Below are 57,671 nucleotides of genomic sequence, written 5' to 3' on the forward strand. Positions count from 1 at the left end.
TGGTACTACATTTGTGGAAGAGTAGGTCGTCGCCTTTTTTGAATCCCGATACATTTTTTGTATCGGGATTTTTTTTGCTTTTTATTGAATTAAATAGTGTTCTATTATGCGTGTGAGATGTCTCTCTACGTTCGACATGACTAAGTCTATTCAAATTCTTTATTTGATTTTGTGTTACTCGTACCTCGCTGTTTAGACATAACTTATTGTTGTTGTTTTATTCTCAAATTATAATTAATATCTTTAGTCTCCTTAAAAATGCTCCAGATTATTATAACTATGATATACACCATTATAGATGTTGAAACCACAGGTAAAAGCAACAAGCTTACTGAGATATCTATTTTTAAATATGATGGGACACAGGTTATTGATGAGTTTACGTCTTTGATTAATCCGCAGATGCTTATTCCAGATTATATTACAGCACTTACGGGTATTGATAATGGAATGGTAGCTGATGCACCCACGTTTTCAGAGATTGCACAGGCTATTTTTGACTTTACAGATCATTGTATTTTTGTAGCGCATAATGTGAATTTTGATTACAACGCGGTTCGGAATGAGTTTAAAGCTGTTGGAATTGACTTTAATAGAAAAAAGTTATGTACCATTCGGTTGGCGCGAAAACTGATTCCTGGGCATAAATCTTATAGTTTAGGGAAATTGTGCAATGCGTTGCATATTCATATTGCAGATCGTCACAGAGCGCGAGGTGATGCTGAAGCTACTGTTATTTTATTTGAACTTTTACTAGCTCAAGATCATGCGGAAACGGTGTTCAATGATTTCTTAAAAAAATCGTCTAAGGAAGCGACATTGCCTTCTCATTTACCAACGTCTGTTTTTAATAGTTTACCCAATACGCCTGGTGTGTATTATTTTAAAAATAAAAAGGGGAAGATTATTTATGTGGGGAAAGCGAAAGATATTAAAAAGCGTGTGTTAAGTCATTTTTATAGTAAGACGAAGAAATCTTTGGCGATGTGTCGTGAGACTGCCGATATTGATTTTGCACTCTCTGGTAGCGAATTAATAGCCTTACTTATGGAAGATGCTGCCATAAAACAGCATTACCCAGAATACAACCAAGTGGCAAAACGTGCGCCTAAAATGCATGCTATTTTTAGTTATACCGATAGAAAAGGGATTTTACATTTGGCCTATAACACGCTTAAAGCGACACCAAACCCGATATTGATTTTACATACTATAACAGAATGCCGCCAAGAGATAGAACAGTTGTGTAGCCAATTTGAACTCTGCCCAAAGTATTGCCATTTACAGGAAAACGTTAGCACTTGCAACCATTTTAAAATACATACTTGTAATGGGATTTGTAAAGACGAAGAAGCTGTTGAGCAGTATAACCAACGTGTTTTACAATCTATAGAGAGCATCAAAACCAACAAAAAAGATGTGGTTTTAAAACAAAAAGGACGTTACGAGTACGAAGATGCCTTTATTATGATAGAACAAGGTACCTATTTGGGTTATGGTTTTATTGATAAAACCGAACAGATTAATACCACCGAAGATTTAGAAACCTTTTTAATACGGCAACAGGATAATAGTGATGTGCAGAAGATTATTAGGCGGGTTTTGAATTGAAAAAAGTCATTGCGAGGCACGAAGCAATCTGTCAATTTTTATCGTATTCAATCATGAGATTGCTTCGTCGTTCGTGCTTCTCTTCTCGCAATGACGTTATAAATCATCAAAAAAATCATCCCAATTAGGATTTAAGCTTTCTATCAGAGCTATTTTTTGAGCTCTACTACCTCCTTTTAACTGCTTTTCTCTTCCAATGGCATCTCCAATCATTTGAAATGTTTCGTAATAGACCAACTTGTTTAAGTTATAGCGTGCTGAAAATGATTTTTTATCGTACTTTTCTTTATGCTGAATGATACGCTCTTTTAAATAGGCTGTTACCCCAACATAAAGTGTTGTTTTGTTTTTATTGGTTAGTATGTAAACGTATCCAGGTTTCATGTTTACACGTCATTTCGTTTTTACTGTCATCGCGAGGCACGAAGCGATCTGCTCCTATAATCACCACTAATTTAATAGATTCCTTCGTCCTTCGTCCTCGGAATGACATTTAAATAAATTATTAACGGGCATTTTTCTTAAAATTCTCCGCTTGAGAGAATATTTCCTCATAAACTTCGTCTCTCTCTACAGGCGGATATCCAAATTCGTCTAAAAGTAATATCAATCCAACTTTTAAAGCTGCTTTAATATCGTCTCGTTTGCTCCAATCAGGGAATTTTGCTTGACTGTCTACTAATTCTTTCACTTTCTTAGCTAACTCAATTAACTTATCTTCTGGATATGTGAAATCATATTTAGCACATAACTCAAGTAAAATGTCATAAAAGGCTTTTTCTTCAAAGTCGATTCCAAGTTCGTCTCCAGCGTTGAATTCATCACGTACTTGCATTATCATTTCGGTTAATGCTTCTGCCATTTCTTCATAGACTTCACTTCGTAAAATGTCATTTTCACTTCTGTCATTGTACCTAGCCACCAATGAATCCATCTTTTTAGTAAAATCAACCCCTTTTATTTTATTTACTTTCTTCATTTCTCCAATAGCTTTTGCTAGTAGTTTTTGAAGTAGTTTAATTTTAGTATTTGGTAATTTTATCTTGTCTATTTTGGCTAAATAATCATCATCAAAAATGTCTTGCTCAGCTTCTGTGTTTTCGCCTAGTTTAAATATTTCTTCTACACCATCACTTTGCAATGCATCTTTTATCATTTCTCGCACCTTAGCATTCATTTGTGCGGTGTCTGGAGCATCTCCTTTTGTTAATTTAAAAACAATAGAGCGTACTGCTAAATAGAAATGTGTATAATCTCTTTCGGTTTGAGTGAGTTTTTCGCTTCCTGCACAAATATCATAAGCTGCTTTTAGTCTTTTAACTAAGCCCATAAAACGTGTTTCAGCTTCTTTGGTTACTTGTGCAAATTCGGCTGCTTGATTTAAAGTATTTAATTGGTCTAATGCAGAACCATTAAAGTATTTGCTATTATCAAACTTATGGAAAAACTTACCTAATAAATCTAAGTGATTACGAACTATAATTAGCGAAGACGCTATATCTTCAAAATTATCTTGGTCGCCTTTACCATATTTAGCTAAAGCCATATTCATAGCTTTTTTAATACCAATATAATCAACAACCAAACCTTTGTTTTTACCTGCAAATTTTCGGTTAACGCGCGAAATAGTTTGAATTAAATTATGTTGCTGAATTGGTTTGTAAATATAAATACTATCTAAAAACGGAACATCAAAACCTGTTAACCACATATCGACAACAATGGCAATTTTAAAGTTTGATTTTTCGTTTTTAAACTGACGGTCAAGTTCTTTTCGGTATTCTTTTGTACCCAAAGCATCATACAATGCTTTTGGGTCGTCTTTACCACGTGTCATTATCATTTTAACACGTTCCATTGGTTTTATCTCTCGTTTGTCTTTGTCTGTCAATTCAGCTCCATCTTCAGCTTGTTTTATTTCAGCCCATTCTGGTCGCAATGCCATTAGGTTTTTATACAATTCATAAGCAATAGGTCTGCTTGGGCAAACAAACATTGCTTTACCTTTTACAGTAGCGCCTTCATTAACTCTGTTTTCATAATGATTTACAAAGTCTACTGCTATTTTTTTGAGCACGTCTGGGTCGCCCAAAATAGCATTCATATTTGCCGATTGCTTTTTGCTTTCTTCTACTTGATATTCATTTGCTCCAGCTTCGGCAGCTTCTTCATAGTATTTCTCAATTTTTTCGAGTTCGCTATTGTTTAAAATAACTTTTGCAGCTCTTCCTTCATATACAATTCTTACCGTAATTTCATCTTTTACAGATTCTGTCATTGTATAAGAATCTACCACTTTACCAAATACATCTAAAGTTGCATCTATTGGTGTTCCGGTAAATCCAACAAAGGTGGCGTTAGGCAAAGAATCGTGTAGGTATTTAGCAAAACCATAGGTTTTCTTAACCCCTTTTTCGGTAACTTTTATTTTTTGGTCTAAGTTGGTTTGACTTCTGTGTGCTTCGTCAGAAATACAAATCACGTTAGTACGTTCTGTAAGTAATTCTAAGTCTTCGGTAAATTTATGGATGGTTGTTAAAAACACACCACCAGATTCGCAACCTTGCATGAGCTCTCTTAAATGACTGCGACTTTCAACACTTACAATGCCATTATCTCCCACATAATTTTTTGCGTTTGTAAATTGTGATGATAATTGGTCGTCTAAATCGGTTCGGTCTGTAATAAGAACAATGGTTGGGTTTTTAAAATACTCGCTTTTCATTAATAAGCGCGTTAAAAACAACATTGTAAAACTCTTTCCGCATCCTGTAGCACCAAAATAAGTTCCACCTTTACCATTTCCATCTGGTTTTTGAGCCAATTTTATATTTTCATATAAAGCTCTAGCTGCATAATATTGTGGATAGCGACACACAATTTTTTCGTCTTTTTTACTGCTGTCTGGTAAGTAAATAAAATTGCGAATAATGTCTCGCAAACGATTTTTGTGCAACATGCCTTGAACCAAAGTAAACATAGAATCTATGCCATCTACATCTGATGCTAACCCAGAAACGCGTCTCCAAGCATAATAGAATTCATACGGTGCAAAAAACGAACCTGCTTTATTATTCACACCATCACTAATCACACAAAACGTATTGTAAATAAACAATTGCGGAATATCTCGCTTATATCGTGTTGTTAACTGTACATAAGCGTTATGAATAGTCGTGTTTTCTTGAATAGCTGTTTTGAATTCAAATACCACTAAAGGCAAACCATTAATGTATAAGATACCATCTGGAATACGTTTGTGGCTGCCCACAATTTCTAATTGATTGACGAACTTGTAAATGTTCTTGTCTCCATAATTTGCTTGAGGTTCTGCAACTACAATCGTTTCTACAGTTGCGCTTTGAACTTGTTTTTCTAAACCTGAAAAATCGATTAATTGAACGTAGATATCCTTTTGGTTGGGGTCTTCTCTTTTTAGAATAAACCCATCCGAAAGCATACGCATAAAACGTTTGTTACTTTCGTATAAATCTGAAGCAGGTAAGGTTTTTAATTGCAGAATAATACCATCTATTTCTGTAGTAGTGATGTTTTCTTTAGCATAATGTGTTGCCAAAAACGAACGCAAATCGTCTTCCAATAGCACTTCGTCTTCTGCACGATTTAGGGTAGTGCCCAAATTATGTGGATAGCCTTCATTTGCCAATAACTCAGCAAAAACATTTTCTAATTGTGCTTCTGTAAATTTTTGACTCATACGACTTGTGTTTTTAATTCAACTTGAGTCATTTTGGCTAATAACAAACTTTGTAATCTTATTAAACTTCTTTTTTCTTTTTTCTTTATTTCAATATTATCTTGAATAATTATACTTTTAGAATTAAAGAAAAATATGCTTTTATTTTCTGGTACAATAATAGGAATTCTTAAAATGTCCTTTATTGGTAATTGAGGTTGAGCAGAGCCAGACATAAAATTGGAAATATCTTTTTTCATTGAATCGCTTTTCATCAAAGAATATGTAAATAATGAATAACTATTGTTTTTAGGTCGAAAAATTACCATTCCAGAATTTATTCTAAGATGACTATATTCAATTATTTCCGAATAAAAAGCGATATTTCCAACTGTACCTCTTGACGTTAAAACTATATCATTTCTTTGTAGCTTCCCTTTTCTTAGAAGTTCATCTCTTTCTTTTGAAATAAAACTAATATTTGAAAAGTTAAATCCTGTTTTTGTTACATTACCTGCATTTAAAAACAAACAATGCCCTTTTTCTGAAAAATGTTCTTGACTAGGATAGTTTTTTCCTCTATCACCATCAATGATTTCGGCAATAGTATTTATTCTCTCCACACTCCAACCAACAGGAATCTCTTTATCCAACTCTTCATTATACAACATTTTACCACCAGAAGATTTATAAGGTTTTCCATCTTCATTTGGGAACTCAAAATCTACAAACCAATGTTTGTATAAAGCTTGTGCAGTAGTTTCTAGGTTGGTATTTATTTCTTCGTTGAGTTGTATGCGGTTGGTAATCGTGTTGTACTCGTTTACAATTTGTTGTTGTTTTTCTATGGATGGGATGGGTAATTGGGTGTCGCATAATTCTTCCCAATCAAAAACTTCTCTTGCGCTTCCATGAGATTTAAAACGAGCAAAACGGTCAAACTCTGGTCTACGAAACCACATCATTAAATATTCAGGTAGAACTTCTTGTTCATCAATTACTTTAAAAACAGTATATGCTTGCGAAACAATGGCTTTTTCAAAATCTTCTAAAAGCGCAATAGAAATTTTATCTCCATTTCTAGAAGTTACTGGACCATAAGCAAATTGATTTTTCTCAATTATCTTATAAGTTTTCATATTCGTCCCAATAGTATTGGCGATAGAAGGCATTAATACTTTTCTGATACTTACACCTAACAAAGTAGTAACCTCTAACTCTTTATTCCTAATATTTACAGGTTGTATGTAATCGCCTAAACGTTTATAAATCATAGCCCAATGCTTTAAAAACGTTTTGCAAATCGGCTTTTGAGGCTTCTTCTTGGGCTAACAAGTCTTTCAGTTCGGTTTGTAAGCCTTTCATTTTGGTGTCAAAATCTATGTTTTCATCTCGGTTTACGAACTCAATGTATTTACTTGGTACTAGAGAGTAGTCTTTTTTAATGACTTCCTCTTTGGAAGCAGCGTAGCAATATTCTGGTATGTCCTTATAATGAGATTGCTTCACTTTGTTCGCAATGACTCGTGTTTGCCAGATATGGAACGTATCGGCAATGTCTTCTATTTGCGTATTCGAAAACTGAATATATTTTTTCTCAAATGGTTCGCCTTTTTGGCGTAAATCCATAAATAAAATTTCGTTTTCTCTGTTGCGATACTCACGAGTTTCAATTCCTTTATTTACTGTTTTTTCAGCTTTGTTCTTATTTAAAATCCATAGCGTTACAGAAATGTCTGTGGTATAAAACATATTTCGTGGCAGAATCACAACAGCTTCTACCAAGTTGTTTTCAATTAGTTTTTTTCTAATTTTATATTCTTCACCACCACCCGAGAGTGCACCATTTGCCAATATAAAACCAGCTATACCATTATCGGAGAGTTTAGATACCATATTTAAAATCCAACCATAATTAGCATTACTTTTTGGCGGCACATCGTACCCTTGCCAGCGTGGGTCGTCTATGAGTTCGTCTTTACCACGCCAATCCTTTTGGTTGAACGGTGGGTTTGCCATTATAAAATCGGCTTTTAAATCTGGGTGTTGGTCAGCACCAAAAGTATCGGCTGCTTTTTCACCCAAATTGGCAGCAATACCACGTATGGCTAAATTCATTTTAGCTAGTTTATAGGTAGTATTGGTGTATTCTTGTCCATATACAGATACCTCTTTTTTGTTTCCGTGGTGGTTTTCTATAAACTTTACAGACTGGACAAACATACCACCAGAACCACAAGCAGGGTCGTAAATAATACCTTGGTAGGGTTCTATTAATTCGGCAATGAGGTTTACAATACTTTTTGGTGTGTAGAATTCTCCTTTTCCCTTTCCTTCTTTAATGGCAAATTTGGCTAAGAAATATTCGTACACACGTCCTACAATATCGTTTTGTTTGTCGGCAATAGTGTTTATTTCACTTATTTGGTCAATAAGCGAAGCGAGTTTGGTTTTGTCTAATCCTAATCTAGAAAAATAATTATCTGGTAAGGCACCTTTAAGTGCAGGATTATTTTTTTCTATTTGGTGTAAAGCAGTATCAATTTTCAGCGCTAAATCGTCTTGTTTTGCATTTGCTTTTATGAAGTTCCATCGTGAGGTTTCATTTAAGAAAAAGACATTTTTCATATTGTAGAAGTCTTTCATTTCTACATATTTTTCTTTTCCTTCTTCAATGAGTTCTTCTCTACGTTCTTCAAACTTATCGCTGGCAAATTTTAAGAAGATAAGTCCTAAAACTACGTGTTTGTATTCGCTGGGTTCTACGGAACCTCTTAATTTATCACAAGATTGCCAAAGGCTTTCTTCTATAGATTTGGTTTTTATTTGTTTTGCCATTAAGTAGTTTTTGTTTCAGCTTTAAAAATAGTGTTATTTCTACTCTTAATTATTATGAATTTTATAAAAATCGATTAGCTAAAACATCAATTTAAAGTATAAATAATTTTAATCTTCCTTTTTTAACTTATTAACAAAAGAGCTCAAATTTGTAGCATAACCAACCATTATTTGAGGAAATACCTTGTAGGTTCCTAAATTGTAATGACCACCTAATCTAAAATATACACCCGAATTACTATCCTCAGAATTTGTTAGGGCATATATATTCGCCATTACTTTTAAATTGGGAGAATTATTGGTTGTTGAAAAATCGACATCATTCTTATTAGTCCCATTTGCTCTAAACCAATTTAACCCAACAGTCATGTCTGCGCCAACACTAGACTGTGGCCTAATTTCAAAATTTATTTCTAATTCTTGACCTATAGAAAACACTTGGAAACTTTTACGTTCTAATACTTTCTCTTCAATAGTAGGTACATTATTACTCACTATTGTATCACGTTCCTTTAAATTATATTCAATACCTGTTCTTAGGAATCTTAATCCGTAACGTAAATGAATAAACGTAGATGCACCTTTCCACTCAAAAGTATACGGAGTAATAAGTACACCTGCATCAATATTATTATTAGATAATAAATTAAAGTTATCTGTTGTGAAGTTTTCAGCATTAACTTCAGATGTTTCATCAGCATCAAAAGTATCTTCTAATTCAACTTTACGAGAATTATTTTCAAAACCACTAAAAAGATTTACTGAAGCATAAGCTGTAATATTATCAAACAATGTTGCCTTTCTATAGTTCCTTAGATGCCAAGGTATTCGTATTCGTCCTTCTGCAATAATTAAACCATTACTATTATTGTTATTTAACCCTAAGAAATCTGAAAAGAATATCCCAGTGAAATAGTCCCCAATTTTACGTTCAACTACTTTCGTACTGTCTCCTAACCCAATTTTCATTTCACCATTCTTTACGGCATAATTATATTTTTTGTACGGTAAAAAATCTAAGATATCATCATAATAATAGGTAAGTGTATCATTGTCTTTATCAATTAAGGAATTGGTTTGTACTCTATGGGTAAACTCGCGTAGGGGTAAACTATAATTTCTGTTAGTAAAAACTCTTGTATTCTCTTTATCATTACTTAAACGTCCTACAATTGTGATATCATCTGCTCTATTATTAAAGAAACGAATATTAACGGAATCAATAAGCAATTCAACATTTTCATTAATTTCAAGCTTTCCATATTTATCTAACCAGTACCATCTTTTTTTTAATAATTTACTCTTATACAAAGGAACTTTTCTGTTTATAACAAACTGACCGCTAAATGTATTTTTTGCGTTTTCTATTTTCTCAAAAATATTTGTAATGGAGTCATTAATTTCCTGCTTTAAAGCTTCTGTCTTTAAGTTTTGTTTTTTTGTTATTAACATATAGTATATCTTACCAATAGTCGTTTGATTATTATCATTGCCATCTATAAAAACACCGTGTTGTTTTATTATACTATTTACAAATTCATTTTCGGATATTTCTAAACTATACGGGCCATAGATCTTACAGCTACTATCATCACTTACTTTACAAACTTTAATATTTATAGACTTATTATTAAACAAATAGTAAAAACTGTATGTGTTATCTGGAGGGCTACTAGTATCGGTAAGTGATTCTGATGTTAAAAATTTATAGTCTGCATTATTTGAAATTTTTGTATTGTAAAGTTCAGCTAATAACGAAGTGAATTTTGATCTTATCTTCTTTTCGAAGTAGTTAGCTAATTCATCTTTTTTAGAGTCAATTTGAGATTGAATAACAGTGATAAAGTTAGTTTTATTAGCTACTATATCATTCGCATAATTTATTTTAATAGGCTTGATTATATCTTTAGCAGATAATTCGAAAACACCACTGGAAGCATTTTTAATTTTAAATTTTGGAAAACCTTCAGGAGCATTGTCTAGTTTAAACTCAACCTCTTGGAGTACTGTTGAAACCTTTGAAGGATCTAAATTAAAACTGATTTTTGTAAAATCAATATTTTTTAATTCTGAGAGCAATAAGTCTTTATCAAAGATCTTAAACTTAAAACTACTTACGCTTTTATCTAAAGTTTCTTTTAATTTTTCTTGAAAAACGAAAATATTATCATTAGGTAAGAGTGTTTGAGAGCATATTTTATTCAAAGAAGTCGTCTTTTCACAAATTGTAAATAAATCATTTGCTTTGTCATAACTCAATCCATAAGTCTCTTGTAAAATCACTTTGGTTTTAAGTTTCTGCGCATTTATTGTGAATACACAAAATATCACAAAAAATAAAGTCAATAAAGTTTTCATAATCCAGTTGGTTTTGGTTATTAGTTAAAATTAATAACAAGTACAATAGCAAACCATACCCAACAAAAGGTATATTTTGCTATTTATACCTTTAAATAAAAACTAAGTAATTATCTACCATTAGAAAAATGGTACACTTAAGGAGAATACTAATATATTTATATTAAGAATTATCTTATAAATTTTTGGATAAACTGAAGATAAATTCTTTAAACTGTTAAATTTATAAGTTTTCATTAGACAAAACTTCAAAAAAAATAAGGTATTGATAGTTTATAAATAGAAGTTTATTGTGGTTTAGGTTTTTGTTCATGAGATTGCCACGTCGTCCCGATAGCTATCGGGACTCCTCGCAATGACGGTTTATGATGAGACCGCTTCCCACCTTGTAATGACGTTTGTAAATGGGTTTGGTTTTTGTTGAGAGTGGATTTTAACATACAAGTACAGCGGGAGCGATAGTTGTGGCGTCTCTATTTGCACCATATAAAAAACGTTGTTGTCATGTCGAAATGAGGTACGATTGAGACATCGCATTATTTTATGATGATTATATGATGTGATTTCTCCTTTCGTCGAAATGACTTTATGAATGTTTAGAATGTTACAGAAGTGTTTGGTACTTAATTATTTTGATTAGCTTTTAATTTGTGTAGGTATATGGCTTTGGCAGACACGCCCCGCGGGAGCGATAGTAGCGGCATCCTTTTGTTTTTGTAAGGGGTTGGACTGAATTTTAAATATTGAACAGAGCGTGTTATGGATTCCTGCCTTCGCAGGAATGACAAAAACAAAAGATATAGTGGATAGCGCGGTTTTTGCTTTTTTCGGCAAAAACCCGCCCTAAAGATTATTCAGAATTAGTATCTTCAATTTTTAAAATTTTTAAGTGTTTGATGGCTGAGAATAAAGAGCTGGATTTGGCGTGGGCGTTTGTTAATAATACCAACCGTTCTATTTTTTTGACGGGTAAGGCGGGGACTGGTAAAACCACGTTTTTGCACCGTTTGAAGATGCATAGTTTAAAGCGCTTGGTGGTGGTGGCGCCTACGGGTGTGGCGGCGATTAATGCGAAGGGTGTGACGATACATTCGTTTTTTCAGATGCCTTTTGGTCCGATTTTACCGGATACAAATTTGAATGCCAGCAAGGGGTTTAACCGCAAGTTTAGCAAGACGAAGATTAATATTATTAAGAGTATGGACCTCTTGGTGATTGACGAGATTAGTATGGTGCGCGCCGATTTGCTGGATGGGATTGATCGCACCTTACGCCGTTATAGAAACCGTAACAAGGTGTTTGGTGGTGTGCAGGTGTTGATGATTGGCGATTTGCAACAACTAAGCCCTGTGATTAAAGAACAAGAGTGGGACTTGTTGAAAACACATTATGCCAACGGTTTCTTTTTTAGTAGTATGGCGTTTAGAGATTGTAATGCGATTACTATTGAGTTGCAGCATATTTACCGACAGGAGAACCCGAAATTTATTGAAATACTTAATGAGATACGCAACAATGCCTTGAGCCAAAGGGCTGCGGATGAGTTGAATAAACGCTTTATACCTGATTTTACGCCAGCTCCTGATGGGGGCTACATAAGTTTAACCACACATAACAATAAGGCGGAGGCGACCAATAGGAGTGAGCTGGTAAAATTAACTACGAAACCGTTTACGTATAGGGCGGAAGTGGATGGTAAATTCCCGGAATATGCCTACCCGAATGCTGTGGATTTGGAATTGAAAGTTGGGGCGCAGGTAATGTTTGTGAAGAATGATAGCGACCCTGCGAAACGGTATTTTAACGGTAAGATTGGAAAGGTGATTTTGTTGGACCGCGATGAAGTGGTGGTGCATTGCCCTGAGGATGATTTTAATATTAACGTGACGCCGGAAACTTGGGAGAATATTAATTATTCGGTTGATAGGGAAACGAAGGCGATTACTGAAGAGAAAATAGGATCGTACACCCAAATGCCCTTACGACTGGCGTGGAGTATTACCATACATAAAAGCCAGGGGTTAACCTTTGAAAAGGCTATTATTGATGCGGCTGGTGCTTTTGCGCATGGGCAAACTTATGTGGCTTTGAGTAGATGTAAATCCTTAGAAGGTTTGGTGTTGAAGAGCAAGATACATGCTAGCCAGATTATTAGCGATGGTAATGTAACGCGTTTTAATGAGGCTGCTGAGGAGAATGCGCCCGATGAAACGGTTTTGGCGGATTCGCAGAAGCAGTTTCAGTTGGATTTGATTGCTGAGATTTTTGAGTTTTATGGGTTTTTGTATCCGTTGAACAGGATTTTGGATGTGTATTATAAAAATAGAACGGTGGTAGAAGGGAAGGTAGAAGACATTTTTGTACCTATTAAAGATTGTATTACTAACTTTTTGAAAGTGGCTAATGGGTTTAATACTCAGTTACAACAACTTGCTTTGGATGGTGGTTTGCCTGAAGACAGTGTTTTGATTCAAGAGCGTTTTAAAAAGGGTATTGCTTATTTTAAAGCAGAAACCGATACTAAGATTTTAGCGCCTTTAAAAACCTTTGCCTTTACTACAGATAACCAAGCGGTAGGTGGTGAGATTACCAAACATTTGGATGCTTTTGAGGATTTATTGACGGTAAAGCTGTTGTATTTTAAAGGGTTAGACACTGGATTTGAAGCACGTAAATTTTTGGAGTTGCGGGCCAAAGCTGTATTTTCTGGAAAGGAAGCGCCTAAAAAAGCGAGAAAGACTGTTGTTGAAGGGACGAGTAATGTAGAGCTGTTTGAAACGTTACGCTTATTACGAAATAATATTGCGCAGGAGAAGGGTTTGGTGCATTTTCAGATTTTCACCCAAAAGGCGTTGTATGCCATGTGTGAAACCCTGCCCACCAACAAAGCGGAATTGCTTAAGGTAAATGGTATGGGGAAAACCCGCGTAGAGAAATATGGTGCTGCTATTTTAAAAGTGATTCGAGGGTATTGTGAGGCAAACGATATTGAAACCGCTGCCGAAGTGGAGATTTTTGATGCACCCACAAAGCCTAAACGCCAAAAGGGTGATACTAAAAAGGAATCGTTAGCCTTATTTCAAACGGGCAAAACGGTGCAGGAGATTGCAGATTTAAGGGAGTTGAATACCAATACGATTATTGGGCATTTGGCGAGTTTTATGGCTACTGGTGAGGTGAAAATAACAGATTTGATGCCTGCCGACCATTACGAAGAATTGAAGGCTTTGATACCTAAGACGACTTTTGAGAATTTATCGGATTTAAAACATCAGTTGGATGATAAGTTTAGTTATGGGGAATTGAGGTTGGTGGTGAATACATTATCAAATTAAACCAAAAGCATATTTTAACACTTAATCTCTAATACTTTTGGCTCAATTTGATTTCACTAACTAAACTAATGACTAACTACAAAAAATTTAAATATATTTTTTTTGTTACTTTTTAACGATTAATTTTTTTGTTACGTTACCTTGTTCTGAAATAATATTCAATAGATACATACCATCTGGTAAACTACTAACATTGATAGTATGGTCTATAGATAAGTTTACATGGACTGCTTTTCCAGTTATATCGTAGACTTCAATTGCAGTAATGGTTACTCCTTGGCCTGGTTTGATGTTTACTATATGACTTGCTGGATTTGGGTATAAGAGTACATCCATTTCTATCAATTGTTCAATAAGGTCTAAGGTTAATGCCGAGGTTAATTTATTTACAGCAAACCCATCACCATTACCCCCATTAAATAAGGTTAGCATAAGACCAGATAGGTAATTTCCTGGTTTTAATTCACTAGAAAATCCATCTCCATCGCCGCCTTCAAAAATAGCGTTCATAAACCCTACAAGGAATACAGAATTCAGTTCTTGGTAATCTGCGCCATCACCAGAATTCCCAGTAAAAAGCATACTTAAATCTGTACCATTAATAATGGATTGCACGTTATTCTCTGAATGCCCATCACCAGAATTTCCAACATATAGTTTATTGATGTTGCTTCCAGAGATAGTTAGTGTAGACGCATTTATAGAAAACCCATCACCCGAACTTCCGTGATAAAGGTTAACATCAGAACCTGCAAGAAATAGTTGATTCATTTCAGTATCGTGACCATCACCTTGATTACCTTGATACATTACAGAAAATGAGGCTATTTCACCAGTTAATCTACTACCTTTTAGGGAAGCTATATCACTTCCATCATCTCTTCCTCCAATGAATTGTGCATTCAAATGAAAGCTAATGAGTAGTATAGGTATAAAATATAATTTTTGAATCATGAGTTAATGTTTTAATCAATAGACCTTACTCCACGGAACCCTAACCTGTTGTTTCCAATTGATATCACTGAAGCGGCATCGTACCTATCTGAAACTCTAATAAAATTTATACCATTAAAAAAAGAACCACCTCTATAGCCTATGCCTGTATTATAGTCATTAGGCCACGAACTAACATTGGCATCTCCACTAGGAGTTAATATACCATCTCCATGTGTTGCAGTAAATGCTCTGCCTTCTGGATTCCCAACTGTTATGCAACGCTCATATAAATTTCCAGTTAATTCCATAATGCCATAATAGCTTCCTCCAGTTTCTTCTCTAGTTTTGTTTACAGCGCTAGCAGCTAATATGCCAACTCTTTTAGGTCCAGTTGGAGTGCCATTGGTCGAGGCATATAAAGCATTTCCTGTACCCGTTTCTGGATTTGATACTAATTCGTTTGATTGAGATTCATTTATTAAAGTATATGTATTGGTAGCAATGTTTGCATTACCCCAAGCAAATTCATTTCCTTTTGGAGCAATTGGACCTCTACATGCTTTTTCGTATTCTAGCTCTGTCATTAGTCTTAAACCTGACCAATCTAAATAAGCCAATAATAGCTTGTTTGTAACATAATTAAGAGGAATGTCTGGTGATGTAGTTGTAGCACTAGCACTACCTTCTTCCCAAGAAATTGAATTTCTATTTAAAACTGTATCTACACCCTTGCCATTGACTCCAGTAACATCATTATCAGTTTTTTGGCTTGCTGTAAGCGTGTTAAAAAAACTAACCCACTGTCCTTGAGTTACTTCGTATTTCATACAGTAAAATGCATTAAAACCTTTTGGAAATGCTTCAGGTAGTGGGCCTAATTGGTCTCCAGGTCTGGAGCCACCTGTAGCGGTACTATAATATAGGTTGCCTACTCCGCCAGCTATTGTAATGGCGTTTTCTGATCTTACGTTGTAAGGAATATTTTGAAGAAATGTATAGAATTTACCAACTTCATTACCTGTTGAGCTTCCTACAGAGAATGATCCTTCAGGGACATTTACCATTTCAATAGCAAATACTTTTATATCTATAATATCATTTGGATCTATAGAACCATAGTCCCAGCGTAATCGCATATCTTGAAGGTTTAAATCGCCGCTACCCTCACTATCTCTATAAACAAAAGCACCAACACCATCACTAGATATGTCTATAGTGCTTCCAGAGGCTGCAATAAAATCTGTTTGTGCTAGTTGAGCGTGCATCCAATCTCCACTATTTACACGATATTTAATAAATACCCATGCAGCATCCCAATTGGATGGACCTGCGTTTAGTCTCCAAGAATTTTCCCAGCTTAAATCGAATTCTATTTGCACCCAATCAGGCTCATTTAAGTTTTCCAAAGTAATATTACTTACTGAAATATTATTGGCATTGGTTAAAAAGCAAAAAAGTAGTGCTAATGTTAATGTGATTTTTGTTTTCATTTTTTTTAGATTTATGATTAATTTCTGTTGCTCATTTAATCATGGACTAGGGGAGAATTGAGGAGCAAAAAAAGAATTTTAGTTTTTTAAAAAGGGAATAACTGCCATAGTTATATTGTCATTATTCCCCTTTTCTTCACTTAATTAATAGCATCTTTATTTCTTTATTTCTATAGATTTAATTACTTTATTTTTAAGAGTGATGTTTAATAAGTAATGCCCTTTTTTTAAATGATCGATGCTTAAATAAATGTTTTGATTTTCTTCTTTATTTATATCATCGGTTTTGTGCATTAATTTTAATGATTAGGTAATGGATTACTTAACATCATTTTTATGTTCAGTTGTAAAATTATAATGAAAGTGTTTTAGAAGATATCAAGTATGTAACAAAGTATATAACATATGTAACATGACTAAAAATCTAGTGTAATACTACTTTAAAGCGTATTCTGAAGGCGTACATTGATACTTTTCTTTAAAGCATTTTATGAAATAAGAAGGTGAATTGAAACCAATTTGATAGCCAATTTCTGAAATAGAAAGATCAGAAGTTTGTAAAAGTTTTAAGGATAGTTTTAAACGCTCACTTCTTATAAATTCAGTTGTAGATAATCCAGTAATTGCTCTTAATTTTCTATGAAGTTGCATACGGCTCATGTGCATTTTATTTGTAAATACCGCCGAATTAAATGAAGAATTTGTAATGTTTTCGGTTAAAACATCTTTAAGTTTATTTAAAAATTGTTGTTCTACAGATGTTGTTGAAATATCTTTTAGTTCTAAACCATTACTGTAACGTTGTTGTAATTGTAATCTTAATTCAATAAGGTTTTTTACTTTGATTTTTAGTTTTTCGCTATTAAACGGTTTTACTACATAATCATCCGCTCCAGTTTTTAAGCCTTTAATTTCATTGTCATTTCCACTTTTTGCGGTAAGGAGGATAATGGGAATATGACTTGTGCGCTCATCTTGTTTTAAAGTATTGCATAGCGCTATACCATCAGTTTTTGGCATCATAATATCACTTATTATGATATCAGGAATAATTTTTATAGCTTTTTTTATGCCCAATTCGCCATTTATTGCTTCTTCAACAATGTATTCATTTTTAAATATTGATTTTAGAAAAATGCGGATGTCTTGGTCATCTTCAACAATAAGCATTAAAGGCTGTTTTAACGTATTTGTAGATGTTTGTAAATCATGATTTTCATCTATTTCTGGTGTATTAGAAAATGCTTCTTCAGCAAACTCTGATGCATTAAAAAACGAACGTTCTATAGGTAAGGTTACTGTAAATTGAATATCATCTTCATTTAAAGCATGAGCAACAATATTTCCATGAGATAAAATGGTTAGTTCCTTAACTAAAGATAGTCCAATACCAACACCATCAGTAGATTTGTTTTTTTGATAGTATCGTAGAAATAATTTTCCAATATCTTCAGATTTTAGGGTGTTTCCATTATTTATAAAGGTAAGAATGATTTGTCCTTGTTGTGTGTTTACATCAAAATTAATGTAACCACCGTTTGGTGTATATTTTATAGCATTTGCTAATAAATTGGTTACGATTTTTTCTATAATATCTTTATCGTACCATGCGTTATCAATTGGCGTTATATTATATGAGAAAGCAATATTCTTTTCTTCTGCATTAAATTGAAACCCCTTAACGAGCTGTTTTAAGAAGATGCCTAAATTACCTTGACTTACAGATAAACTTAAATTACCCGTTTCTAATTTAGATAGATCGAGTAATTGGTTTACTAAATTTAAAAGGCGCTTAGAATTACGTTGTACCAGTGTTAGCTCAGTTTTATCAATTTTTGATAATTTGGGGTTGTTTAATTGTTTTTCTATAGGGCCAGTAATAAGTGTAAGTGGCGTTCTAAACTCATGCGAAATATTTGTGTAAAGTTTTGTTTTAAACCCATCTAATTGTTTGAGGCGTTCTGTTTCTTTTTGTTCAAACTGCAATTGCATTTTAATATGCCATCTCCATTTTAGATACCTATATATTGCAAAACTTAATAGGATGCCCAATATTATATAACTAAAAATAGCCAAAGTATCTAAATACCATGGTTGGTTAATAGTAAATGCATATGAGGTAGGTGAATTGTTCCAAACACCATCATAGTTACTAGAAACAACCTGGAATTTATAGTCGTTTGGGGGTAAATTTGTGTAATGCGCTATATTTGAGTTACCAGATTCTATCCAATTTTTATCGTGATTTACTAATTTATATTTATAGGCATTTCGTTCAGGTTGAGAAAAGTGAAGGCTTGAAAATGTGAAGGTAACCGTATTATCGTTGTGTTTTAAGTTTAAGTTTGGAGTTAAATCTCTTGTTTTTGAGAACACTTCAAATTTTGAAATAATGGTTTTAGGCTTAATAGTATTGAATGTTAATTGTTTAGGGTGAAACCAATTAATACCTTCTAATCCACCAAAAATTAAGGTGCCCTTTTCGTCTTTGAAATATGCTCCAGTATTAAACTCTTTGGCTTGTAAACCATCATAAACGCTAAAATTTTCAAAACGTTTTTCATTATTATTTAGAATAAATTGACTTAAACCATTATTAGTACTTAACCATAAATTCTCATTCTTACCAGGAAGAATTCCATAGATAACATCATTTGGTAAACCTTCTTTTTCTGTAAAAATAGTTACAGTGTTTTTTGTTGTATCATACTCTTTTAACCCGTTTCCATAAGTACCTACCCAAAGTATATGGTCTTTAATAAACAAAGACTTTATTTTATCATTTATTAAATCTATTTTTTTTACATCCCCAGTTTGTTTATTGAGTTTAAATAGACCATTATCATCTGTCCCTATCCATATATCATTATTTTTCCCTAAAGTTAGAGCTCTAACATTATTAGATTTTAATGAAGAGTTTTTAGTGTTATATTGTTTTAAAATTCCTTTATTTTTATCAAATAATATAATGCCATTTTGTTCTGTACATAACCAAGCTTGATTTTTTGAAGCTTTAACAATACTCCAAATGGTTAGGTTTTTAATTTTTGGGTAAAATTTATATTTACCATTACTGTCTATAATATTTAATCCGTACCCTTGATGGCCTATCCATAACTCATTTTCAATAAAGTTTAAACTAATTATTCTATTACTGGCTAAAGCAGTATTTTCTGTGGTGAATGTTTTATAACTGTCTGTTTTTTGATTTACAACGGTTAAGCCTTTTCCTGAGGTTCCAATCCATATATTATCAAGATTATCGGTAGTAATGCACCTTGCCATATCAACATTTACCGTTTTTGGTACTTGATTGTTAGTTAAGATATTGAATTTAATTAGGTGTGCGTCGTAATAACTAGCTCCTGTGCCATCAGACCCAAGCCATATGATGCCTGTAGCATCTTCATATAAACAAAGCATATCATTGTAATGAATAGCAAAAGGGTTGTTTTTATTGGCCTTAAAGTTTTCAATAACATTTGTTTTAAAATCAATTAAGTACACGCCATTCCCATAAGTGGCTACCCATAGTCGGTTTTTTGAATCAATTAGGAGGTCCTCAATATTTAGGTTTTCAGGAAGGTTTGGTGCTTTAAATTTGCTAAAAAAGTTACTTGATTTGGATTTGAAAAATAAACCTGAGCCATAAGACCCCAACCAGATATCTCCATTTTTATTCTTTTTTAAAACACTAAAGTTTTCAATTTTAGAGCCTATAACAGGTAATTCACTATAGCTATTATCTTTTTTTAAATTATATACATAACCAGAAGAGGCAACTAAAATGCTGCTATCCTGTTCAATAATATTGTATATCGTTTTATTTGAATTGTTTTTGAAAATTTGAATTGTATCTTTTGTTTTGGCATCTATTTTGAAAAGACCTTTGTTATAGGAGCCAATGAAGACATTTAAGTCTTTATCTTGAAACACTGTACTTGCATCAAATGGAAGTTTAATATGCTTAAAGCTATCGGTTTTTTGATGGTAAAGCTCTAATTTTCCTGAGTGTGTAATTATCCAGAGTCTATTTTGCTTATCTATATATACTTTACCTAATTTACTAAAATTAGTTCTGGTGATGTCTTCAAACTGTTTATCGTAATGTATAAAATCTCTACCATTATATTTGTTTAGACCATCTTGTGTAGCCATCCATAAATAACCAATGCTGTCCTGTGCTATACTAATAACACTATTTTGAGATAACCCATGATTAATGGTTAAGGTTTTAAAGGAAAATTGTTTTTTAGGTAATTTTGAATCTAAATTTGTGTTGTCATTTTTTTGTGCGTTTAATAGGCAACCACAAAAAAACAAAATGAAAAGAGGTAGAATATAAATAGCTATTTTATGCCTAATGACTGGCAAGCTTTTTACAAGGTAGAGTTTTATTGATAGGTAAAAATGCATATAATAATTTAACTAAGATAATGATTTTTATAAGTAAATTTATTCTTACAGTTACAGGGTAGTGTAAGGATTATGTAAAAGAAAGAATTGCAAAAACGATTTTTTACTTTATCTGAATGACAAGTAATTTTTTTGTAAGGATTTTTAGTTGTTTGGACTAAACACTAATCTTATTTGAAATTCAAATTATTTAGTTAAATTAGTGTCCATGAACTTTATTATCCAATCTACGCTTAAAACACTTCGCAAATCTCAAATTTTATTAGATAATTTATCCAATGCACAACTAAGTGATGCTTCGGTATCACCTTACTATTCTAGTATTGGCTGTCACATTAGGCATATTTTAGATTTTTACGATTGTATTTTTAATGTTAAAGATGATAAAGTGGATTTAACGGCTAGAAGTAGAAATAAAGCTGTGGAGTGTGATTGCGGTTGCGCTCAAGATTATCTCAATCAAATTATAGGACGGTTAAGTTCTGCTTCGTTTGATATTAAAGATATTGTTTTAGTGACTGATGATTTAGGATTGGGAAAAACCGAAATAGCTTATACTTATGGCGCTCTATTAGCTCAAGCGAATAGCCATACCATTCATCATTACGCTATTATTAATTACATTTTTGATAGTTTAGGTATTGTAATTCAAGATGAAGAGTTTGGTTATAACCCCACTACGCCAAAGCAGGTTTCTACCGAGTAAATTTTATTTTTTGAATTTACAAGGGGTCTCGATACAATTTTGAGGGAGTCAAAATTACTTGAACAGACATTCAATACACATATTTTAGTTATTTCTTTTTGAACATACTGTTCATTATAGTTTTTATGCCCTTAAATAGCATAACAACAGCTAAAGCAGAAATAGCACAACCTACAATGAGCAATGGATAATATAATTTATCATCGGGTTTACTAAATGCAAAGCTTAATAATATTGGTCCCATAAATAAACTTAACAATGCAAAAATAAGTGTTTTTATGCCTTTAAATAATACTTGTTTATCGGTTCTATTTTCTTCCATCATTATAATTTTTTACAGCGTTACGAACGCTTTTGTATTGGTTTAGTAATTGTAAAGCTTCTTCTTGAGAAACATCTATTTCTTTCATAATCATTTTTGTACCTCTATCAACAAGCTTATTGTTGCTCAATTGCATATCCACCATTTTATTGCCTTTTACATGCCCCAATTGAATCATGACAGACGTGGTAATCATATTCAAAACTAACTTTTGAGCCGTACCTGCTTTCATTCTAGAACTTCCTGTAACGAATTCTGGACCAACAATAACTTCTATTGGAAATTTAGCTGTTAAGGATAAAGGACTGTTATGATTACACGTAATACATCCGGTGATGGTACTATTTTTATTACATTGTTCTAGAGCAGAAATAACATAAGGTGTCGTGCCAGATGCAGCAATACCTATTACCACATCTTTTGAATTGATATTGTATTCCTGTAAATCTTTCCAACCTTGTGTTGTTGAGTCTTCAGCAAATTCAACTGCTTTTCTTATGGCGGTATCACCACCTGCAATTAAACCAATGACCAAATCGTGAGACACACCAAAGGTAGGAGGGCATTCTGATGCATCAACAATACCAAGTCTCCCACTAGTACCTGCTCCCATATAAAATAGGCGTCCGCCATTTTTTAGTTTTTCAACAATTTGATTAACTAAAGCTTCAATTTGTGGTAACGCGTTTTCAACAGCATACGGCACAGTTTTGTCTTCGTTGTTGATGTTTTTTAAAAGTTCTGAAACACTCATCTTTTCCAGATGATTGTGGTTAGAATCTTGCTCGGTGGTTTTAATGAAACTCATGTTTCAAAAATACGTAAAATTTAAGTTGAGACTTTAAAAATTGTTGTGTATCTATTCAACAATATAAGTTAATACATCGGTTTCAGATACTCTAAAATAACCTAAAGGAAAATTATCAGGATTGGTTTGGTTTATACAATTACCTCTTACAGTAGCTGGTTGCGTTTCAAAGGGATCACCAGAGTCTTCGTCTGTCTGTTGTAATAAGATATTTAAAAACTCGTAAGTACGTTCTGAAATACCAGAATTGGTTATAATAAGCTCGTCTCCAGCCTCTAAGTTTTCATTTGAATAAAACGCAAATATTTGATTTCCATTGGTAAATTCGTCATCATAAACTTCTAAAGTGGAAGTATTTCTACTAATGACTGAAAACTCAAAGAGGTAATAATTTTCAGTGTTTTCAGGGTCTGTATAAAATGCTTTTATTTCAATTTCTTCACCAGAAAAACCACCATCATCCTTTTGCTCAACCATATCTATTGACGCTACGGGTGTCATAGTTTCTGTAGCTACATAAATCTCATTATTATAAAGAATATTTAAACTGTAAACCTCTCCTAAAATGGGATTAAAATTTTCATTCCTATAAATTCCAGAATTACCATCTTCAATAAAATTAAACACGTTGTTATTTGAATCTGAAACCGAAACAACGGCTCCTGAAGCAGCAGGAATATCGTTGTCAAAGAAAGGAGCAGTAAGACTAAGCTTTATAAATTGAGAATTTCCTGGAGTGTTTTTTAGCCAATGTATAGAGGCATCTATAACCAATCTAGGTTCTGAACTGTTAACATCAACATCAATAACATCTTCACAAGACACTAGGATTAGAGTAATAAAAATAATTTTAAATAAGTTTTTCATAATCTTAAAGTTTAAAATTATAAGATATTGATGGAACGATACCAAAGATAGCTAGTCGCGTTGCTTCATTACCACCTGTTGTTTCATTTTGTCCAAATGATATAGAGGCTGCATTTCTTCGGTTATAAATATTATAAATACCAAAAACCCAATGGCTTCTCCAGCCTTTGGTTTTATTAGGTTTTGGCGTATAATTTAATGAGATATCTAACCTGTGATAAGCTGGTAGTCTGTCTGAATTTCTACCACTAAAGTTAGGAATGTTTAATCCATTGTATTCATACTGAGAATTCGGAAAAGTTGCTGGTTGCCCTGTTTGAAAAAGGAAGTTTGCGTTCATTTTCCATTTTTCATTCCAATCAGAACTTCCAGTAAACGATATGTCGTGAGTTTTGTCAAAAGGTGTTCTATACCATTCGCCATTATTTATTCCTGTTTCAATAGGAGATCTACCCGGTGTTTGTTGTTCCGATTTTGATAAGGTATAGGCTAACCAGCCTTTAAATCGGCCTTCATTTTTTTTAGCTAGAACCTCTAAACCATAGGCTCTTGATCTTCCGTTTAGTACAACTTGCTCAATGGCATTATTGGCAACTAAATCTGCACCATCAATATAATCAATTCTATTTTTTACGGTTTTATAAAAACTTTCTATTTCTAAAGAGTATTTATTATTATTAAAATTTTTGAAGTATCCAATAGCATATTGGTCTAGTAACTGTGGCTTAATATATTTGCCACTTGGTGTCCAGATATCTAGTGGAGTAGGTGAGTTGGTATTTGATAGCAAGTGTAAATATTGTGCCATTCTGTTATAGCTAAGTTTTACAGAACTTTCAGAATTGAGTTGATAAGCAAGGGATGCTCTGGGTTCAAGATTAAAAAAACTTTCAATAACATCACTTCTGTCGAATGTTTCAGTGCCTATAGGTTGTGCTTTTTCGTAAATTTGAAAATCTTCATTAAAAATAACAGCACGGTCATTTTCGTAATTATTTAATTCATCTTGTCCCAAACGATGAAAACTACTAAAGCGCAATCCGTAGGATAAAGCTAATTTATTCGATACTTTGTGTTCTGCATCTAAATAAATCGCGTTTTCAAAAGCATATTTATCGATAAGTTTAAAAGGATTGATACCTGAAGACTCTACAGTTGGTCTGATATCACCGGGATTAAACTTGTAGTAAATACTATTTAATCCGTATTGAAGTTTTATTTTATCGGTTAAATAGTGTTTAAGATCATATTTTACATTGAAATTTTGAATCCCAGAAACCCAGTCAAACTCAACAAAATTGAGTTTTAAATCATAGTCGTAATCAGAATAAATTAAAGATAAGTTTGAAAAGAGTTTATCAGAAAACAAGTGATTCCATCTAAAGTTTAAAACCGAATTACCATAGGTGTTTTCAAAAGTGTCTTCAATTCTAAACACATCTCGTCCAAAGTATCCTGAAAGATATATGTTGTTTCTATCGTTTAATTTATAACTCAATTTGGTGTTTAAATCATAGAAGTATGCAATATTATCAATATCAAAAAGTGGTAAAAATAAATGTGCATAACTAGAACGACCACCTAAAAGAAAAGAACCTTTATCTTTTTTAAGAGGTCCCTCTAAAAGAAGTCTACTAGATACGATGCCTATGCCACCATTAGCATGAAACTCTTTACTATTCCCCTCTTTTTGATAAATATCTAGTACCGAAGAAACTCGACCGCCATAGCGCGCTGGAATTCCACCTTTGTAGAGTCTTAAATCTTTAATAGCATCTGGATTAAAAACTGAGAAGAAACCGAATAGATGCGATGAGTTGTAAATAATGGCTTCATCTAAAAGTATTAAGTTTTGATCTGCAGCACCACCACGAACATTAAAGCCAGAAGCTCCTTCACCTGCAGTTGTAACACCCGGTAATAGTGTGATAGCTTTGATAATATCTGATTCTCCAAGCACTACAGGGATTTCTTTAATTGTAGCAGAAGAGAGTTTATTAACACTCATTTGAGGTGTTCTTATATTCAGTTTTTCTATGTTTTCAGTGATAACCACAGCGTCCAAGTTTTCAAGAGCGTCTGTTAAGCTGAAATTTTTTGAGATATCATCATTAAGTGTTATTTCCTCGGATATTGTTGTATATCCCAAATAGCTAACCACAATATTATATGTGCCTTTAGGGAGTGTTATGGAATAGAAGCCATATTCGTTTGTGATAGTACCTGCAGAAATTTCAGAAAAAAAAATATTGACACCAATAAGAGTTTCGTTACTTTTTTCTTCAGAAATGGTACCACTTAAGGTGAATTTTTCTTGTGCATTAATGAATCCAGTTAGTATTCCAAAAGCACAAAGAAGCCAAAATATGCGGTTCTTCATCTAACAATTTTTTATAAAAATAAAAAAAAGCCCCTAGAATAAGGAGCTTTTAAGATATTGTTTTTACTAAAACCTTACTTTAAAATCGTATTAAATGTATTGCTAGGTCTCATAACTTTATTTATTAAAGTTTCGTTAGGTTCGTAATATCCGCCTATGTCTGTTGGTTTACCTTGAATAACATTTAACTCTTTAACAATAGTAGCTTCATTATCAGCTAATAGTTGTGCTATTGGAGTAAACTCAGCTTTTAAAGCCTCATCTTTATTTTGACTAGCTAATTCTTGTGCCCAATACATAGCCAAGTAAAAATGACTTCCTCTATTATCTAACTCTCCAGCTTTTCTTGAAGGGCCTTTTTTATTTTCAAGTAACTTTTCAGTAGCATCGTCTAGAGTTTCACCTAATATTTTTGCTTTTGCATTGTTATTAACTTCACTAAAGTGTTCTAATGATACAGCAAGTGCTAAAAATTCACCTAAAGAATCCCAACGTAAATGGTTTTCTTCAAGTAATTGTTGTACGTGTTTTGGAGCAGAACCACCTGCGCCGGTTTCAAATAGGCCACCACCATTCATTAACGGAACAATCGATAACATTTTTGCGCTGGTTCCAACTTCCAAAATAGGAAATAAATCGGTTAGGTAATCACGTAATACATTACCAGAAACAGAAATGGTGTCTTCACCCTTTATGATGCGCTCACAAGTAAATTTAGTGGCTTCAATAGGAGATAAGATTCTTAAATCTAACCCAGAAGTATCATGGTCTTTTAAGTATGTATTTACTTTTTTAATTAATTCAGCATCATGAGCTCTATTTTTATCTAGCCAAAAAACAGCAGGTGTTTGAGATGCTTTTGCACGAGTAACAGCTAACTTTACCCAGTCTTGGATTGGTGCATCTTTAGTCTGACACATTCTCCAGATATCGCCTTCTTCAACGTTGTGTTGTAATAACACGTTTCCTTCAGCATCTAGAACTTTTACGGTTCCGTTTGATGGAATTTCAAAAGTTTTATCGTGAGATCCATATTCTTCAGCTTTTTGTGCCATCAAACCAACATTGGGAACAGTTCCCATGGTTGTAGGATCAAAAGCGCCATGTTTTTTACAAAAATCTATAGTAGCAGCATAAACTCCTGCGTAACTACTATCTGGAATTACAGCTTTGGTATCTTGTAGTTTACCTTTAGCATTCCACATTTGTCCAGAAGTACGAATCATGGCAGGCATAGATGCATCAATAATAACATCACTTGGTACATGTAAATTTGTAATCCCTTTATCCGAGTTTACCATAGCTACGCCAGGACCATTATTATATGTAGCCTCAATATCTGCTTCAATTTCTTTGCGTTTTGCTTCTGGTAATTCTTGAATGCGTTCTATTAAGTTCCCTAAACCAGAGTTTACATTGACTCCTAGTGCTTCAATAGTCTCACCATGTTTTTCAAAAACATCTTTAAAAAAGGCTTTTACAGCATGACCAAAAATAATTGGATCACTCACTTTCATCATTGTTCCTTTCATATGAAGCGAAAACAAAATACCTTGTTCTTTAGCATCAGCAACTTGAGCATTTAAAAAGCTAACTAAAGCTTTTTTATTCATTACTGTTGCATCAATAATTTCACCTTTTAATAGCGGGAAACTATCTTTTAATGTTGTTGTATTACCATTAGTGTCAGTATGTGTTATCTTAACGCTGGTAGCACCTGGTAGGGTAGTAGATTTTTCATTGTGAGCAAAATCACCATCGCTCATTGTTGCAACGTGTGTTTTAGAATCGCTAGACCAAGCTCCCATAGAATGTGGGTTCTTTTTAGCATAATTCTTAACTGCTTTTGGAGCACGTCTATCTGAGTTACCTTCTCGTAAAACAGGGTTTACAGCACTTCCTTTAATTTTATCGTAACGCACCTTAATGTCATTTTCAGCGTCATTTCCTGGATCGTTAGGGTAATCAGGAATATTAAAACCTTTAGACTGTAATTCCTTTATAGCATCTTTCAATTGTGGGATTGAAGCACTAATGTTAGGTAGTTTAACAATATTAGCTTCAGGTTTTTTTGCTAATTCACCAAGTATTGCTAAATCGTCTGGAACACGTTGATCTTCAGTTAAAAAATCAGGAAACACAGCTAAAATTCTTGCTGCTAATGAAATATCTTTAGTTTCAATATTAATACCAGAAGATTTTACAAAAGATTGTACAATAGGTAATAAAGAACGTGTTGCTAAAGCTGGAGCTTCATCGGTTTTAGTATAAATGATTTTAGACATTGGTGTCGTTTTTTTTTAATTTGTGTATGATGCTAAAAATTAAAAAAATAGCAGATTCATTTTTAGCGATGCGAATATACAAAATTAGGTAATGAAATAGTTTATTTAAACCAACGAAAACGTTTTAGAAGATTTGTTTTAAAAGAATTGTAAAAAGTTGGTTTACCAATAAGAATTTAATAAAAAAACAACACCAATCTTGTAAAAAAACAAAAGCCATATCCCTGCAGAACTAAATCTACTTAGATATGGCTTTCTTGAAATAACTTAGCGAGACTTCATGCGTATTACTACCCATATTTGTTTAAAATTTTCATTTAAACCTTTTCAGTTCAAGCTTTTGCTAATTCAACGGAACATCTTAGTAATTTTCAAAATGTATTGACCTATTACAATGATATTCCAGAGTAATTGTTTTCTTGATGCTTGTCGCTCCCTCTTCACTTTCGTGTCAAAATTGCTATAAACATTGCTTACATGACAACCGCATTTTAAAATACTGCTGCTTTTTTAAGCTTTCCATTACATTAGTTATCAACTACTTTCGCATTGTGGTACTTTTTGTAATGTCATGGTCTATCGTTTACGCACGCATACACGTGGCTCAATAATACCTCAAAAACAATTATATAAAGAACGTTACCTTATTTAGAAAATTATGCAAATTCGTTGTTGAAGCGAAACCAACCAAGGTTGTCATTATTTCTTAGGTAAATATAATGTCAGATTTTAAAAAAACAAATTTTTCAACTATTTAGATATCAACGCGTTATGAACTTTAGTTATTAACAATTGTTAATAAAAAAAGCCTTGAGAATATCTCAAGGCTTTTAAACACTGCTAATGCAGCTATATTAGTATTAACGTCTACGCTCAGTAATTCTGGCTTTTTTACCAGTAAGACCTCTAAAGTAGTAAATTCTTGCTCTACGTACTTTACCACGTTTGTTAACTTCAATTTTTTGTAATGCAGGTAAATTAATTGGGAAGATACGCTCTACACCAACAGACCCAGACATTTTTCTAATTGTAAAAGTTTCTGAACTTCCAGAACCTCTTCTTTGTATTACCGTACCTCTAAAAAACTGAGTACGTGTTTTATTACCCTCTTTAATTTCGTAGTATACTGTAATAGTATCTCCTGCAGCAAATTCAGGTAATTCTTTTCTTGTTACAAATTCGTCTTGTACAAATTTCACTAAAGATTCCATATCTTTAAATTTTAATGGATTGATTCAGAACAACATTCACGATTCTCGCCAGAGGTTAACCCGAAATTGGCTGCAAAAATAAGTATTAATTCATAATCTGCAACGTTTTATTTACATTTTTTTGGGTGTTTCTTTTTGCTGCAATATGTTTAGGTTGTTTCATGTAAAGTGTTAGCAAAAAGTCAGGCTATCCGCTGTATCTTTCTGCGTAGCAGTCCCGAACTTGTTTCAGGATTTTTACAGTATTAAAAATAAGCTAAAATTTAAATGCTAACATATAAAGCTTCGCAGAAAGGATGTCGCTTCTATCCTTAACACAGTTTGAATCATATATCTTTATATATTTAGCAAAATAATTTAATTCATGCTTATAGCATTAAAATATGACCCTACGGTTGAAGATTGGTTAGTTCTTGCAGGTGGCGTTTTAGTTATTTTTCTCATAGCGTTTTTAGTAACAAAATATACTAAATATGGTGGCGGAAGTAATTATGGAATGACTAGTGAGTTTAATGATGATTTTCATGAGTTTGATGATTAATCAGCACAATCAAAAAAAGTAAGTTTTATCAATTAGTAAAAAGGTTTCTATAAAACTTTCGCAAGATCTGTCATTTCGAACGAAGAGAGAAATCTTATTCTAAAACCTTAATAAGTGGGATTCCTCTTCGTGCCTCATTCGGAATGACACACCAACTTTAAAAACAATTCCAATTTTTACCTGAAAATATAGACTTTTAATTCATATGGTTTGATTTAAACACGAGTCTTAATAGGTATCCAAATCGTTTCTTCTGATTCTGGATGATTGTTTTTGTATTGGGCTCCTAAAATATTAAAATGCGGTCTGTGGTCTAATTCATATTCAGACTTTGGTAACCAGTCTGAGTAAATATAAGTCATTAATGTGCCAATATCTTTTGCTAGCCCTTTGTAAGTAAACATTGCATACAAACCAGATGCTAAGTTTAATAGAGAGGTTCCGTTTGGTAAATCTTCAACATCCGAAACTTCTACAGTGGCCCATTTTGTAAATGTATTATTAGGATTGAAAGTTTTAAAATAGATTTCATCATATATCAAAACTTCAAAAATATCATTACTTACAGTGTTGCTTATTTTGTTACGTATTGGCATAAACTCAGAAAACAAGTCAAATGTTTTATTATCCATCAAAGACATAGAAATAGATTTTCCAACTAATGTTTTAGACGCTATTTCTTTTATTATTGGCGTTTGTTTCATATTAATTTTCATCAAGTAAATCTGGTCGCCGTTCCTTGGTTCTCAAATAAGCCTGTTCTTCGCGCCATTTTTCAATCTCAGGAAAATTACCACTAAATAATAATTCTGGAACTTTCCAACCTTTATAGTCTCTAGGTTTAGTATAAATTGGAGGCGCCAATAAACCATCTTGAAACGAATCGGTTAGGGCAGAGGTTTCATTACCTAAAACACCAGGTATTAATCTAATAACGGCATCGCAAAGTACAGCAGCCCCAAGTTCGCCACCAGACAACACATAGTCACCAATTGAAATTTCCCGTGTTATAAATTGATCCCGAACACGTTGGTCTACACCTTTATAATGTCCGCAAAGAATGATAATGTTTTCTTTTAATGAAATTTGGTTGGCTATACCTTGTTTTAAAGTTTCGCCATCAGGTGTCATATAAATAACTTCATCGTAATGGCGTTCTGCTTGTAGTGCCGAAATACATTTATCAATCGGCTCTACCATCATAACCATACCAGCGCCACCACCAAATTGAGTGTCATCTATAGATTTGTACCTGTCTGAGGTATAATCTCTTAAGTTGTGAAAATGGACTTCTACCAAACCAGCTTCAATAGCGCGTTTTAAAATGGATGCTTCAAACGGGCTTTTAAGTAATTCTGGTAAAACGGTTATAATGTCTATGCGCATGTTATTTTTTGTGATTTTGAATGTTGTGGTGAAATTTAGGGAATATTTTGAGAGGTTCGTTTAACGTGTTTGTGTATGATTTCGTTGCGTGTTTCAGCAACTAATTTAGCAAATACAAACCAAATAGAAAGTCCGCGAGGATTTTCGTAAGTATGCCTTTACTAGCAATGAATTATACACAATGTTGTGCCCAGTTATTTTAATCGATATATTGTTTTATTTTTTTTTCCAAATTTGTCAAACAAACCAAGTTCAGTTCCTTTTTTCAAATCTCTACTTGCTGTAGCAGAAGAAATATCTTTAAAAACATCCATATAGTCTTTTCTGGTAAATTCAGTTTTATTTAAGGAAACAAAATATTTTAATCTGTCCGTCTCATTTAAGGTTCTATTATTGAAGTTTAATAATTCACTTATTGAAACGTCAATAATGTTTAACATATATTCAATAAACTTAGTTGATGTTCCAGATTTATCACTTTCAGCTAAAGCTTTATAATACTTTTCCTGGTCGTTGCTAATTAAAGTTTCAAAAGGTAGAAACTCAAAAAGCGGATATTTTTCCATTAAAATTAATGTTTGCCATAGTCTTCCCATTCTTCCATTTCCATCCAAAAAAGGATGGATAAATTCCATTTCATAATGGAAAACACAACTTTTAATTAATTCGATTTCATCGGACTTTTTTAAGTATTCAAAAAGGTCTTTCATTAAGTGCGGTACATTTTCAAAAGGTGGTGCTAAATGTTCAACTTTCGCGCCTTTTACAATTCCGACACTTTGATTTCTGTATTTTCCACAAGGTTCAATTAGGCCTTCCATTAAACTTCGATGTGCTTTTAAAAATGATTTTTGGTCAGAAGGTTTGTATTCGTATAAATTTTCATAGATTTTGATGGCATTCAAAACCTCAAGAACGTCTTTTTTCGGTCCAATAACTCTTCGGTTTTCAAGAAGTGCTGTTATTTGTTCTTCTGTGAGCGTATTTCCTTCTATTTTAAGTGAAGAGTGAATAGTTTTAATTCTATGTTGCTTTCTCAATTTTGGTGAAGGTTTGTCTAACAAGTTAGCATTTACTTCTCCGATTTTTTCAGAAATAGAAGTTATTAATTTTAAAATTAAAGATGTTATTTCGTAAGGTGGGTTCATTCTTGATACTATCATTTGATAGTATCAAAAGTACAATCATTTAACATAAATTACCTTATGAAACGTGATTTTTTAATTGGGCACAATGTTCCACGGATATGCGTCGTTTTAATGACTTATATCCGACGTTAAACGAAGGTAGATGAAAATTTTTACAAAGTCAAGTTTGTAAATTACTTTGAGTGCTTCAAAGCAGTTAACTCTGCAATTTTGCATATTACCTCAGTGGCTTTAATCATGCTTTCTACTGGAACATACTCATAACGCCCATGAAAATTATGTCCACCAGCAAAAATATTAGGGCAAGGTAATCCCATATAACTTAATTGCGAACCATCTGTTCCACCACGAATGGCTTTAATCAGAGGTTCAATATCTAACTGTTTCATGGCTTCTTCGGCAATATTAACAATATGCATTACAGGTTCTATTTTTTCACGCATGTTGTAATACTGATCTTTAATTTCAATAGTAATCACTTCTCGTCCGTATTGTCTGTTAAGTTCGTTTGTCAATTTAACCATCACTTCTTTTCTTGCCTCAAAATGCTCTTTATCATGGTCACGTATAATATAATGCAATGTTGTTTCTTCAACTTCGCCTTTAATATCATGTAAATGGAAAAACCCTTGATACCCTTCAGTACGTTCTGGAGTTTCAAGTCGAGGTATAGAATTAATAAACTCAGTAGCTATATACATAGAGTTTACCATTTTATCTTTGGCATATCCTGGATGTACTATTTTACCTTTTACTTTTACCACAGCGCTAGCAGCATTAAAGTTCTCATATTCTAGTTCGCCAATTTGGCTACCGTCCATGGTATATGCCCAATCTGCTCCAAATTTTTCAACATCAAACTTATGTGCCCCTCTACCAATTTCTTCATCGGGTGTAAAACCCACTCTAATTTCCCCATGTTTAATTTCAGGATGCTTGATTAAATACTCCATGGCCGAAACAATTTCACAAATACCAGCTTTATCATCAGCTCCAAGAAGTGTAGTGCCATCTGTGGTGATTAAGGTTTGCCCTTTATATAAAAGTAAATCTTCAAAATAATCTGGTGATAGCACGATGTTTTCAGCTTCGTTTAAAATAATATCTTCACCATTATAATTCTCAATAATTTGAGGTTTTACATTGGCTCCTGTAAAATCTGGAGAGGTATCAAAATGAGAAATAAACCCAATTGTAGGCACTTCGTGTTCTACATTACTAGGCAATGTAGCCATGATGTAGGCATTGTTATCAATACTAACATCTGTCATCCCAATTTGCTTTAGCTCTTCAGCTAATGTATTAGCTAAATCCCATTGCTTTTTTGTACTAGGTGTTGTACTAGAATTTGGGTCGGATTCCGTATCGATAGTAACATAACCAATAAAACGTTTTATAATGTGTGCTTTTGAAATCATATACATAGAAATTGATAGCTGTAATGGGTTGTAATTTACAATTATTACCCGTTAGCAAGTAACTGTATCACTATTTTTTATTTACAAGATTTCAACTTATTTTTGCATGAAATATTACTGATGTACAAATCCATACTTCGCCCTTTATTTTTTTCTTTCGATCCTGAAAAAATTCATCATTTTACTTTTTCTTTAATAAAATTTTCATCAAAAATACCAGGTCTTAAAAGTATTTTTAGAAGTTTATACGTTATAGATAATAAACGATTAGAAAGAGAACTTTTCGGGCTGAAATTTAAAAACCCTGTAGGGTTAGCTGCTGGTTTTGATAAGAATGCGGTTTTGTATAATGAATTGGCAAATTTTGGTTTTGGTTTTATTGAAATAGGAACCGTAACACCAAAAGGTCAAGCTGGAAATCCCAAGAAAAGATTATTCCGATTAAAAGATGATAAAGGTATTATAAACCGAATGGGTTTTAATAATGAAGGATTAGAAGCTGCTATTTTACAGCTTAAAGGCAATAAAGGAAAATTGATTATAGGTGGTAATATTGGAAAAAACACAATTACAAAACCAGAAGATTATACCAAGGATTATTTAGAATGTTTTAACGCGCTACACCCTTATGTAGATTATTTTGTGTTGAATGTAAGTTGTCCAAACGTAGGAAGTCATGCTAAGTTAAACGACAAAGACTATTTGGAAGAATTAATAGGTGCTGTACAAAAGGCGAATAATATTTTTGAAAAACAGAAACCCATCTTATTAAAAATTGCACCAGACTTAAATAACAATCAATTAGATGAAATTGTAGAATTAGTAAGCGATACCAAACTTGATGGTGTTATAGCCAGTAATACATCAACAGATAGAGGGGGTTTAAAAGCTACAAAAGAGCAGCTAGAAACGATTGGTAATGGAGGTTTAAGTGGGCAACCCATAAAAGAAAAAAGTACTAAGGTTATACAATACCTTTCAGAAAAGAGCAATAAAGCATTCCCAATAATTGGAGTTGGAGGTATACATTCTGCTGAAGATGCTCTTGAAAAATTAGATGCAGGGGCAGACTTGGTTCAAATTTATACAGGATTCATTTATGAAGGCCCAAGTTTAATAAAATCGATAAATAAAGCGATTCTAAGCCGATAGATTTCTACTTAATAATCTTTTTTACAACTTTAGTTTTACCGTTTGTCAAGGTAAGTAAATAGGTTCCTGAAGATAGACTACTAAAATCAATAGGACTATTTGTAACAGTGCCAGAAAGAAAAGGTTGTCCAACTAGGTTAGTAATAGTAAATGTAGATATGTTTTCTATGTCACTATTTTTAATATAAAGTAAATCGCCTTGAATAGGGTTAGGGTATACTTTGTATATGTTATCACTTATTGGAGTATGAATTGTTTTTACAAATATATTGTCAATAGCAATATCTCCTTTCCACCCGTTTCCTCTAACTGCTCTAAAACGTACTTTTATAGTTTCGTTGGCGTATGATGATAGGTTGACATTTTTTGTTATAAAATCGTCAGTTTGATGGTCTTGTTGACTGCCATAAATAGGATCAATTACATTGTTTATATAACCTGAATCTGTTTTGATGTCAACATGTAATTCGCCAACATCTTCACCAAACATATGGTATGAAAATTCTAGCTCACTGTTTTGATAATTTACATCAATACATGGCGAAATAAATTCTGTTATATCTCCTGGTTGCGCACCAGAGGCCTCAGCGTAGATGTACGTGTTTAATTTATTTTCAGAATTCAAGTAATCTAAAGGACCCGTTTCACCAGATTGCGTATCACCAAAGTTAGAATACCAGTGATATCCATGTCCTGTAACATCATTACTCGTCCAACCGTGCTTTTCAAGCATATTAAAATCTTCAAAACTTTCGTCTAACAGGTCTATGTGTGTACCTACCTTTATAAAGTTAGTATACTTTTTTCTGATACTTTTAGATTTATTTGAGACCGTAAGTGTTACATCATAAATACCAGATTCAAAAGTATGTGTTGGGTTTTTGGTAGTATAATCTATTTCATTATCACCATTAATATCCCATTGCCATTCAGTCATGTTTTCACAAGTGCTTTCAAAACTAACGGTTAGAGAATTATCACAAGTTTCACTTTCATTTACACTAATATTAGCATTAAATGATGGGCACGATAGATAATTTTTAGTAGTCATATAAAAGGCATACATTCTAGCTAATTGTTGTTCAGAGAAATGTGTTCTACAACTTTTACTTGAATAAGACATTATGTTACCAGTATCTGGAGTGTAAACATCACCATTAGCATCGGTTTGATTTCCAATGTATTCACAAGAAGTATTAACTTTATAGCTTAACCTTGGGTCTGCAGGTGTATCACAAATACCATCACCATCCGTATCACAGTTGCTACCATCAACTAATTCAGTTGTTTGTGTATTATTATCAGCTCCATGTGTATGAAGTAATGAGAAAAAGTGCCCTAATTCATGAGGAAGCGACGAGCCATTAGTTGCACAGTTATTTTTCATTACAACTATGTCGTTTCTGCCTATGTTATCACTATACCCACAAATACTTTCCTTAGACTCATTTTCAATATAATTTGTAAAGTACATATTTATTAAACCAGGAACATAATGTGTGTCTGTAAAACTTTTTTCATCTCCTCTTTTAAAATGACATAATGCATCATCATCTATGTACTCAATACCATCACAGATAAAAAAATCTAAATTTGCTTCATTGTAAATAGCATTTAAATTTGAGAAAGTCTCATCCAAATCTAAAGTACTTAAACCACCCGAACCATCAGAATTTCTAATGATATAAACTTTTACAGGAATGGAATTTATAGTTTTAGCAGGTACTGTACCTTTTGAATGATTAGTGGACAAAAACTCGCTTTCAAATGTTTTTAATTGAGGTTTAATGCTTTCGTAAAACGCTAGAGATTTTGAAGAGGTAATGTTACCACAAGATGCTTCTTGTTTATTCTGAGAAAATAAAAGATGAGGAATCGATAGGAGTATCGATAATACCAGAAATTTTAGTTTGTAGGTTAATATATTCATTTGGGATGAAAACATTTATAGTCAAATGTATACCGAAATGAATGTTCATTAGAAAAAAAACGTTAAAATGTTAATATAGTCGATTACTTAACATTTTAACGCCTTTTTTGTTAACAATTCAATAAAATAAATTGTTTTGAATACAAGAATTAGTCTATCACAAGTTTTTGAGTATGACTAGTTCCTTTTTTATCAGATACTTTAAGTAGAAATATACCTTTGCTTGTATTTGATAAATCTATGTTTAATTTTGAAAGGTTTTGTTTTACTTTAACTTGTTTTACTAGGTTACCTAAAACACTATAAACTTCAATTTTTTCTAAATCCATATTTTGAATGTTTGAAATAGTAACATTGCCTTTACTAGGATTTGGGTAGATACTTATATTTTCTAACGCAGAAGTTTCACTTGAACTAAGAACAGTGTCTAGGTTTATAGTAAGTTGTGCTACTTTTTCCATATTAAAAGGCGCAACACCTCTAATATTTGTTATAACACCTTGAGGGCTAGTTGCTGCATTGTTTAATGAATAAGTAGAGCCTTCTTCAGTACCAGCATCATAAGGGTAAAGGTCCATAGTAATAGAATTTTGCCAAGTTCCACCACTTCTTAAATCTAAGCTATTAACTACAATCAACCAATCTGGACTTGGCGCAATCATAGATAAGAGTGTAAGTAAAGGATAGTCTTCACTAACTTGTACAGTAAAATTTATTTCTGTTCCAGCGTTTAGAAACAAGTCTCCAGCATTTATAAATTGTTCAGCATCGTTTGCATCTAGGGCATCCTGTATATCGTTATTTCTAAATACAGACCAAGCACCTAATTCAGCAATGTTTTCAACACCAGTAGTAGCAGTGCCTCCTGCTTGTGCAAATGTTACATTACTGTTATGGTTAGCACCAACAAGGTCTGACCAATGCGCATTACCTGGAAGGGCATTACCACCATTATGATCAGTAGCATTCCAATAATTGGTGAACTTAATATTATAGATAGCTGTACTTTGGCCATAAACAAATGTGCAAATTAGAAATGATAAAAGGATAGTAATTTTTTTCATAATTGTATTTTGAAGGATTAATATTTGACTTGTGTCGTTATAAATATATAAACCTTACATTCTTAAAAATAATAGTATTTTTATCAACTGAATTTTTTATAGGAATGTCAAAAAACATCAAAATAATTGAATGTCCGCGTGATGCTATGCAAGGAATAAAACAATTTATCCCTACAGTACAAAAGGTACAATATATTCAGTCTTTATTGAGGGTTGGTTTTGATACGATTGATTTTGGAAGTTTTGTGTCTCCAAAGGCTATTCCACAGATGGTAGACACATCAGAGGTGTTATCTCAACTAGATTTAAGTGCTACTTCAAGTAAGTTATTATCTATTATAGCAAATACAAGAGGAGCCAATGATGCTTCAAAATACAAAGCTATTAATTATTTAGGATATCCTTTTTCGATTTCTGAAAATTTTCAAATGCGTAATACACACAAAACCATAGCGCAATCTGTTACAACACTTTCTGAAATACTAGAAATTGCTGATAAATCAGGAAAAGAAGTTGTGGTTTATATTTCAATGGGTTTTGGTAACCCTTATGGAGACCCTTGGAATGTTGATATAGTAGGAGAGTGGACTGAAAAATTATCTAACATGGGTGTTAAAATTTTATCGCTTAGTGATACTATTGGAACATCAAACCCAGAAAGTATCGATTATTTATTTTCAAATTTAATCCCTAAATACCCAAATATCGAATTTGGAGCGCATTTACACACCACCCCAACTACTTGGTTTGAAAAAGTAGATGCGGCATATAAAGCAGGATGCTATCGTTTTGATGGCGCTATTCAAGGTTTTGGCGGATGCCCTATGGCTAAAGATGAATTGACAGGTAATATGCCCACTGAAAAATTATTATCTTATTTTACCTCAAATAATAAGAATAATTTGAATTCGCTTAGTTTTGAGAGTGCTTATAACGAAGCTTCGAAAATTTTCAATCATTTTCATTAAAAAAGCACTAAAAAAATTAGTGCTTTTTATTCTTCTCTTTATGTTAGAATCTAAATTCTAAACCAGCATAGGCTCCAAAAGGATGCCCAGGTCTTAATCCCGCAGGAACTCTAGATACTGCATAAGTCTCGTCTAAAAGGTTTATTATATTCCCTGTAACACTTATGTTTTTGTTAAAGTGATATTTACCCGAGAAATCTAATATAATGTTAGATGTTACACCATTAGCATCAGTAATTTTCTCAGTTCCAGCTGTAGTTCTAAAAGCGCCGTTAAAGCGTCCATTTAAATTCAATTCAAACGATTTGTGCTCTAATGATATTGATGTATTAAATTGATGTTTTGCAATATATGGTAATTCATCACCGCTAGTAACCTCTCCCCATAAATCATCATCACTACCAAAGCTGTTTAGAAACTCAGTATCTGTAAATGTGTAACCAAATGTAAGAGGAAGTCTTAATTTAGCGTTTTTACTTAATAGATCATAGTTTAAAAGTAATTCAATTCCTTTAACAGCTACTTCACCAGCATTAAATTGGTCTAAAGACCCTGTTCCACCAGTTGCGGCTAAATCACTACCTAAAAGATTACTGTAATCGTTGTAAAATACAACTACATCTCCTCGAATACCTTTAAAGTTAAAACGAGAACCTACTTCATAATTAATACTTTCTTCAGCTTCCTGATTAGGAGAATTACCTGGAGGTGAAAACCCTTTATGAATGCCTCCGTATAAAGATGTAAAAGCACTAAACTTATAGTTGAAGCCTATTCCTGGGATAAATATATCTAAATCGTTTTCTCTAGTTACTAAGTTAGTTCCAGATCTACTAGAATCATTTTTTCCGTAATCTTCTCTCATTAGAGTAATATTTTCGTAGCGTAAACCTGGTGTTATCGTTAATTGATTATATTTTAATTTGTAAAGAATAGATCCAGCAAAGGCTTTAGCGCTACTTATTCTATTGGCATCACTTCCTGGAGCACCTTTAGTTGTTAAATTCATTTGTCCATCAATAATGTTAAAACCATCTACCCATTGAAACCTGTCTTCTTCATCATAATGATATCTTAAGCCTATCTCTAAATCATGAAAAGTATTTTTGCCATACCAATGGTAGTCGAATTTTGTTTGAATACCTTGAGATTTATATTTTCTATTATTTGCTTTTAAAATAAGCGCATCCGAACTAGAATTACTGCTACCATCAACAATACTAAAATGATTAGGGTATGTTTCTGGGTTTTCTACTACTGATGAAATACCAACTTTATCTCCGTTAAAAACAATATCATTTAATTTATACCAATTCCTTGCGAAACCATTATAGTAAGCATCTGTGGTTATCCTAAATTGTTTGGAAAATTCTAATTGATGACTTGCTGTGAATTGAATATGATCGTTTGTCATTTTATCATCTTGCGAACTTGCATAACGATTAAAAGGGTTAGCAACAAAATCTTCTTGTGATAAACCTAAATAAGTCTCGTTTGAAACTTCATCAGAATATTGAAATTTAAAATTCACAGCTTGTTTTATTGAAGCATCTGGTTTAGAATTTAATCTAAATTTAGCAACAAAATCATTCTTATCGAATCCTGTGTTACTGCCATCAGGTAAATTTTTAAATCCATCGGAATTAAAATTTAAATATTCTAAGGTATAACCAAATATAGTTTTACTATCACCTATTTTAGCATGAACTTGTCCTGTATTGAAACTACCATAGCTTGTTTTAATATTACCTTGGAACGTATCAGGTATTTGTGCGCTTACTAAATTTATTGCACCTCCTGTAGTAAATGGCCCATATTGAATTTGGCTACTTCCTTTTAAAATTTCAACAGCTTGCATTCTCGCAACAGAAGGGAAATAATATGCAGCGGGAGCACTATAAGGGGCAGGAGCAATCAAAATTCCGTCTTCCATGATAGAGATTTTAGCACTTCTCTCAGGTGAAGTTCCTCTTAAACTTATATTTGGTCTGAGTCCAAAACCATCTTCTTCATATATATTAACACCTGGAACAGATCTTAATACACGATTAATATCTGTATGATTAAATTTTGCTAGTTCCGCAGGAGAAATATAATAAGAAGAACCTGTTCTGTTTTTTGCTTCATATTTATTTCCAAAAATAACTTGAGTACTAATTAGTACTTGGTCAAGTTTCTGTATGGAATCATTAGTTTTTTCATTGTTTTGTGCAAATGAAATGCACGTAAACAGTAGGATAATAAGTGTGATTTTGGTTTTCATTTTATTTAGACTGATTAAAAATAAGGTTCTAATTTAAGTGCAAAAATAGAAATGAATTTTACTTTCACAAAGTTTATTTAGAATAAATAAAAATAAAAAACATAATTTGTTGATTAATAGTTTTTTACAAATGTTAAGTTTTTGTTACTTGAGTATAATTATCTGTAAAAGGTCTTTTGATGAGTAAAAAAATTGTAAATTTGCACGCAATTATAACTGTAATTGCAACATGACTGCACACGAAAACAAAATTGTCGGAGAAGGTTTAACCTATGATGACGTTCTTTTAGTCCCAGCTTTTTCTGAAGTACTTCCTAGAGAAGTAAGTATACAAACAAAGTTTACCAGAAATATCACTATTAATGTACCAATTGTTTCGGCGGCAATGGATACTGTAACCGAAAGTAAAATGGCAATTGCTATAGCACAAGAAGGTGGTATTGGGGTGCTACACAAGAACATGACTATAGAGCAACAAGCACAAAAAGTAAGACGTGTAAAACGAGCAGAAAGTGGTATGATTATAGATCCTGTAACATTACCATTAACAGCAACGGTAGCAGATGCCAAACGCAACATGGCCGAACATAGTATTGGTGGTATTCCAATAGTGGCTAAAGATGGTACACTAAAAGGCATTGTTACCAATCGAGATTTACGTTTTGAGCATGATAACAGCAAATCTATAGTAGATGTAATGACCTCCGATAATTTGGTAACGGCTTCTGTTGGTACATCACTAAATGATGCAGAAAGTATTCTTCAACAACATAAAATAGAAAAGTTATTAATAGTTGATGATAATTACAAATTATCAGGCTTAATAACGTTTAGAGATATCACAAAGTTGAGTCAAAAACCAAACGCTAATAAAGATCAATACGGCCGTTTACGTGTTGCAGCAGCTTTGGGTGTAACGGCTGATGTTGTAGATAGGGCAGAAGCTTTAGTTAATGCAGGTGTCGATGCTGTAGTTATAGATACAGCTCATGGACATACTAAAACTGTATTAACAGCTCTTAAATCTGTAAAAAACAAGTTTCCAGACTTAGATGTTATTGTAGGTAATGTGGCAACAGCAGCAGCAGCTAAGTTTTTAGTAGAAGCTGGTGCAGACGCTGTAAAGGTTGGTATTGGGCCAGGTTCTATATGTACAACTCGTGTAGTTGCAGGTGTAGGGTTTCCGCAGTTTTCTGCAGTGTTAGAAGTTGCTGCGGCTATAAAAGGTACAGGTGTTCCAGTAATTGCAGACGGTGGCATACGTTACACAGGTGATATTCCAAAAGCTATAGCTGCTGGTGCAGACACTGTAATGTTAGGATCGCTTTTAGCAGGAACCAAAGAATCTCCTGGTGAAACCATTATTTATGAAGGTAGAAAGTTTAAATCTTACCGTGGTATGGGATCTGTAGAAGCTATGAAACAAGGAAGTAAAGACCGTTATTTCCAAGATGTGGAAGATGATATTAAAAAGTTAGTACCAGAAGGTATCGTGGGACGTGTACCATATAAAGGTGAACTTAACGAAAGTATTCATCAATTTGTTGGTGGTTTGCGTGCAGGAATGGGGTACTGCGGTGCTAAAGATATAGAGACTTTAAAAGAAACTGGACAGTTTGTAAAGATTACAGCGAGTGGTATTAATGAAAGTCACCCGCATGATGTAACTATTACTAAAGAGTCTCCTAATTACTCAAGATAGGTTTAAAAGTTTTTTCAAAATTTTACATTGAAAATATTATGAAAAAGATTTTTCAGATAATTTTCTTGTTTCCTATTTTACTTTCTGCACAAATTAACGAAAGCGAAAGTGATTCACTTAATTTGAAAGCAAAACTTGCTCTTAGTGGGTTTTGGCAAGATGGTAATGTGGAAACTTTAATTTTCCGAGCAAAATCTGATTTGAGTTTTAAGCCTTGGAAAAAGTGGGTGTTTAAAACACAAAACTCCTATGTTTATCAGGAATTCGGGAAGGAAAAGGCTGATGAAGATATATTGAGTCTTAACTTTTTATACTTTAACCCTGAGAAGAAAATATATCCATTTGTTTTAGGTTTTGTAAGTACTAATTTTCGTAGAGAAATCGATTTACGTTCTCTATTGGGTGCAGGGGTTAGTTTTCAAGTTATGAAAAAGAAAAAGGATTGGCTTAAATTGTCCATTTCAAGCGAATATGAACAAACTGAATTTAAAAAGGCAGGCTTTAATAAATCTGAATATGATGGCGAAACTACTATTAATACATTTCGTTGTACTGTTTGGTTAAATGGGAAATACCATTTATTCAAAAATAAAGTAATTTTAAGTCATGAAAATTATTTTCAGCCTTCTTTAGAAAAGGGAAATAATTTTAGGTGGCGAGCAGATATAGGTTTAGAATTGCCACTTTGGAAGTATTTAAACTTTAAAATAAACTACCTTCAGTCATTTGAAAGTCTAGTTATAGAAGACCAAAAGCAACAAGATAGATTTTTAACTTTTGGATTTACTTTAAAAAGTTATTAATTGCTTTGAGTATTTAAATTTTATAGCAGATTAAGAGATTAAGATATATTTTATATTAAAAAAAGCAACTAAATTAATTTAGTTGCTTTTTTTGACTGTATTACAAAATCTAGATTTTACTGAACTTCAATAGAATAACTTACTTCAACATCTGTACTACCTCCAGCTCCAGTAGCTGTTCCATCGTTTGGTTTTGTAGGTTCATGCTTCAATATAACTGTTAAGCTACCAGTTGCTGCTGAACCTGTAGTTACAGTAGTTGCTATTCCCACAGGGTTTCCATCACCATCAACGTCAGTTTTAGTAATAGTTAATCCAGCAGTACTGGAATAGAAAAACTCATGCTCATCTGCTTCATCTTCAACTTCTAAAGTAATATCTTCAGCTGGGTTTTCTGTAGCATTCCATAACTTAATACCACCAGTATATGTAGCATTTGCTGTTAATGGTCCAGAAATATCATAAATTCCATCTGCACCACCTTCACCATCTAAATCTGTAAAGGTTAATGTAACTACATCTGTATTATCTGCATTATTTGCTAATGTGTAAATTACTGTAGTAATTAATTCTTCTTCACTATCATGGTCATCATCATTTCCATCGTCATCACTAGAACATCCAATAGCTAAAGACGAAATAAAAAGTAAGGCTAATAATTTGATTGTTTTCATGTTTTTTAATTTTAAAGTATTCATGGTTTTTGTTTTAATAATTTATTTTAAGTTGTATGTTAAAATTTCTACCTAACTCATCTGCAAAATAGCGGAGTCTGTTTAAATGTTCTCTGTAAGAAACATTAAAAAGGTTCTCAACATTAAACGCTACTTTTAAGGTTTTTGTTTTAAATACCTTAAATCTAGCTGAGCTATTAAAGTTGAAGAGTGTATAGGTTTCAGGTGTTGAGCTAATATCTACATAAACTTCTTGTTGTAGTACTGGATCAAACGTAAAAAAATTGTAATCTGGAAATCTATTTTGTTGTAATACAGTTTTTTGTGTTAAACCAATTGATAGTTGGTTTAGTTTTTCATTATTATATGTTATTGAATTTGAAAAATTTGTAGCTGGCATATTAATAAGTGGAATATCTTCTGATAAATTATCGCCTCTTAACAAACTTAAGCTACCTGTGTAATTAAAGTTATTACTGATTGTTTTGTATAAATCTATATCAACCCCAAATATTTGAGCGTTAGTTTGGTTGTATTCCCAAACAGGAAATGCACCTCTAACTGTTGTTGTTGTACCTATTGGAATCAGCTGAATGAAATTAGATATATATTTATAGTAAGGACTAATTGTGAAACCAAAATTTTGATGCTTTCTTTCAAGAGAAGCCATAAATTTATTTGCAATTTCTTTTTCCATAGTTAGCTGTCCAATTTCTATTCTAGCCGCACTATGGTGTAGGCCTTCGCTAAATAATTCTGAAGGATTAGGCATTCTAGATGCCAACCCATAATTAAAAATAAATTCGAAGTCATTTCTCATATGCCTAGCATAACCTAAGTTAGCAGATATGTTATGAAATGAAAATTCTGGGTTCGTAAAATACCTTGAATCCTCGATAACTCCAGTATTAAACTCTGGAAACAATTCATCATAATTGTATGTTTCATCCCAATCTGTAACTCTATATCGTTTTGAGGCTTCAATTCGAGAAAAATCATATCTAAAACCAGCACTAATTTCTGTAAGCAAGTTTAAATTATAAGCCCCAATAGCATAAAAACCAAAATCATATTTGTCGTAATCTGGGATTAAAGGAGTAGTTCCTGTTCCAGAAATGGCATCGTTTTGTTGATAGCGTAATAAAAACCCAGTGTTTATTTTTAGATTTTCATAAGCATCTATTCTTAGGTTTGGTTGTAACGATGTTGTAAACAATCTTAGGTCTACAACGGGTACATTCGCTTTGTCTCCACGTCTTAAATCGAATTCTTTTCGTCTATTAATTTGAAAATCATACTGTAGTGTTAATTTTCCAAATTCTTTAAAACGTTTGTAAGCCTCAATTTTTCCTAAATGATGAAAAATAGATTGTTTTGGGTTGTTAATAGTATTTGAAAAATCTGAAATATATTGGGGCTCTCCACTATTTATTGCTCTTACTAAATCTCCAACGTTACCAATATGTGAAGCCCTTAGAATACCGAATGTATTATCCACAAAACTATAATATGCATCAAAACCCTTTTCAAAAGATTTAAACCCTATTCTAGCTGAAGCATTTATACTTTTAATACCTGTATTACTTAGATAGTAATTTTGAGATTCAAAATCACCAAAAGTTTTATAACTCCCTTGTATTTTTGTGTAAAAGCCATTCTTATTGGTTTTTACGATCTCAGAATTTATATTCCCTCCCCATCCGTTGGTGTTTAAAGCCAACGAAGTACTTCCAAATAAACTATCTTTAACTGCATAGTTTTCAGGGCGTATTAAAATTAATCCACCAATAGCGTCACTACCATACATAAGCGAATTAGCCCCTTTAATAACATCAATACGTCCACTAGCGTTTATATCAATATTTGGTGCATGTTCATAACCCCATTCTTGATCAAAAAGCCGAACATTGTTGTTTATAATTAGTAGCCTACTACTGTGTAGTCCATGAATCATAGGTTTAACAATGGTGTTACCAGTATTTAATGATGATACACCACTAATTGTGTTTAATGCATCTCCTAATGATTTATCTGAAAAAGTTTCAATCTGCTTTTTAGAAACTGTTTGCTGGATGGATGTTTTCTCAATTTTAGAATCGGTAGTTACCGTAATCTCTTTCAGTTCTTCCAAATGATGCTCCATATTTATCTCTTGGTAGGTATCACCATCAATGTCTACTTCTACGCGTTTGGTTTCACATCCAACGTGTGATATTATTAACACTAGCTTTCCATTACACAGATTTTCAATGGTGAATTTACCATTGATATCTGCTGATGTATAGGTGTTTGAAGTTTCATTGTAAATGGTTGCACCAGACATTGGTGTACCGTCATGAAAGTCTTTTATTTCACCTAAAAGCGTGTATGTGCAATTTTGAGTATGGGCTAAGTTTAAAAAACAGAGCACCACAATCAATAAATAGTGTTTCATTAAATTGTGTTTTAATTTAAAATTAGAATTTTAAACTAAAACAGGAGGACCTCTTAATGAAAAAGATAATGGTTGAAGATTACTGAGAAATTTGTATGTTAAGTAAGATACTTTATGTGGATAATCAACTGGTGTTGAATCATAATTATTTACTGTAGGTGAAAAATAATTAGTTATTTGAAATTTTTGAAACTCACAATCTAAATCTACTTTGTGAATGTGGGTTGTGTCTCCACCAATACAAACTTGATGCTCATCATGTTCAAAAATATGGATAAGTCTTGATGCAGAAGATACAAATAGCGATAGTGCCAACAAAAATGTTAGTATTTTAAACGCAATATGTTCTTTAACGAAAGTCATCAATCTACAAATCGTTTTAAGCCAATTCTACGGAGCATTTTCTTTTCAAAGTTCCAAAAAAACTTATGTTGACCAAATAACCAGCCAAAAAACACAAGTAAAAATTGATATACAACAAAGAGTAAAAGAATTCTAATAGTCCAATACCCAAAACTTGAAAATTTTTCAGTTGTAATATTTAGGAAAGCAAGAATGGGTTTGCCAATGTAAGATGCAGTAGATCCAGTAACAGCAAATACAATTAAAATAATCGCTATTTGCCAGTTATGCTCAATGCCCCAACGTTCTTTTAACTTATTCAATTGTACAATTTTTATGCAAAAGTAAATAAAGTGAACTAAATTCTGGGTACAAAAGGACCTAATCTTTGATTATAGGTTAACTGAAAATAGATAAAATAATTGTAAAGCATGTAATTAACCTCGTAACCATAATCTATATCTTGCTGATAATCAATTTGTAATTCATACAAATCTGTTCTATATCTTTGTGGTTGTAGCACACGCTGATTCCATTCCATAACATAAAGCCAATTTCTGTTTTCCAGAAATTGTTGAGAATAAAAACCTTTTGGGCGTGCTCTACTCGCAAGCCAAAAATTGAAACCAGGTTCAATGATTATAATTTCATATTCAACCTTCTCATTAGTAATCTTAACGGTATCATTTGCTTTTAAACTCTCTAAATGTTCATCAGTTTTTGTGGAAGCTGTTTTTGGTGTTTTACAGTTAAGAATGAAAACCGAGACGATTAGTATAAAAAATATTTTTTTCATGAGCATTTAACTTTTTTGATTACTTCTCAAAAGTATAAGGTCTCTCGTCCTAAAAAAAAGGAGTATGAGTTAACTAATGTTTCTGATGAGTAAACTAAGTTACCCGATTAATAAATTTACAAAAACAATACCTTAAATACTGATTTTGATATGTTTTAATAAAAAAAAAGCGCTGGGTAGAATACCCAACGCTTTTTAAATTTATAAAATTAAGTTTTATTTTCCTCCGAAAAGACCTCCTAATAATCCACCAAGACCACCTTTCTTTTTACTTCCGCCTAATACCATTCCAGCTACATCATCAACAATACTACCATCACCATCGGCATCAAGAATAGACTCTAAGAAGCTTTGTTCTTGTTTTGCAGAACTTCCCCCAAGTAATCCGCCTAATAATCCACCTAGGTCATTTGAGGAACTTACATTGTTTTGTCTCGTTTGCTTTCCTAGAACACCCATTAATATGGGAGCAGCTACTTTTAAAATATTGCCCACAGAACCAGCATCTAAACCAGATTTCTGACCAATAACTTGTTCTACTCCTTGTCTTTTTTGACCAAGTACGTGACCAAGAATTTTATCTCCATCGTTTTTTACACCATCATCAACACCACCACCAAATAAACCACCAAGGTTATCTAAAATACTACCATCGTGTTTATTACTTAAAGCACTCATAAGTCCTTCAGCACCTTGAGGAGTAGATGCATTTCGTTGCATTGCTTTCATTAAAACAGGTAGTGCCATTGTAAGTACGCTACTTGTTTTATTTTGATCTGTTCCTGTGGATCCTGATACACCACTGATGATAGTTTTTCCAAGGTCGCTGTTTAATAAATCTAAAATTCCTGACATGTTTTTTTTATGAATTAATTAATAATGTTTATAAAAATAGGTGGCTTAATGTACAAAAAAAGTCCCAACTTCTGTAGTTAGGACTCATTAATTCTATTTAGGTCACACGGTAATTTATCTTATCCTAAGATATTGATAATTTGTGAAGCTAGTTCTGTACCAATCCTGTCTTGTGCTTCGTTGGTTGCAGCACCAGTATGTGGCGTTAACGATAATGCAGGATTCATTAGTAATTGCATTTCTGGTTTTGGTTCATTTTCAAAAACATCTAAAGCAGCTCTAGCTACTTTTCCACTTTCAATAGCTTTAACTAGGGCTACTTCGTTTACAACACCACCACGAGCAGCGTTAGCTAAAATAACGCCATCTTTCATCATATTGAATTCTGCTTCGTCAATAACATAGTCTTTTTGCGCAGGCACATGTAGTGTTATAAAGTCTGATTGCTTTAAAACGTCTTCTTTAGAAATAGTTTCAATTTCAAAATTTACTTTCTGACCATCAAAAAAATCTAGTTCTAGATTCGCTTTTTCTAAAAATGGATCAAAAGCAACAACCTTCATGCCAGCACCAAGCGCTACTTTTGCAGTAGCTTGCCCAATACGACCAAAACCTAACACACCTAAAGTTTTTCCTTTAAGTTCAGTTCCTTTAGCATAAGCTTTCTTTAAACCTTTAAAGTTGCTATCCCCCTCTAGAGGCATTTCTCTGTTAGCATTATGTAAAAAACGTGCTAAACCATATAAGTGTCCAAACACCAATTCAGCAACAGAGTGCGAAGACGCAGCAGGTGTATTGATAACACTACGTCCTTGTTCTCTTGCATATTCTACATCGATATTATCCATACCAACTCCACCACGACCAATTACTTTTAATCCCGGACAAGCATCTATTAAATCTTTACGAACTGTAGTAGCACTTCTAACTAATAAAACAGAAATATCATTTTCGTTGATATAGTTAATCAATTGTTCTTGTGCTACAGTGGTTGTACTTACTTCATACCCAGCTTTTTCTAGGGCATCAATACCACTTTGAGAAATTCCGTCGTTTGCTAATACTTTCATTATATAAGTTATAGATTATAAGTTAAAAGTTAAAAGTTCTGTAAACAGTTAATAATTCAACTTTAAATTAGATTTTTATTTTTTTGCCATTAGAAGGAAGCATGACGCGGCAATCTTATTAAACAGATTCCAGCACTTCGTTCGGAATGACGATTAATTATTTTAAGCTTTACTTTCTAATTCGCTCATTACTTCAACAAGAACCTTTACACTATCAAGTGGTAAAGCGTTGTACATTGAAGCTCTGTAACCACCAACACTTCTGTGTCCGTTTACGCCACTTACTCCAGCTTCTTTAAGCATAGATTCAAAAGTTTCTTTTAAGTTTTCATTTTCTAAAGTGAATGTAGCATTCATGTTAGAACGGTCTTGTTTACTTGAAAAACCTTTAAATAGCGGATTTAAGTCTATCTCAGAATACATTAAACGTGCTTTCTTTTCATTTTCTTTTTCTATGGCTTGTATACCGCCTAAATTTTTTAACCACTCAAGAGTTAACATCGTTGTGTAAACAGGGAATACAGGAGGCGTATTAAACATACTGCCTTTACTAATGTGTACTTTGTAATCCATCATAGATGGTATTTTACGAGATACTTTTCCTAAGATGTCTTCTTTTATAACAACTAAAGTTGTTCCCGCTGGCCCCATATTTTTTTGAGCTCCAGCATAAATTAAATCAAACTTCGAAAAATCTAGAGTACGAGAAAAAATATCACTACTCATATCACAAACTAGAGGGATATCGCATTTTGGGAATTCCTTTATTTGTGTTCCGTATATTGTATTGTTTGATGTACAGTGGAAATAATCATAATCCTCAGGTATTTCATAACCTTTAGGAATATAATTATAGTTAGCGTCTTTAGAAGAACCAACTTCATAAATATCATCATAAATTTTAGCTTCTTTGATGGCTTTATCAGCCCAAGCACCAGAATTTAAATATCCAGCTCTTTTTTCTAATAAATTTAAAGCAACCATTAAAAACTGAGTACTAGCACCACCTTGCAAAAACAAAGCTTTATATCCTTTACCCTCTAAACCAAGTAACTCTAAAGCTAAAGCTCTAGCGTTTTCCATGATGTCAACAAAAGCCTTACTTCTATGGGATATTTCAATTAAAGATAACCCGCTATTGTCTAAATCAACAACTGCTTGAGAAGCTTTTAATAACACTTCTGGTGGTAAAATACATGGTCCTGCACTAAAGTTATGTTTCTTCATTTTTGTAGTAAAATTTAAAGATGCAAAGTTCCTAATTAATTAAGTATTTATTGTTAAGAATTCAATAATTTTTTCGTCAAATTGATAATAAAAATTTAATGGAATCTACATCATCCGCATAATCCCAAAGTTGTGGTTTTTGAGTATGTCCAAAAGGGATTTCTTTTTTAGAAAAACCTTTAGAAACAATACACTGAATTTGTTCTTTTTTTGTTTCTAAACTGTTTGTTAATTCAGATAAATCATCATAATATTCATAAAACATCGTAGCTATTGGTGATGCGAAGCTTTCATCTTCTTTTATCATAAAGAAACCATTTTCAAGCATATCAAATTCACTCATTAAATACACTGCTTTGTTATAATCGTAGTTATTGGCGTATTTTGCTTTTTCAACAATGGGATGCCAGTGATAAATGGCTTCAAAAAAGGCATCAAATTTATAGCCTTTAGGTACAAAAAGTTTAGATACATTTCTACATCCTAAACCGAAATACCTAAAAATATCTTCAGAAAGATTTTTTAAATCCTCAGCAGTCTCATTTCCAGTTAATATGGCTACAGAATTTCTATTGTTTCTAATAATTGATGGTTTATTTTTAAAGTAGTACTCAAAATAGCGTGCTGTATTATTGCTACCTGTTGCAATCACAGCATCAAAGTTTGCTAGTTTTTCTTCAGTAAATTCTATTTTTTGTTTAAACTGGGGTTCTACGTATTCCAAATATTTTGCTAAAAATGGAAGTAATTGCTTATCGTTTGAAGACTGCTTTACCAGTACATGGTGACCAGAAATTAAAACAGACAAAAAATCATGAAATCCTACTAAGGGAATGTTGCCAGCCATAATAATGGCAATCCTTTTAGGATGATTTACGTCTATTTTATAGGGGTTTAACCACGTGTTTAAATTTTCTGAAGTTAGCGCATCAGACCAAGATTTTAAGGCAAACTTTATATTGTCTTCAGTAAACCAACCGTTATGCTCTTTGGCAAGTTTTAACTGATGTTTAAAGCCATCGAAGAAAATATCGTTATGTTCAATATTATCTGCTTTTTCAAGATCTTCATTAGAAAATTGCCGAATAAAATCTCCTAATTTTATAAAAGCGTTAATTCTTTCTTGTAATTGCATTCTTAATTTGGTTATGAATGGTTTTGGCTTTATTTTTGCAACTGCAAATTTAAGGATTCTGTATGGAGTTCATGAATTTTAAAAGATAAAAAATTACTATGGCAATTATAATAACAGACGAATGTATAAATTGTGGTGCTTGCGAACCCGAGTGCCCAAATACAGCAATATATGAAGGCGCTGACGACTGGCGTTACAAAGACGGTACAAGTTTAGAAGGTACAGTGGTGCTTACTGACGGTAGGGAAGTAGATGCCGATGAAGCTCAAGAACCTGTAAGTGACGAACTATACTACATCGTGCCTGATAAATGTACAGAATGTAAAGGATTCCATGACGAACCTCAATGTGCAGCAGTTTGCCCAGTGGATTGTTGTGTACCAGATGAAGATGTTGTAGAAACTGAAGAAGAGCTTCTAGCAAAACAACGTTTTATGCATCCTGATGGATAGTCTATAAAAATATAGTTAAGAATAGGGAAACCCTGAGTGAAAGCTTGGGGTTTTTTGTTTAAAATTTTTTTATAATTACTTGAGCACATGTATTGCTGTTTTGGTAGGAAAAAACGAACTTCGCTTATCTAACCAAATAGTTCATTAAAACGGAATCATGCCTATAATGTTGGCAGTTATTTGAAAAAAATGAAAAAAATCGAGATATCATATAATACTGAAACGCTATCAGCAACTTTATTTGACGATAATAGCAACGATAAAAAAACTGTTTTAATTATTGCCTCAGCCACAGGAGTAAAGCAAGAATATTACACTAAATTCGCCAAATATGCTCAAAATAATGGGATTACGGTAATAACATTTGATTACACCGGTATAGGTCGATCTTTAAAAAAACCTATTAAGGAGATAAATATAAATGCTGCGGATTGGGGAAGAAATGATTTGGAAAGTATAATTCAATATGTTACAACTAACTATCCAAAATCAAAGAAGGTTATTCTTGGACATAGCATTGGGGGGCAACTGATTGGACTTGCAAAATCATCTAATAAATTGGATAAAATAGTTTTAGTTGCAGCGCAATCAGGCTACTGGAAGTATTGGAAAGGAATTGGTAGAATTAAAATGTGGCTCAATTGGTATATCCTTTTTCCATTATTACTTAAGACTTTTGGTTATTTGAAATCTAAGAGAATTAGTGGTATGGAAAACCTACCGTATAATGTTGCTAATCAATGGCGAAATTGGGGTAAGAAAAGTAATTATATTCTTAGTGATAAGTCAATCAATAAAGTCTTTTATGAAACAATAGAGGCTAATTTAACCGCTTTTAGCATAGATGATGATAACTTTGCTCCCAAAGAGGCAGTAGATTGGATGACGGAGAAATATATAAATACAAAAAGTAGATCAATACATCTAAAACCAATCGACTTTCAAACTAATAAAATCGGACATTTTGGAGTTTTTAAAGAACGATTTAAAAATACAATTTGGACTCAAATTTTGAGTGAAGTAAAATAACGAACTACCAACAATTGAAGCTTCAAGTTAATTAATTTTACTTGTATTTAGTTTTCTGAACTCTCAAAAGCTTTCATTTCCAGAGAGGGTTCTAATACGCCTTCGCTATCCCAAATCGTTTTTTCATATTTGTTTAGTTTTATAAAAGGCACTTTTTCAACTTGTTTTATTTTTTCAAAATTTAATGATGTTAACCTATTATGTTTTGTTATGAGTAGCTCATCCTTGGTTCTATTATCGCCTTCAATTGTAAAATCAAAAGCTACTTTATTTCGTTTGCTACTGTTTTCAATAAATTTTAAAGGCCTACTTACATAAAAATAACTGCCATAAACATGTTTTATATATTTTGGGTGATACAGATTACTGCTATCTTTTTCAAAAATCATGGTGCCTTCACTTACATTTTCAATGTATTTTACACCCAATAGCAGTCGTAGATTAAATTTTTGTCCTCGCCGCTTTTTATAATATCCATAATCTACTCTTGTAATGGCATAAGTATCATCTGCAACATAGAGTTTTCCTGTGTATTTTGATTTTCCTTTTTTTGGTACATAAGAAATAATGTAAACTGGTTCTCCATTGTTATAGCCCACATCTTCAAATTTGTATTCGTATAAATCGGTGTTCAATAGCTTGCTCAAGAACGCTCCATTGTATAATTGCGCACGTTTTAGTAAAGATTTTATGCTGCTATTTAAATGGTCTAATGTGTATTGGTTTTCATTATTCTCTTTAAAATTATCATCATTTAAGGATAATGAATCTTCTATTTTAAAAAGTCCAGTTTTTAACTTGTATGTTTTTGTAGTGTCTAAATAAGTAAGTATAATATTTTGCATTTTCTCTTGAATATTATCAATCGAAAAATCGTTTTTATAATCTAAAAGTTCTGTGGCTTTTTCAATCTCTAGTTTTATACTGTCTTTATTTAACGTAAATATTTTTCCCTTAGCATCAGAAAACTGAATCATATTACTATTTTTTACTTGCTTTACCAAGGCCGTTAAGCTATTATTTACGTCTTGTAACTGTTTCTTTTTTACATGAGAAGCTTTATCAATTTCAAACTCTAAGCTTTTAAAATCTACATGGTCTGTGGTACGTTTAAACATATTGTATTGCTGTAAGTCATTACTATAGTTATCGGTGAGTTTTGCTTTTACTTTAGCAATAATTGAATCAGCATTTAGGGCTTTATTACTAATAAAAACTTCATCTAATTTATTAATGGATTCCTGAAGTTCAATGACAAAATTAAGCGCTTTAATATCTTTTATAGTGAGTGATTTGTTTTCATAACCTATGCAGGAAATGGTAATGGATTTATTGTCTTTAGTAGAGGAAATTGTAAAAAAACCTTCATCGTTTGAAATGACACCACTGTATTTCCCAGTTTTAATGTTGGCATAAGGAATTGGTTTCCTTGATGATTTATCAATAAGTTTTGCGGTTATACTTTGTGCAACTATTGATAAACTAAACAGATAAAATAGAAGAGTAATTTTAATTCTCATTTTTTACTAATAAATGATTTCGTGTATTCAACGAGTCAAATTAAGTAATGTTTCAGTTTGCATTAGCATTATAATTCATATTTAACTTTTAATTAATTATTCTTTGTCTGTCAATTACTAATTACTTTTACGCATGGTTTATATTTGATGGTGTGTTTTACAAATGACGTTAAAAAGTTATCAGTAATATGTTATTTGAAATTTTTGTCATCTACTACAAGTCAATTTAATGAAATAAATTAAGTCTAAGAAAATGAAAAGAGGAATATTATATAAATTAGTTAGTTATCCAAGTTTAATAACTCTCAAAGAGGGTTTTGGAGTGTATTTAAATTATAAAGGATATGATTTTTCTGTTAGAGTTCAACAACATGTCAAAGCATTACAAATTTTAGATTATGACAATGATATAATCGTCAATAAAATTTCAGATAAAGAATCTGAAAGTAGTTTGAAAACTAACACAATAAAAGAATTGTCAAAAAATGAACTTTTTATTCAGATAGAGAATTCAAAACTTATTGTTGAAACCATAGGGGCTAATTGTAATTCTTTTAGGACTAGAGATATAACAAATTTATTATTTGGTATAGAGGTTGAAGATATAGAAAATGTGGATTCAGTACAAGATGAATTTGATGATATGTTAAAGTATTTCTTGAAAATTTATAGAATAAAATCAGGAGATATTCACACAAAATTTCCAGAAGATTTAAATGAAGAGTTAATTGTAATAAGAGATGGTAAAAATTTATACAGACAAGAAGATTTGGATAAGGAAGTGAGTGAGAGGTTAAATTCTGTAATGAGTGTTGCAATAGCAATAAAAAGCTTAAAAATGCCTAATTCTTTTACTATTGGTTCTAAGATGAGCTTAGATTTTGAAAAAAATGGTAAAACAATAAAAGAATTTATAAAATCAAATGGTGAAATATCTCAAATTGATGAATTTCTTCTCAAAGCAAGAGAGGAATTTTATGTAAAAAGTAATTTTAAGTACTCTATTTTGGAATTGTTTACAATGATTGAAGTTCTTGTTGTGAATATTTTGACAAAATATAAATTGGCAAATGGTGTTTCTAATAAAAAACTTAAGGAGTTTAAAAAAAATATACCTATAAGTTACTTAATCAATGTTGAATTACCATTGATTTTGAATAATATCACTATTGAAGACAGAAAAGTTTTGAGTAAGATAGATGGTATACGTAAGATTAGAAATGAAATTATTCATGAAAATAGAAAAATAGCAAGAGAGGAATGCGAGTTTGCCTTTAAAGCAGTAAATGATTTTTTTGAAGTTTTGAGAAAAAATCATTTATAGTAATTATGTATTAAGTATTTAATACGATTAAAAATTATTAGAGTTAAGGGAATATATTTCCAATTAACTACATTTGCAATCGCAAAAATTACAGTAATTATGAAAGCAGGCATTGTAGGATTACCAAATGTTGGAAAGTCAACGTTATTTAATTGTTTATCAAACGCTAAGGCGCAAAGTGCAAATTTTCCGTTTTGTACTATAGAGCCAAATATTGGTGTGGTAAATGTTCCAGATCCAAGATTGGAAAAATTAGAAAGCTTGGTTACTCCAGAAAAAGTGATTCCTGCAACTGTAGAAATTGTAGATATTGCAGGATTGGTTAAAGGAGCTAGTAAAGGTGAAGGTTTAGGAAACCAGTTTTTGGCTAATATTAGAGAAACTGATGCTATTTTGCACGTATTAAGATGTTTTGACAATGATAATATTGTGCATGTTGATGGTAACGTAAACCCCATAAGAGATAAGGAAACTATCGATATGGAATTGCAGTTAAAAGACTTAGAAACAGCAGAAAAAAAATTAGATAAAGTAAAACGTGCTGCTAAAACTGGCAATAAAGATGCCCAAAAAGAAGAAGCTATTTTATTAAAAATTAAAGCAGGATTGGAGTCTGGAATATCTGTAAGAGCTTTAGAGTTTGGAGATGATGATTATAATGACTTTGTTATACCATCACAGTTTATTACTGATAAACCTGTAATGTATGTTTGTAATGTAGACGAAGGTTCAGCGGTTTCTGGCAATGCTTATGTGGATGAAGTAAAAGAAGCTGTTAAAGATGAAAATGCTGAGGTTTTGGTTTTAGCCGTTGGTACCGAAGCAGATATTAATGAACTGGACGATTACGAAGAGCGACAAATGTTTCTACAAGATATAGGTTTAGACGAACCTGGAGCTGCTAAATTAATTAGAGGAGCATACAAGCTTTTAAATCAGCAAACATACTTTACCGCAGGTGTTAAAGAAGTGCGTGCTTGGACTGTAGATATAGGTGCTACTGCACCACAAGCGGCTGGTGTAATACATACTGATTTTGAAAAGGGATTTATTCGTGCTGAGGTAATCAGCTATAATGACTATACAGAATATGGTAGTGAAGCTAAAGTAAAAGAAGCAGGAAAAATGCGTGTTGAAGGAAAGAATTACATAGTAAAAGACGGTGACGTGATGCATTT

Annotated in this window: 42 protein-coding genes and 1 pseudogene (1 of these 43 running past the window's edge); 12 read left to right on the forward strand and 31 right to left on the reverse strand. The window is 32.5% G+C overall.

Annotated elements, in window-relative coordinates; genetic code table 11:
- The first annotated feature begins 279 nt into the window (after positions 1-279).
- Positions 280-1,611: an exonuclease domain-containing protein gene (locus tag Q0772_RS15035; protein ID WP_298346485.1), complete on the forward strand. Its 1,332-nt coding sequence runs from the start codon at positions 280-282 to the stop codon at positions 1,609-1,611.
- Positions 1,612-1,707: 96 nt separating this feature from the next.
- Here Q0772_RS15035 and Q0772_RS15040 read toward each other — a convergent pair whose 3' ends face one another.
- From Q0772_RS15040 to Q0772_RS15060, 5 genes are all read right to left on the reverse strand, one after another.
- The gene (locus Q0772_RS15040) at positions 1,708-1,995 is read right to left on the reverse strand and encodes a GIY-YIG nuclease family protein (RefSeq protein WP_298346487.1); all 288 of its coding nucleotides are present in this window, start codon (positions 1,993-1,995) and stop codon (positions 1,708-1,710) included.
- A gap of 121 nt (positions 1,996-2,116) precedes the next feature.
- Entirely contained in the window at positions 2,117-5,329 is a 3,213-nt protein-coding gene (locus Q0772_RS15045; protein ID WP_298346489.1) for an HsdR family type I site-specific deoxyribonuclease, read from the reverse strand.
- The gene (locus Q0772_RS15050; RefSeq protein ID WP_298346491.1) at positions 5,326-6,582 is read right to left on the reverse strand and encodes a restriction endonuclease subunit S; all 1,257 of its coding nucleotides are present in this window, start codon (positions 6,580-6,582) and stop codon (positions 5,326-5,328) included. Before Q0772_RS15050 ends, Q0772_RS15045 begins: the two co-directional genes overlap by 4 nt.
- On the reverse strand, positions 6,572-8,146 hold the full coding sequence (locus Q0772_RS15055) for a class I SAM-dependent DNA methyltransferase (protein WP_298346493.1): 1,575 nt from the start codon (positions 8,144-8,146) through the stop codon (positions 6,572-6,574). The genes Q0772_RS15050 and Q0772_RS15055 overlap by 11 nt, the downstream gene beginning before the upstream one ends.
- A gap of 108 nt (positions 8,147-8,254) precedes the next feature.
- Positions 8,255-10,504, reverse strand: a complete 2,250-nt coding sequence (locus Q0772_RS15060) for a hypothetical protein (RefSeq protein ID WP_298346495.1) — start codon at positions 10,502-10,504, stop codon at positions 8,255-8,257.
- A gap of 896 nt (positions 10,505-11,400) precedes the next feature.
- Here Q0772_RS15060 and Q0772_RS15065 point away from each other — a divergent pair.
- Positions 11,401-13,839 carry a helix-turn-helix domain-containing protein gene (locus Q0772_RS15065; protein ID WP_298346497.1) on the forward strand — a complete coding sequence of 813 codons (2,439 nt, stop codon included), beginning with the start codon at positions 11,401-11,403 and terminating at the stop codon, positions 13,837-13,839.
- Between the two features lie 105 nt (positions 13,840-13,944).
- On the opposite strand, the gene Q0772_RS15070 is transcribed toward Q0772_RS15065, so the two are convergent.
- The 3 genes from Q0772_RS15070 to Q0772_RS15080 all read right to left on the reverse strand — a co-directional run bounded on the left by Q0772_RS15070 (position 13,945) and on the right by Q0772_RS15080 (position 20,681).
- Positions 13,945-14,793 carry a T9SS type A sorting domain-containing protein gene (locus tag Q0772_RS15070; RefSeq protein ID WP_298346499.1) on the reverse strand — a complete coding sequence of 283 codons (849 nt, stop codon included), beginning with the start codon at positions 14,791-14,793 and terminating at the stop codon, positions 13,945-13,947.
- An 11-nt stretch (positions 14,794-14,804) separates the two neighbouring features.
- Positions 14,805-16,265: an SUMF1/EgtB/PvdO family nonheme iron enzyme gene (locus tag Q0772_RS15075; protein ID WP_298346502.1), complete on the reverse strand. Its 1,461-nt coding sequence runs from the start codon at positions 16,263-16,265 to the stop codon at positions 14,805-14,807.
- Positions 16,266-16,700: 435 nt separating this feature from the next.
- Positions 16,701-20,681 (reverse strand): two-component regulator propeller domain-containing protein, encoded by a 3,981-nt coding sequence (locus Q0772_RS15080; RefSeq protein WP_298346504.1) that lies wholly within the window; start codon positions 20,679-20,681, stop codon positions 16,701-16,703.
- A gap of 208 nt (positions 20,682-20,889) precedes the next feature.
- Between Q0772_RS15080 and Q0772_RS15085 the strand changes: the two genes are divergently transcribed.
- On the forward strand, positions 20,890-21,387 hold the full coding sequence (locus Q0772_RS15085; protein ID WP_298346507.1) for a hypothetical protein: 498 nt from the start codon (positions 20,890-20,892) through the stop codon (positions 21,385-21,387).
- An 88-nt stretch (positions 21,388-21,475) separates the two neighbouring features.
- Here the strand turns inward: Q0772_RS15085 and Q0772_RS15090 are convergent, their stop codons facing one another.
- From Q0772_RS15090 to rplS, 6 genes are all read right to left on the reverse strand, one after another.
- Positions 21,476-21,709 (reverse strand): DUF6095 family protein, encoded by a 234-nt coding sequence (locus tag Q0772_RS15090; RefSeq protein WP_298346509.1) that lies wholly within the window; start codon positions 21,707-21,709, stop codon positions 21,476-21,478.
- Positions 21,696-22,517 carry an N-acetylmuramic acid 6-phosphate etherase gene (gene murQ, locus Q0772_RS15095; RefSeq protein ID WP_298346511.1) on the reverse strand — a complete coding sequence of 274 codons (822 nt, stop codon included), beginning with the start codon at positions 22,515-22,517 and terminating at the stop codon, positions 21,696-21,698. Before murQ ends, Q0772_RS15090 begins: the two co-directional genes overlap by 14 nt.
- A 51-nt stretch (positions 22,518-22,568) precedes the next feature.
- Positions 22,569-23,384, reverse strand: coding sequence for a DUF4249 domain-containing protein (locus Q0772_RS15100; protein ID WP_298346513.1), 816 nt, complete (start codon positions 23,382-23,384; stop codon positions 22,569-22,571).
- A 4-nt stretch (positions 23,385-23,388) separates the two neighbouring features.
- Positions 23,389-25,764 (reverse strand): TonB-dependent receptor, encoded by a 2,376-nt coding sequence (locus tag Q0772_RS15105; protein WP_298346515.1) that lies wholly within the window; start codon positions 25,762-25,764, stop codon positions 23,389-23,391.
- 74 nt (positions 25,765-25,838) lie between these two features.
- Positions 25,839-28,049 carry an NADP-dependent isocitrate dehydrogenase gene (locus tag Q0772_RS15110; RefSeq protein WP_298346516.1) on the reverse strand — a complete coding sequence of 737 codons (2,211 nt, stop codon included), beginning with the start codon at positions 28,047-28,049 and terminating at the stop codon, positions 25,839-25,841.
- Between the two features lie 860 nt (positions 28,050-28,909).
- Positions 28,910-29,260, reverse strand: a complete 351-nt coding sequence (gene rplS, locus Q0772_RS15115; RefSeq protein ID WP_298346518.1) for a 50S ribosomal protein L19 — start codon at positions 29,258-29,260, stop codon at positions 28,910-28,912.
- Positions 29,261-29,624: 364 nt separating this feature from the next.
- Here rplS and Q0772_RS15120 point away from each other — a divergent pair, with 364 nt between their 5' ends.
- On the forward strand, positions 29,625-29,801 hold the full coding sequence (locus tag Q0772_RS15120) for a hypothetical protein (RefSeq protein ID WP_298346520.1): 177 nt from the start codon (positions 29,625-29,627) through the stop codon (positions 29,799-29,801).
- 215 nt (positions 29,802-30,016) lie between these two features.
- Here the strand turns inward: Q0772_RS15120 and Q0772_RS15125 are convergent, their stop codons facing one another.
- From Q0772_RS15125 to pepT, 4 genes are all read right to left on the reverse strand, one after another.
- Positions 30,017-30,505, reverse strand: coding sequence for a GyrI-like domain-containing protein (locus tag Q0772_RS15125; RefSeq protein WP_298346522.1), 489 nt, complete (start codon positions 30,503-30,505; stop codon positions 30,017-30,019).
- A 1-nt stretch (position 30,506) separates the two neighbouring features.
- Positions 30,507-31,187, reverse strand: a complete 681-nt coding sequence (gene trmD / locus Q0772_RS15130) for a tRNA (guanosine(37)-N1)-methyltransferase TrmD (protein WP_298346524.1) — start codon at positions 31,185-31,187, stop codon at positions 30,507-30,509.
- A 194-nt stretch (positions 31,188-31,381) separates the two neighbouring features.
- The gene (locus Q0772_RS15135) at positions 31,382-32,335 is read right to left on the reverse strand and encodes a Fic family protein (protein ID WP_298346676.1); all 954 of its coding nucleotides are present in this window, start codon (positions 32,333-32,335) and stop codon (positions 31,382-31,384) included.
- A 173-nt stretch (positions 32,336-32,508) separates the two neighbouring features.
- The gene (gene pepT, locus Q0772_RS15140; protein WP_298346526.1) at positions 32,509-33,753 is read right to left on the reverse strand and encodes a peptidase T; all 1,245 of its coding nucleotides are present in this window, start codon (positions 33,751-33,753) and stop codon (positions 32,509-32,511) included.
- Between the two features lie 120 nt (positions 33,754-33,873).
- Between pepT and Q0772_RS15145 the strand changes: the two genes are divergently transcribed.
- Positions 33,874-34,905 (forward strand): quinone-dependent dihydroorotate dehydrogenase, encoded by a 1,032-nt coding sequence (locus Q0772_RS15145; RefSeq protein WP_298346529.1) that lies wholly within the window; start codon positions 33,874-33,876, stop codon positions 34,903-34,905.
- A gap of 4 nt (positions 34,906-34,909) precedes the next feature.
- Here Q0772_RS15145 and Q0772_RS15150 read toward each other — a convergent pair whose 3' ends face one another.
- On the reverse strand, positions 34,910-36,835 hold the full coding sequence (locus Q0772_RS15150) for a T9SS type A sorting domain-containing protein (protein ID WP_298346531.1): 1,926 nt from the start codon (positions 36,833-36,835) through the stop codon (positions 34,910-34,912).
- Between the two features lie 149 nt (positions 36,836-36,984).
- On the reverse strand, positions 36,985-37,899 hold the full coding sequence (locus tag Q0772_RS15155; RefSeq protein WP_298346533.1) for a spondin domain-containing protein: 915 nt from the start codon (positions 37,897-37,899) through the stop codon (positions 36,985-36,987).
- Positions 37,900-38,003: 104 nt separating this feature from the next.
- On the opposite strand from Q0772_RS15155, the gene Q0772_RS15160 reads away from it, so the two are divergent.
- Positions 38,004-38,867, forward strand: a complete 864-nt coding sequence (locus Q0772_RS15160) for a hydroxymethylglutaryl-CoA lyase (RefSeq protein WP_298346535.1) — start codon at positions 38,004-38,006, stop codon at positions 38,865-38,867.
- 43 nt (positions 38,868-38,910) lie between these two features.
- On the opposite strand, the gene Q0772_RS15165 is transcribed toward Q0772_RS15160, so the two are convergent.
- Positions 38,911-41,130, reverse strand: coding sequence for a TonB-dependent receptor (locus Q0772_RS15165; protein ID WP_298346538.1), 2,220 nt, complete (start codon positions 41,128-41,130; stop codon positions 38,911-38,913).
- A gap of 229 nt (positions 41,131-41,359) precedes the next feature.
- On the opposite strand from Q0772_RS15165, the gene guaB reads away from it, so the two are divergent.
- Positions 41,360-42,832 (forward strand): IMP dehydrogenase, encoded by a 1,473-nt coding sequence (gene guaB, locus Q0772_RS15170; RefSeq protein WP_298346540.1) that lies wholly within the window; start codon positions 41,360-41,362, stop codon positions 42,830-42,832.
- A 38-nt stretch (positions 42,833-42,870) separates the two neighbouring features.
- Positions 42,871-43,635 (forward strand): DUF481 domain-containing protein, encoded by a 765-nt coding sequence (locus tag Q0772_RS15175; protein WP_298346542.1) that lies wholly within the window; start codon positions 42,871-42,873, stop codon positions 43,633-43,635.
- Between the two features lie 116 nt (positions 43,636-43,751).
- Here the strand turns inward: Q0772_RS15175 and Q0772_RS15180 are convergent, their stop codons facing one another.
- The 9 genes from Q0772_RS15180 to Q0772_RS15220 all read right to left on the reverse strand — a co-directional run bounded on the left by Q0772_RS15180 (position 43,752) and on the right by Q0772_RS15220 (position 52,168).
- Positions 43,752-44,309, reverse strand: coding sequence for a type 1 periplasmic binding fold superfamily protein (locus tag Q0772_RS15180; RefSeq protein WP_298346543.1), 558 nt, complete (start codon positions 44,307-44,309; stop codon positions 43,752-43,754).
- Positions 44,310-44,343: 34 nt separating this feature from the next.
- The gene (locus Q0772_RS15185) at positions 44,344-46,743 is read right to left on the reverse strand and encodes a TonB-dependent receptor plug domain-containing protein (protein WP_298346545.1); all 2,400 of its coding nucleotides are present in this window, start codon (positions 46,741-46,743) and stop codon (positions 44,344-44,346) included.
- A gap of 30 nt (positions 46,744-46,773) precedes the next feature.
- Positions 46,774-47,106: a hypothetical protein gene (locus tag Q0772_RS15190; protein ID WP_298346547.1), complete on the reverse strand. Its 333-nt coding sequence runs from the start codon at positions 47,104-47,106 to the stop codon at positions 46,774-46,776.
- Positions 47,106-47,408, reverse strand: coding sequence for a DUF6787 family protein (locus Q0772_RS15195; protein WP_298346549.1), 303 nt, complete (start codon positions 47,406-47,408; stop codon positions 47,106-47,108). Before Q0772_RS15195 ends, Q0772_RS15190 begins: the two co-directional genes overlap by 1 nt.
- Positions 47,409-47,443: 35 nt before the next feature.
- Entirely contained in the window at positions 47,444-47,881 is a 438-nt protein-coding gene (locus tag Q0772_RS15200; protein WP_298346551.1) for a DUF6146 family protein, read from the reverse strand.
- Between the two features lie 216 nt (positions 47,882-48,097).
- On the reverse strand, positions 48,098-48,736 hold the full coding sequence (locus Q0772_RS15205) for a DUF937 domain-containing protein (protein ID WP_298346553.1): 639 nt from the start codon (positions 48,734-48,736) through the stop codon (positions 48,098-48,100).
- 119 nt (positions 48,737-48,855) lie between these two features.
- Positions 48,856-49,806: a D-2-hydroxyacid dehydrogenase gene (locus Q0772_RS15210; protein WP_298346555.1), complete on the reverse strand. Its 951-nt coding sequence runs from the start codon at positions 49,804-49,806 to the stop codon at positions 48,856-48,858.
- A 162-nt stretch (positions 49,807-49,968) separates the two neighbouring features.
- Entirely contained in the window at positions 49,969-51,033 is a 1,065-nt protein-coding gene (serC, locus tag Q0772_RS15215) for a 3-phosphoserine/phosphohydroxythreonine transaminase (protein WP_298346557.1), read from the reverse strand.
- Positions 51,034-51,109: 76 nt separating this feature from the next.
- Positions 51,110-52,168, reverse strand: a complete 1,059-nt coding sequence (locus tag Q0772_RS15220; RefSeq protein WP_298346559.1) for an acyl-CoA reductase — start codon at positions 52,166-52,168, stop codon at positions 51,110-51,112.
- A 98-nt stretch (positions 52,169-52,266) separates the two neighbouring features.
- Here Q0772_RS15220 and Q0772_RS15225 point away from each other — a divergent pair, with 98 nt between their 5' ends.
- Both Q0772_RS15225 and Q0772_RS15230 read left to right on the forward strand, forming a co-directional pair.
- Positions 52,267-52,620 carry a 4Fe-4S dicluster domain-containing protein gene (locus Q0772_RS15225; protein WP_298346562.1) on the forward strand — a complete coding sequence of 118 codons (354 nt, stop codon included), beginning with the start codon at positions 52,267-52,269 and terminating at the stop codon, positions 52,618-52,620.
- Positions 52,621-52,785: 165 nt separating this feature from the next.
- Positions 52,786-53,649 (forward strand): annotated as a pseudogene (locus Q0772_RS15230) (alpha/beta fold hydrolase); the annotation flags it as partial.
- A 47-nt stretch (positions 53,650-53,696) separates the two neighbouring features.
- On the opposite strand, the gene Q0772_RS15235 reads toward Q0772_RS15230, so the two are convergent.
- Positions 53,697-55,169 carry a carboxypeptidase-like regulatory domain-containing protein gene (locus Q0772_RS15235; protein ID WP_298346563.1) on the reverse strand — a complete coding sequence of 491 codons (1,473 nt, stop codon included), beginning with the start codon at positions 55,167-55,169 and terminating at the stop codon, positions 53,697-53,699.
- 253 nt (positions 55,170-55,422) lie between these two features.
- On the opposite strand from Q0772_RS15235, the gene Q0772_RS15240 reads away from it, so the two are divergent.
- Positions 55,423-56,493, forward strand: coding sequence for a hypothetical protein (locus tag Q0772_RS15240; protein WP_298346564.1), 1,071 nt, complete (start codon positions 55,423-55,425; stop codon positions 56,491-56,493).
- 99 nt (positions 56,494-56,592) lie between these two features.
- A protein-coding gene (ychF, locus tag Q0772_RS15245) for a redox-regulated ATPase YchF (protein ID WP_298346566.1) crosses the window boundary here: on the forward strand, positions 56,593-57,671 show its 5' portion. The gene runs 16 nt beyond the window's last position; only the first 1,079 of its 1,095 coding nucleotides appear in the window; it begins with the start codon at positions 56,593-56,595; its stop codon lies off the right edge, out of view.

Origin of the sequence: uncultured Algibacter sp., assembly GCF_947490405.1 — a bacterium.
Lineage (GTDB): Bacteria > Bacteroidota > Bacteroidia > Flavobacteriales > Flavobacteriaceae > Algibacter_B.

Bases quoted from the DNA above. Each gene is read 5' to 3' on its own strand.
- Q0772_RS15180 (WP_298346543.1), bottom strand. From the start codon at position 44,309: ATGAAAACAATCAAATTATTAGCCTTACTTTTTATTTCGTCTTTAGCT.
- Q0772_RS15155 (WP_298346533.1), bottom strand. From the start codon at position 37,899: ATGAAAAAAATTACTATCCTTTTATCATTTCTAATTTGCACATTTGTT.
- Q0772_RS15210 (WP_298346555.1), bottom strand. From the start codon at position 49,806: ATGAAAGTATTAGCAAACGACGGAATTTCTCAAAGTGGTATTGATGCC.
- pepT (WP_298346526.1), bottom strand. From the start codon at position 33,753: ATGATTTCAAAAGCACACATTATAAAACGTTTTATTGGTTATGTTACT.
- Q0772_RS15200 (WP_298346551.1), bottom strand. From the start codon at position 47,881: ATGAAAAAAATATTTTTTATACTAATCGTCTCGGTTTTCATTCTTAAC.
- Q0772_RS15105 (WP_298346515.1), bottom strand. From the start codon at position 25,764: ATGAAGAACCGCATATTTTGGCTTCTTTGTGCTTTTGGAATACTAACT.
- Q0772_RS15065 (WP_298346497.1), top strand. From the start codon at position 11,401: ATGGCTGAGAATAAAGAGCTGGATTTGGCGTGGGCGTTTGTTAATAAT.
- guaB (WP_298346540.1), top strand. From the start codon at position 41,360: ATGACTGCACACGAAAACAAAATTGTCGGAGAAGGTTTAACCTATGAT.
- Q0772_RS15240 (WP_298346564.1), top strand. From the start codon at position 55,423: ATGAAAAGAGGAATATTATATAAATTAGTTAGTTATCCAAGTTTAATA.
- Q0772_RS15150 (WP_298346531.1), bottom strand. From the start codon at position 36,835: ATGAATATATTAACCTACAAACTAAAATTTCTGGTATTATCGATACTC.
- Q0772_RS15075 (WP_298346502.1), bottom strand. From the start codon at position 16,265: ATGAAAACAAAAATCACATTAACATTAGCACTACTTTTTTGCTTTTTA.
- Q0772_RS15135 (WP_298346676.1), bottom strand. From the start codon at position 32,335: ATGAACCCACCTTACGAAATAACATCTTTAATTTTAAAATTAATAACT.
- rplS (WP_298346518.1), bottom strand. From the start codon at position 29,260: ATGGAATCTTTAGTGAAATTTGTACAAGACGAATTTGTAACAAGAAAA.
- Q0772_RS15225 (WP_298346562.1), top strand. From the start codon at position 52,267: ATGGCAATTATAATAACAGACGAATGTATAAATTGTGGTGCTTGCGAA.
- Q0772_RS15055 (WP_298346493.1), bottom strand. From the start codon at position 8,146: ATGGCAAAACAAATAAAAACCAAATCTATAGAAGAAAGCCTTTGGCAA.
- Q0772_RS15190 (WP_298346547.1), bottom strand. From the start codon at position 47,106: ATGACTTTCGTTAAAGAACATATTGCGTTTAAAATACTAACATTTTTG.
- Q0772_RS15185 (WP_298346545.1), bottom strand. From the start codon at position 46,743: ATGAAACACTATTTATTGATTGTGGTGCTCTGTTTTTTAAACTTAGCC.
- Q0772_RS15060 (WP_298346495.1), bottom strand. From the start codon at position 10,504: ATGAAAACTTTATTGACTTTATTTTTTGTGATATTTTGTGTATTCACA.
- Q0772_RS15235 (WP_298346563.1), bottom strand. From the start codon at position 55,169: ATGAGAATTAAAATTACTCTTCTATTTTATCTGTTTAGTTTATCAATA.
- Q0772_RS15120 (WP_298346520.1), top strand. From the start codon at position 29,625: ATGCTTATAGCATTAAAATATGACCCTACGGTTGAAGATTGGTTAGTT.
- Q0772_RS15160 (WP_298346535.1), top strand. From the start codon at position 38,004: ATGTCAAAAAACATCAAAATAATTGAATGTCCGCGTGATGCTATGCAA.
- Q0772_RS15085 (WP_298346507.1), top strand. From the start codon at position 20,890: ATGAACTTTATTATCCAATCTACGCTTAAAACACTTCGCAAATCTCAA.
- Q0772_RS15090 (WP_298346509.1), bottom strand. From the start codon at position 21,709: ATGGAAGAAAATAGAACCGATAAACAAGTATTATTTAAAGGCATAAAA.
- Q0772_RS15045 (WP_298346489.1), bottom strand. From the start codon at position 5,329: ATGAGTCAAAAATTTACAGAAGCACAATTAGAAAATGTTTTTGCTGAG.
- Q0772_RS15165 (WP_298346538.1), bottom strand. From the start codon at position 41,130: ATGAAAACCAAAATCACACTTATTATCCTACTGTTTACGTGCATTTCA.
- Q0772_RS15050 (WP_298346491.1), bottom strand. From the start codon at position 6,582: ATGATTTATAAACGTTTAGGCGATTACATACAACCTGTAAATATTAGG.
- serC (WP_298346557.1), bottom strand. From the start codon at position 51,033: ATGAAGAAACATAACTTTAGTGCAGGACCATGTATTTTACCACCAGAA.
- Q0772_RS15205 (WP_298346553.1), bottom strand. From the start codon at position 48,736: ATGTCAGGAATTTTAGATTTATTAAACAGCGACCTTGGAAAAACTATC.
- Q0772_RS15080 (WP_298346504.1), bottom strand. From the start codon at position 20,681: ATGCATTTTTACCTATCAATAAAACTCTACCTTGTAAAAAGCTTGCCA.
- Q0772_RS15220 (WP_298346559.1), bottom strand. From the start codon at position 52,168: ATGCAATTACAAGAAAGAATTAACGCTTTTATAAAATTAGGAGATTTT.
- Q0772_RS15125 (WP_298346522.1), bottom strand. From the start codon at position 30,505: ATGAAACAAACGCCAATAATAAAAGAAATAGCGTCTAAAACATTAGTT.
- Q0772_RS15145 (WP_298346529.1), top strand. From the start codon at position 33,874: ATGTACAAATCCATACTTCGCCCTTTATTTTTTTCTTTCGATCCTGAA.
- Q0772_RS15040 (WP_298346487.1), bottom strand. From the start codon at position 1,995: ATGAAACCTGGATACGTTTACATACTAACCAATAAAAACAAAACAACA.
- murQ (WP_298346511.1), bottom strand. From the start codon at position 22,517: ATGAGTTTCATTAAAACCACCGAGCAAGATTCTAACCACAATCATCTG.
- Q0772_RS15100 (WP_298346513.1), bottom strand. From the start codon at position 23,384: ATGAAAAACTTATTTAAAATTATTTTTATTACTCTAATCCTAGTGTCT.
- Q0772_RS15070 (WP_298346499.1), bottom strand. From the start codon at position 14,793: ATGATTCAAAAATTATATTTTATACCTATACTACTCATTAGCTTTCAT.
- Q0772_RS15110 (WP_298346516.1), bottom strand. From the start codon at position 28,049: ATGTCTAAAATCATTTATACTAAAACCGATGAAGCTCCAGCTTTAGCA.
- Q0772_RS15035 (WP_298346485.1), top strand. From the start codon at position 280: ATGATATACACCATTATAGATGTTGAAACCACAGGTAAAAGCAACAAG.
- trmD (WP_298346524.1), bottom strand. From the start codon at position 31,187: ATGCGCATAGACATTATAACCGTTTTACCAGAATTACTTAAAAGCCCG.
- Q0772_RS15175 (WP_298346542.1), top strand. From the start codon at position 42,871: ATGAAAAAGATTTTTCAGATAATTTTCTTGTTTCCTATTTTACTTTCT.